We start from the raw sequence: 55,618 nt of genomic DNA, 5'->3' as shown, positions 1-55,618 counted from the left end.
CTGGATCTTGGTCTCGATCTCCGCCTTGAGCTCTTCGCACGACTTGGGCACCGCCCAGCTCGCCGGCGCCACCAGCAGCAACGCCACGCTTGTCGCCACGGCCCATTTCATCGTCATCGCAATCCCTCGTCATACCCCCACGCGGGGCACTCTATCCTAACGGTGGACCACCGCCGGGCGACAGAGTGCCGGGAGGGCAGCCAAGAAAAAGGCCGGGGCCCATGCGGGCTCCCGGCCAGTTCATCCACTGCGCAGGGTTTACTTCGAGTAGACGATTTCCTTCGTGCCGCCATCGCAGGTGCCCACGACCTTCTTGTCGGTAGCAGAGCCCTTGTCGACGATCTCCAGCGTGTAGGAGGTGACGCCCTTGGCTTTGAGCTTCGCGTCGATCTCCGATTTCAGCTCCTCGCACGGTTTGCCGGCAGCCAGGACATTACCCGCCAGTGCGAAGACCCCCACGGCCAACAGAAACTTCTTCATCGTTAACGCTCCCTCGCCATTCACAGAAAAAGGCCCAGCCGGGCCGAAAACCGGGCAAACCCGGTGCACCGCTCAAGACGCGCTGCGAGCATCGCAGACACGCATGACAAAAGTCGGAGGGTCAGTCGCGGTTTCCCGACCGCCCTCAGCTGTTGGCGATCCGGAAGCCCACCTTGATGGTCACCTGATAGTGACCCACCGCGCCGTTCTCGATGTGCCCGCGGGTGTCGACCACCTCGAACCACTCCAGGAAGTCGATACTCTTGGCCGCCTCGGCCAAGGCGTTGTTGATGGCGTCCTCGATGCTGGTGCGCGAGGATCCAACCAGTTCGATCTTCTTGTAGGTGTGATGATTCGACATGTCCGCTCTCCTGTATCCGCCGCGCGGCACAGGCAGAGTGCCAGCGCCTTCCTAGGACACTAGTAGAGGGGTGGACTCAGGGCAAACGGCGCAAGCCGCAGACTCGCTCAGACTTTCAGTTCGCCGCGCAGCCAGTCCGCCAGCAGCACCGCGCGCCGGTCGGGTAGCCGCGCGGGCACCCAGAGCGCCAGCCGCGCGCGGGTTTCGACGAAGCCCCAGGGCGCAGCCAGGCGACCGGCGGCGAGATCGTCGGCCACCACCTGCTGCGGCGCGATGGCCACGCCCAGGCCGGCCACCGCCGCTTCCAGCAGGTAGTAGAGGTGTTCGAACCCCTGCCCGAGGCGCAAGGCGCCGGCGTCCAGGCCACTGTTGGTCGCCCACGCCGGCCAGGCCTGCGGGCGCGAGGTGGTGTACAGCAGAGACTCGTCCATCAGCGCGGTGGCCGGCGCCGCGCAGAGTTCGGCGAAGCGCGAGTAACGCGGGCTGAGCACCGGACCGACGCGCTCCACCGCCAGTTCGTGCACCTGCATGTCCGCCGGCCACGGCGGCTCGGCGAAGTGCAGGGTGGCATCGAGACCGGCGCGGCGCGGGTCGATCTCGCCCTCGCTGGCCGACAGTTGCAGGCGCAGGCCGGGCAGGTCGCGGTTCAGCCGGTCCAGACGCGGGATGAACCAGCGGGCGAGCAGGCTGCCCGGACAGCCGAGCACGAAGGGCGCATTGCCGTCGGCCTGGCGGCGCAGCTCGGAGCAGACACTGCGCAGGCGTTCGAAGGAATCGCTGGCGACTTCGCTCAGGCGCTGGCCGGCATCGGTGAGTTTTACGCCGCGTCCGTCCTTGACGAACAGGGTGACGCCCAGGTCCTCCTCCAACTGACGGATCTGCCGGCTCACCGCGCCGTGGGTGACGCTGAGCTCGTCCGCCGCCGGGCTCACGCCGCGCAGACGCGCCGCGGCCTCGAAGGCGCGCAGGGCATTGAGCGGGGGAAGGTCTCGGCTCATGGCGATCAATCCGTGAGTTTTTCTGACAGGTTGAAGCAATCTTATCGCTTTTCCCGCCCCTCGCGCAGCCGTATCCTGAGCACCATTCGCAGGAGCGGACGCTGTCCGCGAAAGCGCCCGCCGGGCGCTCCCGCATCACGACCCCACAGGAGCCTTCCCATGTCCACACTGCGCAACGGTCCCGACGCCAAGGGCCTGTTCGGCAGCTTCGGCGGCCAGTACGTCGCCGAGACCCTGATGCCGCTGATCCACGACCTGGCCCGCGAATACGAGAAGGCCAAGGACGATCCGGAGTTCCAGAAGGAACTGGCCTACTTCCAGCGCGACTACGTCGGCCGCCCGAGCCCGCTGTACTTCGCCGAGCGCCTGACCGAGCACTGCGGCGGCGCGAAGATCTACCTGAAGCGCGAAGAGCTGAACCACACCGGCGCGCACAAGATCAACAACTGCATCGGCCAGATCCTCCTGGCCAAGCGCATGGGCAAGCAGCGCATCATCGCCGAGACCGGCGCCGGCATGCACGGCGTGGCCACCGCCACCGTGGCCGCGCGCTTCGGCCTGCAGTGCGTGATCTACATGGGCACCACCGACATCGATCGCCAGCAGGCCAACGTGTTCCGCATGAAGCTGCTGGGCGCCGAGGTGATCCCGGTCACCGCCGGCACCGGCACCCTGAAGGACGCGATGAACGAAGCCCTGCGAGACTGGGTGACCAACGTCGAGAGCACCTTCTACCTGATCGGCACCGTGGCCGGCCCGCACCCGTACCCGGCGATGGTTCGCGACTTCCAGGCGGTGATCGGCAAGGAAACCCGCGAGCAGCTGGCCGAGAAGGAAGGGCGCCTGCCCGACTCGCTCGTCGCCTGCATCGGCGGCGGTTCCAACGCCATGGGCCTGTTCCACCCCTTCCTCGATGACGCCAGCGTCAAGATCGTCGGCGTCGAAGCCGCCGGCCACGGCATCGAGACCGGCAAGCACGCGGCCAGCCTGAACGGCGGCGTACCGGGCGTGCTGCACGGCAACCGCACCTTCCTGCTGCAGGACGAGGACGGCCAGATCATCGACGCGCACTCCATCTCCGCCGGCCTGGACTACCCCGGCATCGGCCCGGAGCACGCGTGGCTGCACGACATCGGCCGCGTCGAGTACACCTCGATCACCGACCATGAGGCGCTGGAAGCCTTCCACACCTGCTGCCGCCTGGAAGGCATCATCCCCGCGCTGGAGTCCTCCCACGCGCTGGCCGAAGTCTTCAAGCGCGCGCCGAACCTGCCCAAGGACCACATCATGGTGGTGAACCTGTCCGGTCGTGGCGACAAGGACATGCAGACCGTCATGCACCACATGCAACAGGAGCAGAAAGCATGAGCCGCCTGCAGACCCGCTTCGCCGAACTGAAACAGCAGAACCGCGCCGCCCTGGTGACCTTCATCACCGCCGGCGACCCGGGTTACTCCACCTCGCTGGACATCCTCAAGGGCCTGCCGGCCGCCGGCGCCGACGTGATCGAGCTGGGCATGCCGTTCACCGATCCGATGGCCGACGGCCCGGCGATCCAGCTGGCGAACATCCGCGCCCTGGGCAACGGCCAGAACCTGGCCAAGACGCTGAAGATGGTCCGCGAGTTCCGCCAGGACGACAGCACCACGCCGCTGGTGCTGATGGGCTACTTCAACCCGATCCACTACTACGGTGTGGACAAGTTCATCGCCGACGCCAAGGAGGCCGGCGTCGACGGCCTGATCGTGGTAGACCTGCCGCCCGAGCACAACGAAGACCTGTGCGACCCGGCTCAGGCCGCCGGCCTGGACTTCATCCGCCTGACCACCCCGACCACCGATGACAAGCGCCTGCCGACCGTGCTCAACGGCAGCTCGGGCTTCGTCTACTACGTCTCGGTGGCCGGCGTGACCGGCGCCGGCGCTGCGACCCTGGAGCACGTCGAGCAAGCCGTGGCGCGTCTGCGCCGCCACACCGACCTGCCGGTCTCCATCGGCTTCGGCATCCGCACCCCGGAACACGCGGCGAGCATCGCCCGCCTGGCCGATGGCGTGGTGGTGGGCTCGGCGCTGGTGGACAAGATCGCCAACGCGGAAAGCTCCGCCGACGCGGTACAAGGCGTGCTCGGCCTGTGCCGCGAACTGGCTGAAGGCGTGCGTAACGCCCGCTGAGGACTGCTATTCGGCTCCACGCCATCCTGCGATCGTGCTGAGGACTGCTTTTCTGTGAGAGCGAGCTTGCTCGCGAACCCGCCCAGCGCCAGCGCTGCCGGTGAACCTGTTCGCGAGCAAGCTCGCTCCTACAAAATCAAAGTCCACACCCAGAAAAAAGCCCGGCGAAAGCCGGGCTTTTTCATTTCAGGCGAGGCTCATTCCACCGCTTGCTCTACCGCCCCTTCATCGGCGCCAGCGCCCAGGCCCAGCCCCTGCGCCGAGCCCATGGCAAAGGCGACGAACTCCTCCGTGGTCATGTCCTTGCCGTTGAACTTCACCTTGTCGTCGGCGTAGGCCAGCGAGCTGCTCAGGCTGTTGCCATCGAGCACCGCCCACTCCGATTGCAGCGCCATGCCGCTGAACAGGTCGGTCATGGCGTCGGTCTGCTGCTTGAGCGCCACCGGGTCGACGCTACCGGCCTCTGCGCCACCCAGGGCAGCCTGCAACGAGACGACGTCGCCGATCACCGCCTTGTCCACCTTCAGGTTGGCGGTGAGCGATGCCAGCACGCTGCGGGCCATCTCGTCCGGGGTCTGGGCAGCCTTCGCGGGCTTGCGCAGGTCCACGGCGAGGGACACCTTCGCCACGCCGTGGGCGGTCTGCAGCGAGAGCTCGTCCAGCGCCAGCTTCGGCGAGCTGTCGAGCAGGCGCAGGAACTGGCCCTTGAGTGCTTCCTCCTGCTCCGGAGTCAGCTCGCCGGTATCGCCGACGCTGCTCATGCCGTACTGGTTGTAGGTTTCCTTGAGGGACTTGAGAGTACCTTCATCGAGGTTGCGCAAGCTGGTGTCGAGCTTCAGGCCACCGATCTCCTGGCCCTGCACCAGCAGTTGGCCGACGCGGTAGGACAGCGTCTGGTCCAGGCCCTTCTCGCCCTGCTTGAGCACTTCCTCGCCGACGGTCTGGCGCAGTTCCACTTCCGGGCTGCCCGGGGCCTTCACGCGCAGGCTCTTGAGGCTGACCGAGCTGGGGCCGAGGGCGAAGCCATTGGCGTTTTCCTTCTTGTCGCCGGCGATGCCCAGGTCGCGCAGCTCAACCTGCACCGGTTGGCTGCTCTGCGGGTCGAAGAACACCAGGTCGGCCTCGGCCAACTGGCCATCGGCGCGCACGTCCTTGCGGTCGCCGGACACGCTGAAGTTCATCCTGGCCGGCGATAGGCGCAGGCTCTCGCCGTCCTGGGCGAACTGCAGGGCGGCGCTCTCAAAGACGCCTTCCTGGCGCTGGTCGTAATGGATGGCCAGCTCACCGCTGATCGGTGCCTTGCCTGCGGCGGCGGCGAACAGCGGTGCGGTGAATTCGTTCTGCTCCAGGGCGAAATGACTCTGCGCCATGACCGGCGCCAGCTTGCCGGCCGCCAGGCGCGAAGCCGGGAAGGGGCCGTGTTCCAGGCGGTCGGTGAACACCAGGGTGGTGGGCGCCTCGCCTTCGTCGCCGGCAATGGTGACCTGGTAGCGCGCGTTGCTGGACAGCAGGCCCCGTTCCACGCCGAGCAGGGAGACGCTCATGCCCAGGTCGGGGGCATCAGTCTTGAGGAGGGTGTTGGCCTGTTCGATGCCGCGGGTGATTTCCTGCTCGACGCGCGAGCCGGTGTACCAGGCGCCAGCGACGGCAACGCCGACGACGGCCAGGGGAATGGCGATGGCCAGGGCGGTCTTTTTCATGCTGCTTCCTTTCGTGTGCGGCCGTACGGGGGACATCCTGTCGACCGTTTGAGTTGGCGGCGCGATGCTAGCAGGCACAATGCCCACACTCCAACCACCAGATTCAGACAGCCAGCATTGACCACTGGTGTATGACTGGCAGGATGGCTCGATCGATCATTCCCGGAAACCAGCCGCCATGGCCCTGCTGCACAGCGTCCACCACATCGCCCTGATCTGCTCGGATTACCCGCGCTCCCGGCACTTCTACACCCAGGTGTTGGGGCTGCGGGTGATCGCCGAGACCTACCGCGAAGCGCGCGACTCCTGGAAGCTCGACCTGGCGTTGGGCGAAACGCAGCTGGAGCTGTTCTCCTTCCCCGGCGCGCCGCCCAGGCCGTCCTATCCCGAGGCGCAGGGGCTGCGGCACCTGGCGTTTGCGGTGGATGACCTGGACGCAGCCGTGGCGCATCTGAAGAGCCATGGCGTGACATGCGAGCCGATTCGCGAGGATGAGCTGACCGGCAAGCGGTTCACCTTCTTCGCAGATCCGGATGAGTTGCCGTTGGAGCTTTACGAGCGCTGATATGCGGCTTCGGTGCCTGGGTACGCCCTCTCCCTAACCCTCTCCCTGAAGGGAGAGGGGACGGTCCCGAGTGCTTTGAAAACTCGGCGCCCGCCGGCTGACTCAGTTGTCTCGACGCATGCCGAACGGCCCCCTCTCCCTGAGGGAGAGGGCTGGGGTGAGGGGGAAATCCCGCGCGCCAAGGCCTGGATGAAACACCCGTAGGAGCGGACTCTGTCCGCGATACTCCACCCAGCCTCGGTGATAATCGGCAAACGCCATCGCGGACGAAGTCCGCTCCTACGCGAGCAATCTGAACCCACGGATCACGCCGGCACGGCGGCCTCTCCCAACGCCCCGCGCAAGCTCGCCAGGTCGCGCAACGGCGGCGCGCCGAACAGGCGGCTGTATTCGCGGCTGAACTGCGACGGGCTCTCATAGCCCACGCGATGCCCGGCCACCGCCACTTCCAGGCCCTCCGACAGCATCAACCGCCGCGCCTCCTGCAGGCGCAGCTGCTTCTGGTATTGCAATGGACTCAATGCGGTCACTTCCTTGAAGCGGTGGTGCAGGGTGGACACGCTGAGGTTCACCTCGCGCGCGAGCTCCTCGATGCGCAGGGACTTGTCGAAGTTGCGGTTGAGCCACTCGATGGCGCGGGTGACGCGGTGGGTCTGGCTGTCGGTCATCGCCAGGTCGTGCAGCAGGTGCCCCTGCGGGCCGCGCAGCAGGCGATAGAGGATTTCGCGGACGAACAGTGGCGCCAGCATCGGGATGTCGCGCGGGCTGTCGAGCAGACGCATCAATCGCAGCAGGGCATCGAGCACGGTGCAGTCCACGCGCTGCAGGTAGATGCCGCGGCTGGCCGGCCGCGGCGTGCTGCCGGCCAGGCCGGCTTCGGCGATCAGCCGGGTGAGTTCGCCCGGATCGATGTCCAGGCGGATCGACAGGTAGGGCTTTTCTTCCGAGGCCTCGATCACCTGGCCGGAGACCGGCAGGGTCACCGACACCACCAGCAGGTTGAGCTCGTCGTAACGGTACACCTCGTTGCTCAGGCGCACTTCCTTGCAGCCCTGGGCGATCACGCACAGGGCGGGGCGGTAGAGGGTGGGCATGCGCCCCTCGCTGGGGCAGTCGCTGCGCGCCAGCAGCAGCGAATCGATGGCGGTTTCGAAGACGCCTTCACCCTGGCAGTGGCGCTGGATGATGTCGGCCAGTTCCTGGCGGCCGGCGGCAACGGGATCGTAGGGCTGGGACATGCGGGACCTCCAGTGGCGGCGCACGCAGCTTACGCCCGCGGCGCGCGCACGAGTGTGACAGTAAGGCAGCCGCTGGAGGATCAGGCAAGCAATCGGCAGAAATGGACAAGCCGTATGGGCATCGGCGCGCGCACCGTGACGGTGCAGGGCGCAAACACGGGGTTTCCAATGGGTTGGCGAGCACCGCGCAGGATCAGGCAAGAAGCCGGCAGCATCCGGATAACGCCGGGCGCTTCCCGGCCCGTAATCTTCCTGTCAGTCGTCCGAGGAGCCACCTTCGGACTTCTTCGATGTAACGCGGAGGACAGGACATGCCCTGGCACACACCCATCGAACATGAATTGCAGATTCATCCCCGCAGCGGACACGAAGCACAGCTCGGCGCCCTGATCGACAACCTGGTGGACGGCGCCCGCCGCACGCCGGGCTGCCTGGAGTGCCGGCTGGTCATGCAGGGGGCGAACCGGCCCTGGTTGCTGCAAGGCCGCTGGCGCGACGAGGAGGCACTGCTGACGTACTTCGCTTCACCCTCGCTGCAACTGCTCAGCGAAGCACTCTTCACCCACTGCCGAAGCCTCAGCGGCGGCATAGTGGAAACCCTCGATCAGGCCACCGGAAAGGTGGCCTGAGTTTTTCAGGTCCCGAGCTTTCAGCTCCTCAATATTCCAGGCTCCAGCCCAGGGTGAAGGTCCGTCCGCGGCCCTGGTAGTCGTACAGGTAGGCCGGCCCGTAGGTCGGCGAATAGAACAGCGCGGCACGCTGGCCCCAGACGGTGCTGTACTGCTTGTCCAGCAGGTTCTGGATACCGGCGCTGAAGGTGCCGAAGCCGGTCTTCTGCTCGCCCATCAGGTCGAAGGTGGTGTAGCCGTCGATCTCGTGGTCCGCGTCGTCCTTCAGGTTGAACGCATGCTGGGCCTGCAGGCGCGCACTGCGCTCGCCATCGCCCCAGCCGACGAAGGCGGTGGACTTGGACAGCGACGCATAGCGCGCATCGCGCTTGATCCAGTCGCCATCGGCATCTTCCTCTTCCGAGCGCACCAGGTGCAGCGTGGTGCCGCCCTGCCAGCCGTTGTCGAAGTAGCGGGTGACCGCGCCCTCGAAGCCGAAATCGCGGCTCTTCTGGTCTTCCACGTCGATGGTCAGGGTCGCCTGGTCGGTGGTGATGATCTTGTCCGACCAGATGTAGTACACCGCCGCCTGCGCCTGCCACTGCATGTCGCTGTAACGCCAGCCGGTCTCGACCTGGCGGCTCTTGATGCCGGCCAACGGGTTGTCGTCCACCGACAGGCCGGGCTTGCCGTAGTACTTGGCCGGGTCGGGCAGGTCGAAGCCTTCGCTGTAGTTGGTCCAGACCTGGTGGCCATTGCTGAAGTCGTAGATCGCGCCGAGGTTGAACAGGTTGACCTGGTAGTCGTTGCTGCCGCCGGGCACGCCTTTGAAATCGTCCACCTCGACGTCCATTTTCTGGTGGCGCGCGCCGCCGGAGAGGGTCAGGTTGTCGGTGACCTTCCAGTCCAGCTGGCCGTACACCGACAGGCCGTCGACGATGTAGCTCGGGTAGCGCGGCGCGCTGCTGGCGGTTTCCAGGTCCAGGCCGCCGCTCTCGGAGGACAGCCGCTGGTCGAAGACCTTCTGCTCGGCGTTGAAGCGCTCGTGGTCGAAATCCACGCCGTAGGTGAACTTGAGCGAATCCCACTGCTTGCTGAACAGGCCCTTCAGGCCGCTGACCTCGAAGTTCTGCTGCGAGGCGGCGAAGTACACGCCCCTGGAGCCGGTGGGCTTGCCGGCGTTGTAGTAGGGGAAGGGATAGAAGTTGTCGTCTTCCTTGCGGTAGTACGCCTGCAGGTAGAAGTCCTGCTCCAGCAGGTTGCTGTGGTGATAGTTGGCGTTGAGCAGCACGCGGCGCGAGCGCGGCTCCAGATCGGTATCCAGGCCATTGCGGATTTCCGCGTCCTCCAGGTTCGATGGGCCCTGGTACTTCAGGTTGGGAAAGTAGATGCCGGTGCTGCCGTCGTTGCCCGAATCGTAGTACTGCGCCAGCAGGTCGAGGCTCTGCTCGTCGGTGAATTGCGCAGTGAGGTTGCCCATCACGTCGACGGTGCGGTTGTACTGCAGGTCGGTCTGGGTGTTGTCGATGAAGATCTGGTTGCCGGCGCCGTCGTAGAAGGCTTCGTTCTTCTCCGCCGACACACCCAGGCGGCCCGCCACGCGGTCGCTGCCGCCGCTGATGGATTGCGCGGCGCGGGTGGACAGGTCGTCGCTGTTGTTGAAGCCGCTGGTGGCGCCCAATTGCGTCTCGAAACGCGCATCGCCGGCCGCGCCCTTCTTGGTGATGATGTTGATGATGCCGCCGGTGGCGCCGCCGCCGTAGATGGCGCTGGCGCCGGAGAGCACTTCGATGCGCTCGACGTTGAACGGCGAGATGCTGTCGAACTGGCGCGACAGGCCGCGCGAGCTGTTCTGGCTGACGCCGTCGATCATCACCAGCACGTTGCGTCCGCGCATGTTCTGGCCGTAGTTGGTGCGGCCTTCCGGTGCCAGGTCGAGGCCGGGTACCAGCTTGCCCACGGCTTCCTTCAGGCTCACGCCGGTATCCAGCTGCTCGCGCAGCTGGGTCTGCTCGACGACCCAGACGGTGCCGGGAATCGAGCTGATCTCGGTGGGCGTACGCGCCGCCACGCTGATCTGCATCGGCGCCAGGCTCAGGGCAGCGGAGTCGTCCTTCTCGCGCTTGAGCAACACGGTGCGCTCGTCGGTGAAGCGCCAGCTCATACCGCTGCCGGAAAGCAGCTGGTTGAGCGCCTCTTCGATGCTGTAGGTACCGTCCAGTCCTTCGCTCTGCAGGCCCTGGATGTCCTCGGAGTTGAACAGCAGGTGCAGCCCGGCCTGGTCGGCGAACTGGGTCAGCGCGCTGTCCAGGCTGCGCGGCGCGATGTGCAACTCGACGGCGGCAGCATTCGCGGCGTGGACGACGGGCGCGGCGGCGCCGAGCAGGGAAGCGAGCAGGATCGCGCGGTGCAGCGGGGAAGGACGGTAATGCATGCAGGTGAAATCCGTTCTTGTGTGGGCAGGGTCGCGTATTGAGAATTTTTCGCGTTCATGCCTACGACGAAACGGCCAGCCGAACCTTGCAGTGCTGAATGGAAAATATTTTCATTTTCTTGCTGAGGGCGCGCTGCAGGGGGCTCCTGTTAGAGCAACGGCGCTCTTCTGTAACTTCGAACTGGAGGTTTCCCTCTCCCCAGCCCTCTCCCTGAAGGGAGAGGGCTGGGGAGAGGGACGAGCGCCGCGCAGCAGTTGCCCAGGAATAGGGAGCCGCCTTTCATGCTCTGGGCGCGGGACGGATCAGCACCAGCCAGGGCATATGGGTGACCTTCACCGGCTGCAAGCGCTCCAGGGTCTTGAGCAAGGCATCCGGGTCCTTGAGGTCGAACACGCCGCTGACCTTGTGCTGGCGCAGCGCGCTGTCGGTCAGCACGATGCGGCCGGGCACGTAGCGCTCCAGTTCATCGAGCACTTCGCCCAGCGGGCGCTGGTTGAAGATCAGCTTGCCGCGCTGCCAGGCACTGGCGCTGGACAGGTCCAAGGGCTGCACCGGCTCCGGCACGGCGGCCTCGCGGTAACTCAGTCGCTCGCCGGCGGACAGCCGCACCGGCGCGCTCCCGGCACTGTTCACCTGCACCACGCCTTCGGTTACATCCACGCGCACCTGTGGCCCACGGCTGTCGACATCGAAGCGCGTGCCCACGGCGCGCACTTCGCCGCCCTTGGCTTCGACTATGAAGGGCCGCGACGCGTCCTTCGCCACTTCGAACAAGGCTTCGCCGCTGTGCAAACGCAGGCGCCGCTGCTGCGGGCTGAAGTCCACGGACAACGCGCTGCCGCTGTTCAGCCACACGCGGCTGCCATCGGCCAGCTCCAGCATTCGCCGCTCGCCGGTGCGGGTGGCGTAATCGGCATACAGCCCGGCCAGCGGTTCGGGCAGGGCGAGGGTCACGGCAATCGCGGCGACACAGGCCGCAACAGCCAGTGCCGGCCAGCGCCGCAGTCGTCGGGCGCGACGGCGGTACTCCTTGGCATTGCGGGTTTCCGGCAGGGCGCCCCAGAGCGCCTCGGCTTCGCGGGCAGCGCGCTCGTGTTCCGGGCTCTGTCCGCGCCAGCGCAGGAACTCCATGCGCTCGGCGGCGCCAGCGCTGCCCGAATGCAATTGCGCCAGGCGCTCGATGGCTTCGTCGGAAAACGCCGAGTCCACGCGGCTCATGGCGTGCCCTCCTGGCGCTGCGCCCAGTCGCGGCAATGGCGCATGGCCTGGACGATGTACTTGCCCACCATGCTCTCGGACACGCCCAGGTGCCGGGCGATCTGCGCGTGGGTCAGGCCGTCGAGACGGTTCATCAACAGCGCCTGGCGAACGTTGGGCGGCAACTGGTCGAGCGCCGCGTCCAGATGCTCCAGTGCCTCGTGGGCGAGCAAGCGGTGCTCCAGCGTGGAGGCGGGATCGCTCAGGTCATTGGCGGCGGCTTCGTCGACATGCAGTTCAGCCAGCCGGCCCTCACGGCGCAGGTTGTCGATGGCGATGTTGCTGGCGACGCGGAACAGGTAGGCGCGCGGGTCCTGCACCTCGGCCTCGGCGGGCTGGTCGGCCAGGCGCAGCCAGGTGTCCTGGGCCACGTCCGCCGCGCGCTGGTTGTCCCCCAACCGCCGCGCAAGGAAGCGCATCAGGTCCGCATAGTGCGCCTGGAAGCTCTGCAGCAGGGAGGAGGAGGCGATGCGCCGCATGATGGCCGAAATACCCTGGAAAACCGGCCGACGTCCGTCAGGCCGATGCGAAGGGTGGGCAGCATACACCGAATCGAGAATTATTATCGAATGCAAAAAGATGTCAGCTCGTGAACTGCGACAGGTCCAGCGGCCGCACCGCGCCCATCCAGATGCCGTGGTCGCGGTGATCGCGAAGGTCATCGCCGGTGTTGGGGTGGACGAAGACCACCAGGCCGTCGCGGTTCAGCGCCAACCACGGCACCAGGGTAGCGAAGGTGGCGTTGTCGAAGGCGAGCTGACAGCTCCAGTCCGGGTGCGGGCCGACCGGGCGTTCATGGACGCGGCCCATCTTCGCGCCGAAACGGCGTGCCGCCTCTTCGCACAACGCGCGGGCGCGCTCGATACTGCTCGCGTCGAAATAGACGTGGGCGTGGAAATCCTTGATCGGGGTGTCGTTCATCGGTCCAGCTCCAGTTCCGCCTGCAACCAGTCAACGAAGCGCTGCACCAGGCGCATGCGGCGCTTGCGCTCGGGCAGTACGGCGTAATAGCCGAAGCGCGATTCCACCGTTTCGGCGATGGGCCGGCACAGTAACCCCTGTTCCAGCAGTTCGTCGACCAGGTGCCGCCAGCCGATGGCCACACCCTGCCCGGCGATGGCCGCCTGTACCAGCAGTGTGTAGTTGTCGAAGCGTAGCCCGGCGGGAGCAGGAGCCCCTTCGATGCCCAATGCGCGGTAAACGCCGGCCCAGTCGAACCAGCGGCTGTGCGCCTCGGGCTTGAGGTGCAGCAGCGGCAGGCCGGTCAGCGCCCCGGGCGACAACGGCAGGTCGCGCCCCTCGACCAGCCTGGGGCTGCACACCGGAAAGACTTCCTCGCTGAACAGCCGCAGCGCCTCGCCATGTTTGAAGCGGCCATCACCGAAGGCGATGGCGACGTCGATGTCGCTGCGCAGGGAAACGGGACTGCGGTCGCTGCTGATCAGGCCGACATCCAGCTCCGGGTGCGCCTGGCGGAAGCGCGGCAGGCGCGGCATCAGCCAGTAGGCGGCGAAGGCGAAGTCGGTGGCGACCTGCAGCACTTCATGGGGGTTCTTCGCGGTGACCGCGGCGATGCCGGCGTCGATGCTCTCCAACCCCGCCTGAACGTGCTGCTGCAGCACCTGTCCACTTTCCGTGAGGGCGATGCCGCGGTGGATGCGGTCGAACAGCCGCACCGCCAGCAGCTTTTCCAGCCGTTTGATCTGCTGGCTGACCGCCGGCTGGGTGGTGCCCAGCTCGCCGGCAGCGGCGGTAAAGCTGAGCAGGCGCGCCGCGGCTTCGAACACGCGCAGCAGTTCCAGCGGCACGCTCACGCCACGCCCTCACATAAGCCTGTGTTATCCGAAGCATGTTCCAGCATGCGCTTTACCCTAGTTTTCGCCGGGAAGAGACTGAACCCCAGCACTATCCCATAACAGCGCCAACAGGATAAGCCCACGCCATGAAGCGCCCGAACATCCTCTTCATCATGGCCGACCAGATGGCCGCGCCGCTCCTGCCCTTCTACGACGCCCAGTCGCCGATCAAGCTGCCCAACCTCTCGCGCCTCGCCAGCGAAGGCGTGGTGTTCGACTCGGCCTACTGCAACAGTCCGCTCTGCGCGCCCTCGCGCTTCACCCTGGTGAGCGGCCAACTGCCGACGAAGATCGGCGCCTGGGACAACGCCGCCGATTTCGCCGCCGACATCCCGACCTACGCGCACTACCTGCGCCGCCTGGGCTACCGCACCGCACTGTCGGGCAAGATGCACTTCTGCGGCCCGGACCAGTTGCACGGCTACGAGGAACGCCTGACCAGCGACATCTACCCCGCCGACTACGGCTGGGCGGTGAACTGGGACGAGCCGGACGTGCGCCCGAGCTGGTACCACAACATGTCCTCGGTGCTGCAGGCCGGCCCGTGCGTGCGCACCAACCAGCTCGATTTCGACGAGGAAGTGGTGTTCAAGGCGCGCCAGTACCTCTACGACCATGTGCGTGAACACCCCGAGCAGCCGTTCTGCCTCACCGTGTCCATGACCCACCCGCACGACCCCTACACCATCCCCCGCGAATACTGGGACCTGTACCGCGACGAGGACATCCCGCTGCCCTCCGTGCAGATCGACCAAAGCGAACAGGACCCACACTCCCAGCGGCTGCTGAAGGTGATCGACCTGTGGGGGCAGGAAATGCCCGAGGAGAAGGTGCGCGCCGCCCGCCGCGCCTACTTCGGCGCCTGCAGCTACGTCGATGCGCAGATCGGCGCACTGCTGCGCACCCTGGAGGATTGTGGTCTCAGTGAAGACACGCTGATCCTGTTCTCCGGCGACCACGGCGACATGCTGGGCGAGCGCGGCCTCTGGTACAAGATGCACTGGTTCGAGATGGCCGCCCGCGTGCCGTTGCTGGTGCATGCACCCAAGCGCTTCGCGCCGCACCGGGTCAGCCAGTCGGTGTCCACGGTAGACCTGCTGCCGACCCTGGTGGAACTGGCCGACGGCCAGGTGGAACCGGGCCTCGAACTGGACGGCCGCTCGCTGCTGCCGCACCTGCAAGGCACCGGCGGCCACGACGAGGTGATCGGCGAGTACACCGCCGAAGGCACCGTCAGCCCGCTGATGATGATCCGCCGCGGCGACTTCAAGTTCATCTACTCCGAGCAGGACCGGTGCCTGCTCTTCGACCTGGCCAACGATCCGCGCGAGCTGGAGAACCTCATGGACTCCCCGGCGCACGCCGAGCTGGCTCGCACACTGCTGAACGAAGCCCGGGCGCGCTGGGATATCCCGGCCATCACCGAACGGGTTCTGGCCAGCCAGCGCCGCCGCCGTCTGGTGGCCGACGCGCTGACCCGCGGTAGCCTCAAGAGCTGGGACCACCAGCCCATGGTCGACGCCAGCCAGCAGTACATGCGCAACCACATCGACCTCGACGATCTGGAGCGCCGCGCCCGCTATCCGCAACCGTAACGACAACCACAACAAGCCGAAGGGGATGGGAGCATGAACAAGCTATTCACCGTACGACGCTTCACCGCACGAGATGCATCCGCGTTATTGCTGGCCGGCGCGCTCGCGCTGGGCGGTCCGCTGGCCCGGGCTGAAGATGAAGCCTGCGCTACGGTGAAGCTGGCCGATCCGGGCTGGACCGACATCGCGGTGACCAACGGCGTGGCCGCCTTCCTGCTCGAAGGTCTGGGCTACACCGTGAAGATCGATACCCTCTCGGTACCCATCACCTACGGCGGCCTGCGCGACGGTCAGGTGGACGCTTTCCTCGGTAACTGGATGCCGGCGCAGCAGGGCTTCCATGACCAGTTCATCGCCAGCAAGCAGGTCACCCAGCTGGCGAAGAACCTGCAGGGCACCGAGTTCACCCTGGCCGTGCCGACCTACGTGTGGAACGCCGGGGTGAAGACCTTCGCCGACCTGGACAGGCACGCCGACCAGTTCAACAGGAAGGTCTACGGCATCGGCTCCGGCGCGCCGGCCAACCTGTCGATCCAGAAGATGATCACGGGTGACGAGTTCGGCCTGGGCGACTGGAAACTGGTGGAATCCAGCGAGCAGGCGATGCTCGCCGAGGTCGGTCGCGCGGTGAAGCGCGAGCGCTGGGTGGTGTTCCTCGGCTGGACGCCGCACCCGATGAACGTGAAGTACGACATGAAGTACCTCACCGGCGGCGAGAAATACTTCGGCAGCACCGGCAGCGTGTTCACCGTCACCCGCAACGGCTACAGCGAGCAGTGCCCGAACAGCGGCAAGTTGCTGGCGAACCTGTCCTTCGACCTGACGATGGAGAACGCCATCATGGCCGAGGTGCTGGAGAAGAATGTGAAGAACCCCGACGCGGTGAAGGCCTGGATCAAGGCCAACCCGCAGCGCCTCGACCAGTGGCTGGCCGGCGTGAAGACCCGCGACGGCGGCGACGCCCTGGCCGCCGTGAAGGCCAAGCTGTAGGCCGGCGATGGAGCGCCTGATCCGCCTGTTGCCGTTCCTCGCCTGGCTGCCGCAAGTCACGGGGCGCGACCTGCGTCGTGACCTGGGCGTCGGCCTCTCCAGCGCGGTGCTCGCCCTGCCGCAGTCCATGGCCTACGCGCTGATCGCAGGCTTGCCAGCCGAATACGGGCTCTATGCGGCGATGCTACCGGTGCTGATCGCCTGCCTGTGGGGTTCGTCGAAACACATGGTCGGCGGGCCGACGGCGGCGATCTCGGTGGTGCTGTTCACCGCTATCGCACCCTTGGCCACGCCAGGCAGCGCGCAGTTCATCCAGTACACGCTGCTGCTGACCTTCCTCGCCGGGCTGTTCCAGTGGCTGCTGGGCATGCTGCGCTTCGGCGTGCTGGTGAACTTCGTCTCGCACTCGGTGCTGCTGGGCTTCACCTGCGGCGCGGCGCTGGTGATCGTCATCGGCCAGCTGCCCTATCTGCTCGGCATCACCGCGAGCGGGCAGGGCACGGCGCTGACCAGTGCCGCCGCACTGTGGTGGAAGCTGCAGGATTTCCATGGACCTTCGTTGCTGGTCGGCGTGTTCAGCCTCGCGCTGAGCCTGCTGGTGAAGCGCCTGTGGCGACGCGGGCCGGCGCTGTTGGTCGGTCTGTTCGGCGCCAGCGCGCTGGTCTGGGCGATGCCGGCGACCTTTGCCGAGGTGGCCAAGGTCGCCGCATTTCGCAGCGCGCTGCCGCCGCTGAGTTCGCTGTCGTTCGATCTCTCCGCCATCGCCCAGTTGCTGCCCGCCGCCGTGGCCTGCGGCATGCTCGGGCTGGTGACGAGCCTGTCCATCGCCCGCGCGCTGGCCGCGCGTTCGCACCAGGTGCTGGATGCCAACCAGGAGGTGCGTGCACAGGGGCTGTCCAACCTGATCGGGCCCTGGCTGTCGGGCACGCTGTCCGCCGGCTCTTTCACCCGCTCCGGGCTGAACCAGGACGCCGGCGCACGCACGCCGCTGGCCGGGGTCTTCTCGGCGCTGTGGGTAGCGCTGCTGGCGGTGGCCGGCGCCGGATTGATCAACCACATCCCACTGCCGGCCATGGCCGCCGGCATCCTGCTGATCTGCTGGAACCTCGTCGATCGCCCGGCCCTGCGCGCACTGTGGAAAGGCAGCCGCGCAGAATCCCTGGTGATGCTGCTGACCCTCGCCGCGACGCTGCTGCTGCCGCTGCAGAACGCCGTCTACGCTGGCGTGCTGGCCTCGCTGTTCTTCTACCTCAAGCGCACCTCGCAGCCACGCGTGCAGCAGTGGGAGAGGGAAGACGAAGAAGTGCTGCGCATCGAAGGTTCGATCTTCTTCGGCGCCTGCGATTACCTGCAGAAACGGATGCAGCACAGCCGCAGCGAACGTCTGGTGCTGGATGCCCACCACGTCAACTTCATCGATTTCGCCGGCGCGCAGATGCTCCAGCAGGAAGCCCGCCGCCTCGCCAGCGAAGGGCGCAGCCTGGTACTGCGCAACGCGCGGCCACGGGTGCGCGCGGAGCTGGAAAAGCAGATGGGGAAGGGCGGGATGTTGCAGGTCGAGGAATAGAGCCGGGCTTCATCTGTAGGAGCCCGCTCGCGAATCGGTGCTCAGCCCTTCAGCTGACGGCGCAACTCATCGAGGACCGGCGCCGAATCCGGCCGCACGCCGCGCCACAACAGGAAGGCTTCCGCCGCCTGCTCCACCAGCATGCCCAACCCATCGATGCAGCGCGCCGCGCCGTGCTTGGCGGCCCATCGGTTGAACGCGGTCACGTCCTTGCCGTACATCATGTCGTAGCAGACGGTATGCCCCGGCTGGATCAACGCCGGATCGATGGGCGGCAACTCGCCAGCCAGGGAGGCCGAGGTGCCGTTGACGATCAGGTCGAACGGCTCATCGCGCAGGTCGAAACCGCCGCCACTGACCGTCCCCAGATCCTTGAACTCTTCCGCCAGCTGTTGAGCCTTCGACGCCGTGCGGTTGGCGATGACGATGCACGCCGGCTGCTCGGCGAGGAAGGGTTCGAGAATGCCGCGTACCGCGCCGCCAGCACCCAACACCAGGATGCGCGCGCCGCGCAGCACGACGCCGTGGTTCACCGTCAGGTCGCGGGTCAGCCCGGCGCCGTCGGTGTTGTCGCCCAGCAGTCCGCCGCCGTCGAGCTTCTTCAGGGTGTTCACCGCGCCGGCCCGGCGCGCGCGCTCGGTCAGCTCGGAGGCCAGGCGGTAGGCGTCTTCCTTGAACGGTACGGTGACGTTGCCGCCCAGGCCCTCTTCGAAGAACTCGCGGGCATTCCCGGCGAAGTCGTCCAGCGGCGCCAGCCGCGCGTCATAGGTCAGCGTCTGGCCGGTCTGCTCGGCGAACAGGCGGTGGATCTGCGGCGATTTGCTGTGGCCGATGGGGTTGCCGAAGACGCAGTAGCGGTCCATGGAAAGTCCTGGGACGAGAGGATCGGAAGGGCGGAGAGCTTGCCGGTTTTTCCGCCGTCGTGCCAGGCGGGTTCGCGAGCAAGCTCGCTCCTACGAAGAGCGACCCGGCTCGCAGGCTTTTGTAGCGAGCTTGCTCGCGAACCGCCCAAAAGAGGAGGGTCAGGCCTGCCCCAGCCAGTCCCGATCGGTGAGGAAATACTCAGTCAACCGCGCCTCTTCGCTGCCCGGCTCCGGCTTCCAGTCATAGCCCCAGCGCACCTGCGGCGGCAGCGACATGAGGATCGACTCGGTACGCCCACCCGACTGCAGGCCGAACAGGGTGCCACGGTCGTAGACCAGGTTGAACTCCACGTAGCGACCGCGGCGGAAGGCCTGGAACTCGCGCTGCTGTTCGGTGTACGGGGTGTTCTTGCGCTTGCGCACGATGGGCAGGTAGGCGTCGATGTAGGCATCGCCGATGGCGCGTAGGAAGGCGAAGCTGGTGTCGAAGTCCCACTGGTTCAGGTCGTCGAAGAACAGGCCGCCGATACCGCGCGGTTCGTTGCGGTGCTTGATGTGGAAGTAGCGGTCGCACCATTCCTTGTAGCGCGGGTAGACGTCCTCGCCGAAGGGCGCACAGGCGTCGCGGGCGACCTGGTGCCAGAGCACGCAGTCTTCCTCATGGGCGTAGTAGGGCGTCAGGTCGAAGCCGCCGCCGAACCACCACACAGCCTCTTCACCTTCCTTCTCGGCGATGAAGAAGCGCACGTTGGCGTGGGAGGTCGGCACGTGGGGGTTGGTCGGGTGGATCACCAGCGACACGCCGAGCGCCTGGAAACCGCGCCCCGCCAGTTCCGGACGGTGCGCGCTGGCGCTCGGCGGCAGGCCGGCGCCGAAGACGTGGGAGAAGTTCACACCGCCCTTCTCGATCAACGCGCCATCGCCGATCACCCGTGTCCGTCCACCACCGCCGGCCGGACGCTCCCAGGCGTCCTCGACGAAGCGGGCGCTGCCGTCCTCGGCTTCGAGTGCGGCGCAGATGCGGTCTTGCAGGTCGAGCAGGTAGGCCTTCACGGCCTCGATGCGGTCGGTCACGAGAATCACCTTGGAGCGGGAAAGCCACGCGTGGCGCGGGCCGGAGCAGAATGTGGGGCGCAAGCATACCACCCCCGTCGGCAAAGCTGGTCTTGACGGCCGTCAAGCCGGCGGCTTGGATGAAGGTCTTTTCCCCAGCGGGGCGCCAGCCTCGCGCATTGCAGGAGAGCGACATGGCCAAGCGTGTTCAATTCGCCAAGACCGGCGGCCCGGAAGTCCTAGAACTGGTCGATTACACCCCAGCCGAACCCGGCCCCAACGAGGTGCGCGTGCGTAACCGCGCCATCGGCCTGAATTTCATCGATACCTACTACCGCAGCGGTCTGTACCCCGCGCCGACGATGCCTTCGGGTGTGGGCACCGAAGGCGCCGGCGAGGTGGAAGCCATCGGCAGCGCGGTGACCAATGTGAAGGTGGGCGACCGTGTCGGCTACGCCACCGGGCCGCTGGGCGCCTACAGCGAGCTGCACGTGCTGCCGGCGGCGAACGTGGTGAAGCTGCCGGACGCGATCACCTTCGAACAAGCCGCCGCCGTGATGCTCAAGGGCCTCACCGTGCAGTACCTGCTGCGCCAGACCTACAACGTGCAGCCCGGCCAGACCATCCTCTGGCACGCGGCGGCCGGCGGCGTCGGGCTGATCGCCTGCCAGTGGGCCAAGGCCATCGGCGCGCACCTGATCGGCACGGTCAGTTCGACCGCCAAGGCGGAACTGGCGAAATCCCACGGCGCCTGGGCGACCATCGACTACAGCCACGAGAACGTGGTGGAACGCGTGCTGGCGCTGACCGAGGGCAGGAAGTGCCCGGTGGTCTACGACTCGGTGGGCAAGGACACCTGGCTGACCTCGCTGGACTGTACCGCCCAGCGCGGCCTGGTGGTGAGCTTCGGCAACGCCTCCGGCCCGGTGGACGGAGTGAACCTGGGCATTCTGTCGCAGAAGGGCTCGCTCTACGTCACCCGCCCGACGCTGTTCGGCTACGCCAATACGCCGGAACGCTTGCAGGCGATGGCCGACGACCTGTTCGGCATGATCACCAGCGGCAAGGTGAAGGTGGAGATCAACCAACGCTTCGCCCTGGCCGATGCCGCCAAGGCGCAAACCGAGCTGGCGGCGCGGCGCACGACCGGATCGACGATCCTGTTGCCCTGATCAGGGCAGAAGAGCGTTCGCGAGCAAGCTCGCTCCTACGAAAAGCGCGTCTGTAGGAGCGAGCTTGCTCGCGAACCGCATTACACCCTCTTATCCGGCTTACGACGGACGAACGGTCTCGCCGGTCCGCAGATCGCGAATCAGGCTCGGATTGCGTCGCCCGCCCAGGGCGCCGCCGAGCACCCCATCCAGCTCATCATGGAAGTACTGCTCGATGCGCAGGCGCGTACGCGCGGCCGGACGGCCGGCAGGGTTGGCGGAGGTGGAGATCAGCGGGCCGGTATGGAGACACAGCTCGCGCACCAGCGGATGGTCGCTGACGCGCAGAGCAACGGTGTCGTGTTGGCCGGTCACCCACTCGGGCAGGCGGTCCTGGTGCGGCACCAGCCAGGTGTTCGGGCCGGGCCAACTGGCGGCCAGCTTCTCCCGCCAGGCGTCCGGCAGGTCGTCCAGCAGGAAGTCGAACTGGTCGATGTCGGCGGCCACCACGATCAGGCCCTTCTCCACCGGACGCGCCTTGATCGCCAGCAGGCGGTACACCGCGTCGGCGTTCCACGGGTCGCAACCCAGCCCCCAGACGGCTTCGGTCGGGTAAGCGATCACACCGCCATCGCGCACGACCTGGGCCATGCGCTGGGTACGCCAGTTGCTGTACATCGGGAACTCCTCGGATCTGCGATGCGCGGCAGTTTACGTGCTCAGGGGGCACGATGCACCCAGACGCCGGCCTCGCAGGCCACCCGTCCGTCCAGCTCCAGTTCGGTCAGCGCCACCAGCACGTCAGGCAGTTCCATGCCGCTGCCCAGCGCCAGCTGTTCGCTGCTCTGCGGGGCGGCGCGCAGGAGGTCGAGAAGGGGATGCGCGGGTTCGCGCTCCCGCGATGCCGCAGGCGCGGCTGGCCGGGTCCAGCCGCGCAGGCCCTCGAGGATGTGGTCGACGCTTTCCACCAGCGAAGCGCCCTGGCGGATCAGTTCGTGACAGCCGCGCGCACCGGGATGGTGGATCGATCCGGGAATGGCATAGACCTCGCGCCCCTGTTCCGCCGCGAGACGGGCGGTGATCAACGAGCCACTGGAAGGACTGGCCTCCACCACCAGCACGCCCAGCGACAGGCCACTGATGATGCGATTGCGCCGGGGAAAGTTCGCCGCCTGTGGCGGGCTGTGCAGCGGCAGTTCCGAGACCAGCGCGCCACCCTGCTCGATGATGCGCTGCGCCAGGCCGACGTGCCGGCGCGGGTAGAGATGCTCAAGGCCGGTGCCGAGCACGGCGACGGTCCCTCCGGCGGCCTCCAGCGCGCCTTCGTGGGCGGCGCCGTCGATGCCCAGCGCCAGGCCACTGGTGATGACGAAGCCGCCGCCGGCCAGGCTGCGGGCAAAGGCCCGCGCGGTATCGAGCCCCGGCTTGCTGGCTCGCCGGCTACCCACCATGGCCAGCTGCGGGCGCTCCAGCAACGCCACCTCGCCGGCCACGAACAGCAGCGGCGGTGCGTCCACCAGCTCGGCCAGCAGCGCGGGGTAGGCGGGGTCGTCCCAGGCCAGCAGGTGGTGAGCGGGGTCGTCCAGCCAGCGCAGCGCGGTGGCCGCCTGCTCGCGGATACCGGCATCCCGACGCCGTTCGGCGGACTCCTGTGGCAGGCCCAGCGAACGCCAGGCGGAGGAAGGTGCGCTCAGGGCAGCGGAAGCCGAGCCGAACGCCGACATCAAGCGCCGGAAGCGCCTGGGGCCCAGCTCGGGCAGGGCATGCAAGCGCAGGCGCGCCTCGGCTTCGGCAGGGGAGACATCGACGGGCATGGCGGCAGTCCTTTGCGGCGAGCGGGAAGAGTTCGCTCAGACTTTGCCGTCCAAGACGCGCCACCGCAGTCGGACCGTTCCGAAACACACCCATAAAAAACCCCGCCGAAGCGGGGTTTTCTTCAGCCAGGGGCTGAACTCAGGGGTTCTGCACCTTGTCGTTCACTTCCAGCGAACGGCTGGCGGTCAGCACCAGGCCATAGCTCAGTCGGTTGTAGGTGCGGAAGATCATCAGCAGACCCGAGCGCTCGTCCGGGATCTTCACCATGTCATCGGTGACGCGGTCGCGCACGGTTTCGCCCAGCTTGTAGATCGCCAGCACGTTGCCTTCGGCCAGACCGTCGCGAGAGCCCTTGTCGATGGTCACCACGTCGTACTTGCCGATCTGGGTCACGCCGCGCGGCACGTCGATGATGGTGCCCTTGACCGGGGTGGTCGGCTCGCTGGGCATGAAGGTCGAGGTGATCGCACGCTCCTCGGTGGGGAACAGGCGGTCGCCCGGACGGACTTCCTGGGTGGTACGGGTCAGCTGGAGGGTCGCAACGTCGCCTTCCTTCGCGGTGACGTTGGCACCGCCGACGTCCATGGCGTCGATGCCCAGCACTTCGCCGGTCTCGGGGTTGGAGTAGACCTTGGCCTGGCGGAAGATGCCGTAGCTGTTCTCTTCGGACAGCGCGTTGCCGCGGGCGTAGGCGCGATCGCCGGCGCCGCTGATCACGCTCTCCTGGTCGCCGGCGACCACATAGGGTGCGCTGGTGAACGCGGTTTCGTCATCGACGATGCGGTTGGAGAGCAGGAAGGCGTTGATCTTGTCCAGCGGAATGGTCGGGATCGCTTCGGCGATCGGGGTGCTGCGCACCCGCGGCGACAGCTTGATGGTGCCGCGCGACTCACCGCGGTTGAGCATCAGGCGCGGCTGGCCATCGATGTACACCAGACTCAGCACGTCGCCCGGATAGATCAGGTGCGGGTTCTGGATCTGCGGATTCACGTGCCAGATTTCCGGCCACTTCCAAGGCTTGCTGAGGAACTTGCCGGAGATGTCCCAGAGGGTGTCGCCTTTCACTACGGTATAGCGGTCCGGGTGGCCTTCCTTGAGCTGCACGGCAGCTTGAGCCACCCCGCCTGCGGCTAGCAGCAGCAGGGCGAGTAGTGTTTTCCTCATGCGGTGAATCCCTTTATTATGTGTACACATGAAACGCCTGGAAGCCGCCCCTACCGCGCTTTCCAGCCGTTTTTCGATGCTGCTCAGCATATTAGCAGTCGATTTTGACTTTATTCCACAAGTGCATCACAAACGCATATGGCCATTCTGAACATTCTCGAATTCCCCGATCCGCGCCTGCGCACGATCGCCAAGCCGGTCACGGAGGTCGATGACAGCGTTCGCCAGCTGATCGACGACATGTTCGAGACCATGTACGAGGCCCCCGGCATCGGCCTGGCCGCCACCCAGGTGAACGTGCACAAGCAGATCATCGTGATGGACCTCTCCGAGGACAAATCCGAGCCGCGCGTGTTCATCAATCCCGAGCTGGAAGAGCTGACCGAAGAGAAAGGTCCGTACCAGGAAGGTTGCCTGTCGGTTCCCGGCTTCTACGAAAATGTAGACCGTCCCCTGCGCGTGCGCATCAAGGCGCTGGATCGCGACGGCAAGCCCTTCGAGGAAATCGCCGAGGACCTGCTCGCCGTGTGCATCCAGCACGAGTGCGATCACCTGAACGGCAAGCTGTTCGTCGATTACCTGTCCAACCTCAAGCGCGACCGCATCCGCAAGAAGCTGGAAAAGCAGCATCGGCAACAGGCGTAACCCCCATCCCCAAAGGCTTGCCCCGGCAAGCCTTTTCTTTTTGAAGAGCCCGATATGAGCCAAGCACTGCGCATCGTCTTCGCCGGCACCCCGGAATTCGCCGCCGAGCACCTCAAGGCCCTGCTCGATACGCCGCACGAGATCGTCGCCGTCTACACCCAGCCGGACCGTCCGGCCGGCCGCGGCCAGAAGCTGATGCCCAGCCCGGTCAAGCAGCTCGCCCTGGAGAACGGCCTGACCGTGCTGCAGCCGCCGACCCTGCGCGACCCGGCCGCCCAGGCCGAACTCGCGGCGCTCAAGCCGGACCTGATGGTGGTGGTGGCCTACGGGCTGATCCTGCCGCAGGTGGTGCTGGACATCCCGCGCCTGGGCTGCATCAACAGCCACGCCTCCCTGCTGCCGCGCTGGCGCGGCGCCGCGCCGATCCAGCGCGCGGTAGAAGCGGGCGATTCCGAAAGCGGTGTCACCGTGATGCAGATGGAAGCCGGCCTGGACACCGGGCCGATGCTGCTCAAGGTCAGCACGCCGATTTCCGCCGAGGATACTGGCGGCAGCCTGCATGACCGTCTGGCCGAGCTCGGCCCGAAAGCCGTGGTCGAGGCCATTGCCGGTCTCGCCGCCGGCACGCTCGAGGGCGAAGTGCAGGACGACACCCTGGCCACCTATGCACACAAGCTGAACAAGGAAGAGGCGCGCATCGACTGGTCGCGCCCGGCCGACGAACTGGAGCGCCGCATCCGCGCCTTCACCCCCTGGCCGGTGTGCCACACCACCCTGGGCGATGCCGCGCTGAAAGTGCTCGGCGCCAAGCCCGCGCAGGGCAAGGGCGAGCCGGGCAAGATCCTCGACGCCAGCCGCGACGGCCTGCTGGTCGCCTGTGGTGAAGGCGCATTGCTGCTGACCCGCCTGCAACTGCCCGGCGGCAAGCCGCTGGCCTTAGCCGACCTGTTCAACAGCCGCCGCGAGCAATTCGCCGCCGGCCAGGTGCTGGGCGCATGAGCACCAATCCCCGTCTGGCGGCGGCCCGCGCCCTGGCCGCCGTACTCGCCGGCCGCGCCTCGCTGGGCAGCTCGCTGCCGACCCAGCTGGAAAACGTCGAACCGCGCGATCGCGGCCTGGTGCAGGAGCTGGCCTTCGGCGCCGCCCGCTGGCAGCCGCGCCTGTCCACCCTCGCCGCGCGCCTGTTGCAGAAGCCGTTCAAGGCCGGCGACCGCGATGTCGAGGCGCTGCTGCTGGTCGGCCTGTACCAGTTGCTCTACACCCGCATTCCGCCGCACGCGGCCATCGGCGAGACCGTCGGCTGCGCGGACAAGCTGAAGAAGCCCTGGGCCAAGGGCCTGCTCAACGCAGTGCTGCGCCGCGCCCAGCGCGAGAGCGAAACCCTGCTGGCCGAGGTCGACAAGGACCCGGCGGCGCGCCTGGCGCATCCGCGCTGGCTGCAGAAAGCCCTGAAGAAATCCTGGCCCGAGCAGTTCGAAGCCATCTGCGCCGCCAACAACGCCCACCCGCCGATGACCCTGCGGGTGAATCGCCGCCACGGCAGCCGCGATGCCTATCTGGAAGAGCTCAACCGCGTCGGCTTCGAAGCCGTGGCCTGCGAGTTCAGTCGCGACGGCATCAATCTCGTTCAGCCGTGCGATGTGCGCGAGCTGCCGGGCTTCGCCGAAGGCCGCGTCAGCGTGCAGGACGAAGCCGCACAACTGGCCGCCGACCTGCTGGAGCTGGCGCCCAACCAGCGCGTGCTGGATGCCTGTTGCGCCCCCGGCGGCAAGACCTGCCACCTGATGGAAGCCGAGCCCGCGCTGGCCGGCGTGGTCGCCGTGGACCTGGAAGAGAGCCGCCTGGTGCGCGTACGCGAGAACCTCGCGCGACTGCAGCTGGATGCCCAGTTGATCGCCGCCGACGCCCGCGACACCGCCACGTGGTGGGACGGCAAATCCTTCCAGCGCATCCTGCTGGACGCTCCCTGTTCCGCCACCGGGGTGATCCGCCGCCATCCGGACATCAAGCTGACCCGCACCGCCGACGACATAGAAGCACTGGCGCAACTGCAGGGCGAACTGCTCGATGCGCTGTGGGCGACCCTCGAAGTCGGTGGCGTGCTGGTCTACGCGACCTGCTCGGTGATGCCCCGGGAAAACAGCGAGCAGATCGCCGCGTTCCTTGGTCGCACCCCCGGTGCCCGCGAGCTGGACCTGCCTGGCCCCTGGGGCATCAAGCAGCCCCATGGCCGCCAGTTGTTCCCCCAGGAGAAGGGGCATGACGGCTTCTACTATGCCAAGCTGATCAAGATTTCGGCGAAGTAACAGGCGCCGACTCCCAACGGATCGAAACGGAAAGCACCCCGCTCCATGAAGATCATCATCCTCGGCGCCGGCCAGGTCGGCGGCACTCTGGCCGAGCATCTGGCCAGCGAAGCCAACGACATCACCGTGGTCGACACCGACGGCGAACGCCTACGCGACCTCAACGACCGCCTCGACATCCGCACCGTCCAGGGCAAGGCCTCGTTCCCCACCGTGCTGCGCCAGGCTGGCGCCGACGACGCCGACATGCTGGTGGCGGTGACCAACAGCGACGAGGTGAACATGGTGGCCTGCCAGGTCGCCTACACCCTGTTCAACACGCCGACGCGCATCGCCCGTGTGCGCGAGGCGGCCTACCTGACCCGCGCCGGGCTGTTCGACAACGAAGCGATCCCGGTGGACGTGCTGATCAGTCCCGAGCAGGTGGTGACCAACTACATCAAGCGCCTGGTGGAATACCCCGGCGCCCTGCAGGTGATCGACTTCGCCGAGGGCAAGGCGCAGCTGGTGGGCATCCGCGCCTACTACGGCGGCCCGCTGGTGGGGCAGGAGCTGCGCCAGCTGCGCGAGCACATGCCCAACGCCGATACCCGCGTGGCGGCGATCTACCGGCGCAACCGGCCGATCATTCCCCAGGGCGACACGGTGATCGAGGCCGACGACGAGGTGTTCTTCATCGCCGCCAAGGCCCACATCCGCGCGGTGATGGGCGAGATGCGCCGCCTGGAAGACAGCTACAAGCGGATCATCATCGCCGGCGGCGGCAACATCGGCGAGCGCCTGGCCGAGGCCATCGAAAGCCGCTACCAGGTGAAGATCATCGAGATGAACCCGGCGCGCTGCCGGCACCTGTCCGACCACCTGGACAGCACCATCGTGCTCCAGGGCAGCGCCTCCGACCGCGACCTGCTGCTGGAAGAGAACATCGGCGACACCGACCTGTTCCTCGCCCTGACCAACGACGACGAGGCGAACATCATGTCCTCGCTGTTGGCCAAGCGCCTGGGCGCGCGCAAGGTGATGACGCTGATCAACAACCCCGCCTACGTGGACCTGGTGCAGAGCGGCGACATCGACATCGCCATCAGCCCGCAGCTGGCCACCATCGGTACCCTGCTGACCCACGTGCGCCGCGGCGACATCGAGAGCGTGCACTCGCTGCGCCGGGGCGCCGCCGAGGCCATCGAGGTGGTCGCCCACGGCGACGCCAAGTCGAGCAAGGTGATCGGCCGCAAGATCAGTGACGTGCACCTGCCGCCGGGCACCACCATCGGCGCGGTGATCCGCGACGACGACGTGCTGATCGCCCACGGCGAAACAGTGATCGAAACCGGTGACCACGTGATCCTCTTCGTGGTGGACAAGAAGCGCATCCGTGACGTCGAGCGGCTGTTCCAGGCCGGTCTGACGTTCTTCTGAGAAGGAGCCCCGACATGCTCGAAGGCCTGGAAAAGATGCTCGCCAAGGGCGTGGACAACCCGCTGCTGCGCTTCGGCCTGGGCAAGGGCTACCTGGATGCCGGCGACGCGGCGAAAGCCGCCGAGCACCTGCGCCGCTGCGTGGAACAGGACCCGAAGTACTCCGCCGCCTGGAAGCTGCTGGGCAAGGCGCTGCAGGCCGAGGGTGACCTCGAAGGCGCCCGCGCCGCCTGGACCGACGGCCTGGCCGCCGCCCAGGCCCACGGCGACAAGCAGGCGGAGAAGGAGATGACGGTGTTCCTGCGCAAGCTGGACAAGACAAAGGGCGCGTAAGCGCCCTTTTTCATCCGCCTGCCTCGAAGGACGAGATTACTTGTAGGACCGAGGGGGGCGCCTAGCCCTTGCTCGCGAACCGCATGACACCGGAGCTGGTGCGAGGTGTTCGCGAGCAAGCTCGCTCCTACAGAAAAGCAGGCCGCGCGTTAAAGAACTTCGGCGGCCACCGCATCCACTGCCGCCTTGGCGATGCCGACGATCTCGTCCGCCTCGGCTCGGGTCAGCACCAGCGGCGGGGCGAAACCGAGGATGTCGCCGTGGGGCATGGCGCGCGCGATCATGCCGCGCTCCAGGCACGCCGCCGAAACCTTCGGACCGACCTTCAGCGCCGGGTCGAACGGCGTGCGCGCCTCGCGGTCGGCCATGAACTCCAGCGCCGCCAGCATGCCGTCGCCGCGCACCTCGCCCACCAGCGGATGGCCCTCGAAGGTCTGGCGCAGCTGCTGGTTGAGGTAGCCGCCGACCTCCGCGGCGTTGGCGGTGATGTTCTCCCGCTCGAGGATGTTCAGGTTGGCCAATGCCGCCGCCGCGCAGATCGGGTGGCCGGAGTAGGTCCAGCCGTGGCCCATGGCGCCTTCGCGGGTCGATGCGCTGTCGATCACGTCCCACACCTTCTCGCCGACGATCACCGCCGAGAGCGGCGCGTAGGCGCTGGTCAGGCCCTTGGCCGTGGTGATCAGATCCGGACGCATGCCATAGCGCTGGCTGCCCATCTTGTCGCCTACGCGGCCGAAGGCGCAGACCACTTCATCGGCGATCAGCAGCACGTCGTATTTGGCCAGCACTGCCTGGATCGCCTCCCAATAGCCCTTGGGCGGAACGATGATGCCGCCAGTGCCCATCACCGGCTCACCGATGAACGCGGCCACGGTGTCCGGGCCTTCGGCGAGGATCAGGTTTTCCAGCTCCTGGGCGCAGTGGCGGACGAAGGTCGCCTCGTCCATGCCGGCCGGCGCCTTGTAGAAGTGCGGGCAGAGCGTGTGCTTGACGCCTTCCACCGGCAGGTCGAAGTGCTGGTGGAAGCTCGCCAGCCCCGTGAGGCTGCCGGTGACGATGCCCGAGCCGTGGTAACCGCGCTGGCGGGAGATGATCTTTTTCTTCTGCGGCCGGCCCAGCACGTTGTTGTAGTAGCGCACCAGCTTGACCTGGGTTTCATTGGCGTCGGAGCCGGAGAGGCCGTAGTAGACCTTCTTCATGCCCGCCGGCGCCCAGTCGCGGATGATCCGCGCGGACAGCTCGATGATCGCCTCGGAAGAGTGCCCCACATAGGTGTGGTAGTAGGCCAGCTGCGTGGCCTGGGCATGGATCGCGTCGGCGACTTCGGTGCGGCCGTAGCCGATGTTCACGCAATACAGGCCGGCGAAGGCATCGAGCAGTTCGCGGCCCTGATGGTCACGGATGCGCACGCCGCTGGCGCCGGTGATGATCCGCCCCGGCAGCGCGCCGCTGGCGTGATCGTGAGCGTGGGTCGAGGGGTGCATGAAGTGTGCGCGGTCGTCTTCGAAGAGCTTGGCGTATTCGGTCATGGCGGTGTTCTCCCGGTCAGATGGCGCCGTGGTGCAAGGCGAAGTACTTGGTTTCGACGAAGGGTTCGAAGCCCTCGCTGCCGCCCTCGCGGCCCAGGCCCGAAGCCTTCATGCCGCCGAAGGGAATGGGATGTCCGGTGAACTTGGCGCCGTTGACCGCCACCATGGCGAACTCCAGGCGCCGCATCAGCGGCCAGATGTGATCCAGGCGTTGCCCACAAAGGTAGGCAGCCAGGCCGTACTCGGTGTCGTTGGCCTGCCGGACGGCTTCGTCCAGGTCGTCATACGCGCTCACGCCGGCAATCGGTGCGAAGTTCTCCTCGCGCCAGATGCGCATCTGCGGGGTGACGTCGGCCAGCACCGTCGGTTGGTGGAACCAGCCGCCCAGCGCATGGGGTTCACCGCCGGCGAGCAGGCGCGCGCCCCGGGCGATGGCGTCCTGCACGCGCTCGCAGGTGACCTCGAAGGCGCCCTGGTGCATCAGCGGGCCGATCTGGCTGCGCGAGTCGCTGGCCGGGCCGACGCGCAGTTCACGCACGGCGCGGGCGAAGCGCTGCAGGAAGGGTTCGTAGAGTTCGCGGGCGACCAGGATGCGGTTGGCCGCGCAGCAGTCCTGCCCGGAGGTCTGGAACTTGGCGTCGATGGCGAACTTCACCGCCTGCTCCAGATCGGCGTCGGGCAGCACGATGAAGGGCGCGTTGCCGCCTAGTTCCAGGGCGACCTTCTTCACATCCTGGGCGGCCGCTTGCAGCACGAGCTTCCCTACGCGGGTCGAGCCGGTGAAGCTCACGGCACGCACGCGGCTGTCGCCGACCAGGGTTTCCATGGCCATCTGCGGCTCGCCGAGCACGACGTTGAACACACCGGCGGGGAAGCCGGCCTCTTCGGCCAGTTGCGCCAGGGCGAAGGCGGAGTAGGGCGTCTCGTGGGCCGGCTTGACCACCACGGTGCAGCCGGCGGCGAGCGCGGCGGCGGCCTTACGGGTGATCATCGCGCTGGGGAAGTTCCACGGCGTCAGCAGCGCGGCGACGCCAACAGGTTCGACCACCGTGCCCAGGTGCGCGCCGGGAATGTGGCTGGGGATGTTGCGGCCGTTCAGGCGGCGCGCTTCCTCAGCGAACCAGGGGATGAAGCTGGCGGCGTAGTCTATCTCACCGAGGGATTCGGCCAGTGGCTTGCCCTGTTCCAGGCTGAGGATCTGCGCGAGGTCGTCGCGGTGCTGGCGGATCAGCTCGGCCCAGCGGCGCAGCAGCGCGCCACGGTCATCCAGGCTGCGTGCACGCCAGGCGGGAAAGGCGGCGGCGGCCGCATCGACGGCACCGACGATCTGCTCGCGGTCGAGCAGCGGCACATGGCCGATGGCTTCGCGGGTGGCGGGGTTGTCGACGGCGATGCTGGCGCCGCTGGCGCTGTGCAGCCAATGGCCGTTCACGTAGCAGAGCGACTTGAACAGCAGGGGATGGGCGTAGGACATGGCGGCGGCTCCTCATGCGGATGGCATGGGAACCATCCTAGGGGCCGCGGGCGCACGGTTTTTTCCTAAGCGGGGGACGGCGGCGGCAAATCTTTTTGCAGTTCTGCCGCCGCTGTTGGGCTTTTTCGGGTGGGCTCAGATGGCCGCGGGTTGGCGCCGCAGATTGCGGGTAATGGCGCTGAGCAGCATGCCGTAGAGCGGCACGAAGAGCATCAGCATGACCGCCAGCTTCACGCCGTAGTCGACCCAGGCGATCTCCACCCAGTGCTCAGCCATGAAGGGGTTGTCGCTGTGCCAGAAGGCGATGGAGAAGAAGGTGAAGGTGTCCAGCAGGTTGCCGAACAGGGTCGAGACCACCGGGGCGATCCACCACTGGCGCATCCGACGCAGGCGGTCGAAGACCTGGATGTCGAGGACCTGGCCGAACACGTAGGCCAGGAAGCTGGCCAGGGAAATCCGCGCGACGAAGGTGTTGAATTCGCCCAGGGAAGCGAGGCCTCTGAAGGCGCCTTCCTGGAAGATCACCGAGATGACGTAGGAAGCCAGCAGCGCCGGGATCATCACCCGCGCGATGACCAGCCGCGCCGGGCGCTTGCCGAGCAGGCGGACGGTGAGGTCGGTGGCCAGGAAGATGAACGGGAAGCTGAACGCGCCCCAGGTGGTGTGCCAGCCAAAGAGGGTCATTGGCAGCTGCACCAGGTAGTTGCTGGCGATGATGATCAGGATGTGGAACGCGACCAGGCCGGCGAGTGCGCCGCGCCTTGCCGCCGGAAGGGATGCCGACATGCTTCGGGCCTTTTTCGTCGATGGGGTGAGGGAACCCATGCCCGGCACCATGCCGAGCGGCGCGCAGTGTATACGATCCGGACCCGGAAGTCAGGTTTTATTGCGCAAAATTTGTTCAATACCGAGATATGCCGCCGGGCAAACCTGTAGGACCGAGGGGGGCGCCTAGCCCTTGCTCGCGAACCGCCTCACGCCAGCGTCGTCGGGAATTTGTTCGCGAGCAAGCTCGCTCCTACGAAAAGCGTCAGGCGCCTTCCAGTGCTTCGGCGGGAATCGCCGCCTCCTGCGTCTTGATCACCTTGGTGACGATGTAGGTGAAATACCGCTCGATCCCCACGTCCTCCAGCAGCAGCTGGTCGATGAAGCGTTGGTAATGGTCGATGTCGCGCGCCTGGATCATCGCGATGTAGTCCACTCCGCCGCCGGTGGCGTAGCAGAAACCGACCTCCGGCGCCTGTTGCAGGCGCTGCTCGAAGCGCTTCATGTCCTGCGCGGTGTGCCGCGCCAGGGTGATTTCCACCAGCACCTGCTGCTGTTTGAACAGCGCCGACCAATCGATCTGCGCGCGGTAGCCCTTGATCAGCCCGGCTTCCTCCAGCTTGCGCACGCGCTCCCAGGCCGGGCTGACCGAGAGGTTGATCGCCTCGGCCAGGCTCGACTTGGTGATGCGTCCGTCGCTGGCGAGGATACGCAGGATTTTCAGGTCGTAGCGGTCGAGCTTGATCATGGCTGCCTCCCCAACGGCTCAGTCGAGCACTTCGGCGACCACCGCAAGGGTATCGCCGATCTGCACCAGCCCGGGGAAATGCCGTGCGGCAAGGACGCCGCTGCGCTTGGCGCAGTACTCCACCGGGGCTGCTCCGGTACGCAGCACGTCGTGCACCCGCGCCAGCACCTCGCCGCGCTCGACCCGGTCGCCCAGGTCACGACACATCTCCAGCAGCCCACCATGTTCGCTGGCGACGAAGCAGTCGCCGTCGGGCATGTCGAGCATCACCGATTTCGCCGGCTCGACCTTGCCGCGCAGGATGCCGGCCTGCACCAGCACGTTGCGCACGCCGCGACGGGCAATGGCCACAGTGCGGGCCGTGCTGCTACCTCCGCCGCCCAGTTCGGTGGTGACGAACAGCTTGCCCTGTTCCTCGGCGGCGCTGTCGTACATACCCACGGCGTCCAGCTCCAGCATGCGCATGGCATAGGGCGCGGCGAAGGCACGCATGAGTGCCTCGCTGGCTTCCTGCTGGGCCTTGTCCGGCAGCACGTGGCAGGCGGCGAAGGGCAGGAAGTCCAGCGTCCGCCCGCCGGAGTGGATATCCAGCACCACATCCGCCAGCGGCAGCAGGGTGCGCTGGAAGTAGTCGGCGATCTTCTGCGTCACCGTGCCGTCCGGGCGGCCGGGGAAGCTGCGGTTGAGGTTGCCGGCGTCGATGGGCGAGGTGCGCTTGCCGGCGAGGAATGCCGGGGTGTTCATGAACGGCACGATGATCACCCGGCCGCGCACGTGCTCGGCGCGCAGCTCCTGGGCCAGGCGGCTGAGCGCCACCGGGCCTTCGTACTCGTCGCCGTGGTTGCCGCCGGTAAGCAGCGCGGTGGGGCCGTCGCCGTTCTTCACCACGCAGATGGGGATCATCACCGCGCCCCAGGCCGAATCGTCCCGCGAGTAGGGCAGCTTGAGGTGGCCGTGCTGCACGCCATCGCGCTGGAAGTCGACGCTGGCGGAGATGGGATTCTCACGAAGCTGAGTCATTGCTCACTCCTTGACGAACAACTGGCGCGGGTAGTCGCAGAAGGTCTCCACGCCGCGCTCGGTGATGAGGATGCTCTCGGTGATCTCCAGGCCCCAGTCGTCCATCCATAGGCCGGGCATGAAGTGGAAGGTCATGCCCGGTTCGAGCACGCTGTTGTCGCTCGGGCGCAGGCTCATGGTGCGTTCGCCCCAGTCCGGTGGGTAGCTGATACCGATGGGGTAGCCGCAGCGGCTGTCCTTGTGGATGCCGAACTTCTCCAGCACGCCGAAGAAGGCGCGGGCGATGTCGCCGGTGGTGTTGCCCGGCTTGGCCGCGTCCAGGCCGGCGGCGATGCCTTCGACCACGGCTTTTTCCGCGTCGAGGAAATGCTGCGGCGGCTTGCCGAGGAACACGGTGCGCGACAGCGGGCAGTGGTAGCGCCTGTAGCAGCCGGCGATCTCGAAGAAGGTGCCGGCGCCGCGCTCGAAGGGCGTGTCGTCCCAGGTCAGGTGCGGCGCGCTGGCGTCCGCGCCGGTGGGCAGCAGCGGGACGATGGCGGGGTAGTCGCCGCCGTGGCCGTCGGCGCCGAGGATGCCGGTGCTGTAGATCTCGGCGACCAGCTCGTTCTTGCGCATGCCCGGCTCGATGCGTTCGACGATGTGGGCGTGCATCTTCTCGACGATGCGCGCGGCGACGCGCATGTACTCGATCTCGCGCGGGGACTTCACCGCGCGCTGCCAGTTCACCAGGGCGGTGGCGTCGACGAACCTGGCGTTCGGCAGGTTGGCCTGCAGCGAGCGGAAGGCGGCGGCGCTGAAGTAGTAGTTGTCCATCTCCACGCCGAGGGTCTTGTTCGCCCAGCCGCGCGCGGCGATGACCTCGCGGGACAGGTAGTCCATCGGGTGGCGCTCGGTGGACTGCACGTAGTGGTCGGGGTAGCCGACGATGTTGTCCGCCTGCATGAACACGGTGCGCCGCGCGCCGTTGGCGTCCTGGCCACGGCCGAACCAGACCGGCTCGCCGTCCTGCGCCAGCAGCACGCACTGGTGCACGTAGAAGGACCAGCCGTCGTAGCCGGTGAGCCAGGCCATGTTCGACGGGTCAGTGACCAGCAGCAGCTCGATGCCGCGCTCAAGCATGCTGGCGCGGACCTTGGCGATCCGCTGGGCATATTCCTCCCGGCTGAAGGGGAGGTTGACGACGATTTCGGACATGCGGAAATCCTCTTTCGGGTGTCAGGTTTTGTGTAGGAGCGAGGGGGACGCCTAGTTCTTGCTCGCGAACCCGCCCAGCGTTGGCGCGGCCGGTGAATCCGTTCGCGAGCAAGCTCGCTCCCACAAGTCAGTGCTCAGCTGTGGAACTTGAATCCCTTGCCCATCCGCTGCGCCCGCTGGAAGGCCAGGCCGGCGATGGCGGTGTCCTGGGCGCCGGTGCCGGTGAGGTCGCAGAGGGTGATGTCCTCGGCGCGACGGCGGCCTGCGCGCTGCCCGGCGATGACCTGGCCCAGTTCGGCGAAATCGGCATCGAGACTAACGTTGCCGGCCTCCACCGCATGGTGCAGTTCGCCCAGCACCAGGGTCTGGCTGAGTCGGTCGGCGACGTAGCAGTCCACCGCCGCCAGCGCGTCTGCGGCGACCTCGTTCTTGTGCTCGGCGTCGGAGCCCATGGCGGTGATGTGCAGGCCGGGGCGCAGGTGTTTTTTCTGGATCAGCGGCTCGCGGCTGGGCGTGGTGGTGATGGCGATGTCGGCGCCTTCCAGCGCTTCGTCGACGCTGGCGCAGGCGGTGACCGGAATGCCCAGGCTGGTGCTCAGTTCTTCCGCGCATTGCCGAGCCTTGGCGATGTCCCGCGCCCAGACGCTGGCGCCTTCGACGGGACGCACCAGGCACAGCGCCTTGAGCTGCAGCCGCGCCTGTTCGCCGGCGCCGATCAGCGCGACCTGGCGCGAGTCCTCGCGGGACAGCCACTTGGCCGCCACCGCGCCGGCGCAGGCGGTGCGCACGGCGGTGAGGTAGCCGTTGTCCAGCAGCAGCGCATCGAGCAGCCCGGTTTTCGAGGAGAGCAGCATCATCATGCCGTTGAGGCTGGGCAGGCCGAGCCTGGGGTTGTCGAAGAAACCGGGGCTGACCTTGATGGCGAAGCGCGGCAGGCCGGGCAGGTAGGCGGTCTTCACGTCCACTTCCCCGTTGTGCTCGGGCACGTCCAGGCGAAGGATCGGCGGCATCGCCACCGGCGCGGTGGCGAGCAGGCGGAACGCGTGTTCGACGGCGTCGAGGCTTTCGTGGTCGAGCGCCACGCAGGCGCGCAGGTCGGCTTCGCTGAGCAGGGTGACGTCAGCCATGGATGGATTCCTCGAGGATGCGTTGGTGTTGTTCGATGGCGATGTTGCGGCCGCTGACGATCACCACCACCGGCCCGACCGGGGCGATCAGGCCGTCCAGCAGCGCGGCGATGCCGACCGCGGCGGCGCCTTCCACCACCTGCCGCTCCTCGCGGTAGGCGTGACGGATACCCGCGGCGATGGAGTCTTCGTCGAGCAGGTGCAACTGGTCGCAGTAGTCGCGGGCCAGGGCGAAGGTGTAGCGGTTGTCCAGGCCGATGCCGCCGCCAAGGGAGTCGGCCAGGGTCGGCAGTTCTTCCACTTCCACCGGGTGGCCGGCGGCAAGGCTGGCGGCCATGGCGGCGCCGCGCCGCATGCTGATGCCATGCAGGCGGATATTCGGGTCGAGGTGTTTGAGTGCCAGCGCTACGCCACCGAACAGGCCACCGCCGGAGAGCGGGACCAGGACCTGGCGGACGTCCGGCAGTTGTTCGAGGATTTCCAGGCCAAGGGTGCCCTGGCCGGCGATGATCTGCGGGTGATCGAAGGGCGGCAGCAGCGTCGCGCCCTGCTCGCGGGCGATACGTTCGGCTTCGGCCTGGGCGTCGTCCTGGCTGTGGCCGACGATACGCACCTCGGCGCCGAGTTCGCGGATCGCCTGGACCTTGTTCGCCGGCACCAGCTGCGACAGGCAGACGGTGGCGGGCACGCCGAGCATGCGGGCGGCATGGGCCAGCGCCCGGCCGTGATTACCGGTGGACGCGGCGACCACGCCCTTGGCTTTCTGCTCATCGCTGAGCTGGGCGATCGCGTTGCTGGCGCCGCGCAGCTTGAAGCTGCCGGTGATCTGCTGCGATTCGAGCTTGAGGTACACCGGCACGCCGAGCAGGCGCGACAGGCTGGGTGAATGCTCCAGCGGCGTCTGCCGCACCAGGCCCTGGATGCGCTGGCGTGCGCGGTACAGCTCGACGAGGTGAATCGGCTCCATCTCGACCTCCGGGTATGCAGTTGGGCCGAGTGTAGGGGCGGGAAATTGTCGCGATGAATGTACTAGGACGATGTAGTCGCCAGCGGTGATTTCCGCATGTCGGAGCGCAAGAGCCGAGAGCTTTCGTAGGGCGCATAACGCGCCAGCGTTATCCGCCGCAGGAAGCGGGCGGGGAAAGGGCTGAGGCCCGCGCGGAATGTTTCAGGTAGGAGCGAGCTTGCTCGCGAACCCGCCCAGCGTCAGAGCCGACGGGGAGTCCGCTTCGCGAGCAAGCTCGCTCCTACAAAAGAGCCACCTGTTCAGCGTTAGAAATCGTGAATCTTCGGGTACTGCCCGAACAGTTCGCGCATGTCTTCCAATGCAGAAACCATGCGCTCGTCGCTGCACTCCGCACCCATGCACAGGCGTATCGCACGCGGTCTTGGCGTACCGCGCACCATGAAGGGATCGGGTGGTGTGACGGCGATATGCCGATGGCGCAGCTCGCGCACCAGGCTATCCAGCTCCCAGTGCTCGGGAATGCCGATCCAGGCACTGAGGGAGTGCGGATCGCGGCCCAGCAGAGCGTCGCCCAACCACTCCTGCACCCATCCCTGGCGCTTCTCCAGCACACGGCGTTGCAGCGCGATCAGCGCCTGGGCGTTGCCGTTGTGAATCCACCGCGAGGCCACCTCGGCCAGCAATGGCGTGGCCATCCAGCTATTCACCCGCAGGATGCTTTCGGTGCGCAGCGCCAGCCGCCGGGGCATGGCGAGATAGCCGATGCGCAAGCCGGTCAGCACGCTCTTGGTGAAGCTGGTGCAGTAGAAGGACAGGTCCGGCAGGTAGTGGCTGAGCGGGGGCGGGCGGCGATCGCCAAGTAGCGGGCCGTAGACGTCGTCCTCGATCACGTGCACGCCGTAGCGCTGGGCGATGGCGGCGATCTCGCGGCGGCGCGAGTCGGGCATCAGGCTCGATGTGGGGTTGTTCAGGTTCGGCGTGCACACCAGCGCGGTGATGCGTTCGTTGGCGCAAAGATCCTCGAAGTGTTCCGGGTCGATGCCTTCGCGGTCGATCTCCACGCCCTTCAGGGTAAAGCCCAGCACCTGGGAGTTGCCGATCACACCGTGGTCGGTGAGCTGTTCGCAGAGCACCACGTCGTCCGGCCCGGCGAGGGAAGCCAGCGCGAGGAAGATGCCGTGGGCGGCGCCGTTGGTGATCAACACGTCGTCGCGCTCGCGCTGCAGGCCCTGCTGCGCCAGCCATTGCACGCCGGCGTCGCGGTGGGCGTCGAAGCCAGCCACCGGGCGGCAGGCGCGCATCCACGGCTGGTCGGTTTCCTGCGCCAGCGTGCGGCAGGTTTCCTGCCACAGGCGGTCGTGCTCGCGGGTATGCACGATGCTGGCGATGGAGAAGTCCACCAGGGCGCGCTCGGGGTGGTCGACCATGTAGTGCGCCATGCCTTCGGTCATCCGCCGCGAGACGAAGCTGCCGCGCCCCACCTCGCAGCGCACCAGGCCCTGGCGCTCCAGTTCCTTGTAGGCGTTGGTCACCGTCTGCACGCTGATCCCCAGGCCGTCGGCGACCTGGCGCTGTGGTGGCAGGCGCTGGCCGTCGCTGAGCAGGCCCTGCTCGATATCGCCGGCAATGGCCTGAACCAGGGTCTTGTACTTGGATTCGCCGACCCTCAGGTCGGCCAGGGCGCGACGCCAGGCTTCCATCTTGAGCGCTCCATCTGGTCAGGCGCTCAGAGTGACCGACCAGCACACCGGCGGCAATTGTCCTAGTGCAATGTTGACGCACACCCCCGCTTTGTATGCTCGGGTGCAGGACATCGGACCGCATTGTCAGGCCCGTGCAGAAAAAACCAGCAGATGCGTTCGTCGCAACGGTGGCTTTTTCCCGCCGCGAGCTTGTCGATCGGTAAGAGCCGCAAGACGGCCGGGCTTAGTCTGGCGTCGTTGCCCCATCACCTCGCCTGGCGAGTGAACTTCGGAAGGCCCCGCAGGGGCCCTGCCAACAAGAACAATAGTCGTACGACATTGCTACCTGCCATCCAGCGCCGCGCGCCGAACGCGCCGGCAAGACGATCAGGAGATCCGAAGATGAGTACCGCCCCTGTTTTGCTGCACCGCCTGAGCCTCGCCTGTACCCTCGTCGCCTGTGCGCTGGCCAGCGCCGGCAGCTACGCCCAGACCACTCTCGAACGCATCCAGAGCACCGGCACGGTGCGCATCGGCTACGCCAACGAAGCGCCGTTCGCCTACACCGAGACCTCCGGCAAGGTCACCGGCGAATCCCCGGAAATCGCCAAGCAGATCTTCACCAAGATGGGCGTGAAGAAGATCGAGCCGGTGCTCACCGAATGGGGCGCGCTGATCCCCGGCCTGCGCGCCGGTCGCTTCGATGTGATCGCCGCCGGCATGTACATCACCCCGCCGCGCTGCCAGCAGGTGATCTTCACCGACCCGCACTACCAGATCCCCGACTCGCTGCTGGTGAAGAAGGGCAACCCGAAGAACCTGCACAGCTACGCCGACGTGAAGAACAACCCGGACGTGAAGCTGGCGATCATGTCCGGCACCGCTGAACTGGGCTACGCCCGGGCCGAGGGCGTGGCGGAAGAGCAGATCGTCCAGGTGCCCGACACCACCGCCCAGTTGCAGGCCGTGCGCGCCGGCCGCGCCGATGCCAGCGTCGGTACCGCGCTGACCATGAAGGGCCTCGCGGCGAAAGGCGGCGATTCGGTAGAAGCCATCGCCGACTTCAAGGATGACCCGTCGCACATCGGTTACGGCGCCCTGGCCTTCCGCCCGGACGACAAGGACCTGCGCGACGCGGTGAACGCACAGCTCAAGCAGTGGCTGGGCAGCGCCGAGCACCTGGCGACGGTCAAGCCGTTCGGCTTCGACAAGTCCAACGTCACCGACAAGACCGCCGCCGAGCTCTGCAAACAGTGACCGGGCAGGGCGCGGCTCTGCCTTAGCGCGCGCCCGCCTGGCCGTTCCGTCGAACCTGTCGTTACGGGATGCGTATCATGGGTGAATTGCTTCCTCTGCTGCTGGAGGGCGCCTGGGTCACCGTCCAGGTGACCCTCTTCGGCTCCCTGCTGGCGGTCATCGCCGCCGTCATCGCCGCGCTCGGCCGGCTCTCGCCGTGGCCTGCGGTGCGCTGGCTGGCGATCGGCTACATCGAGCTGTTCCGCGGCACCTCGCTGCTGGTGCAGTTGTTCTGGCTGTACTTCGTGCTGCCGCTGCCACCGTTCAATCTCGAAATGAGCGCCTACAGCGTGGCGATCCTCGGCCTGGGCCTGCACATCGGCGCCTATGGGGCCGAGGTGATGCGCGGCGCCATCGGCTCGGTGCCCAAGGGGCAATACGAGGCGGCGCTGGCGCTGAACATGACGCCCTTCACGCGCTTTCGCCGGATCATCCTGCCGCAGGCGCTGCTCTGTGCGATCCCGCCGGGCACCAACCTGCTGATCGAGCTGCTGAAGAACACCTCGCTGGTGTCGCTGATCACCCTTTCCGACCTGACCTTCCGCGCTCGCCAGCTCGACCAGGCGACCTTCGAAACGCTGAAGATCTTCGTCCTCACCCTGGTGCTGTATTTCGTCATGGCCCAGATCATCGTCTTCCTCATGCGGCGCGTGGAGCGCTGGTTGGGGCATGGCCGAATCCGCGGAGGCCTGTGATGAAACTCTTCGACTGGGACTTCGCCTGGCAGATTCTGCCGCAACTGCTGCACGCCTCGCTGCGCACCATCGCCATCACCCTGGTGGGCTTCGCCCTGGCGGTGGTGTTCGGCCTGCTCTTCGCCATTGCCCGACGCAGCCGGCACTTCTGGCTGTCGTGGCCGGCGGCCTGGCTGATCGAGTTCATCCGCAGCACGCCACTGCTGATCCAGGTGTACTTCCTGTTCTACGTGCTGCCGACCTACGGGCTGAACATGACCGCGCTGGTGGCCGGCACGCTGGGCATCGCCCTGCACTACGCCTGCTACACCGCCGAGGTCTACCGCGCCGGCCTGGAAGCGGTGCCGCGAGGACAGTGGGAAGCGGTGACGGCGCTGAACTTCTCGCCCTTCAAAGCCTACCGCGAGGTGATCCTGCCCCAGGCCATCCGCCCGGTGCTGCCGGCGCTGGGCAACTACCTGATCGCCATGTTCAAGGACACCCCGGTGCTCTCCGCGATCACGGTGGTGGAAATCATGCAGCAGGCGAAGAACATCGGCTCCGACAGCTTCCGCTACCTGGAGCCGATCACCCTGGTCGGGGTGTTCTTCCTGCTCATCAGCATCAGCCTGGCCGGCGTGGTCCGCCAGGTGGAAAAACGCACGGCGCTGCCATGACTGATTCTTCCGGAGGAAAACCGATGACTGTTCACTCCCTGCAAGCAGCTGGGGTCATGTCCCCCCGCGTGACCACCCAGGATGCGCCGGCCGCGCGCGCCGAGACTGCCCAGCCCATGGTGAGCTTCCGCAACGTGTGCAAGAGCTATGGCAGCTTCAGCGTGCTCAAGGACCTCAACCTGGAAGTCGGCGCCAACGAGAAGGTCGCCATCATCGGCCCCAGCGGTTCAGGCAAATCGACCCTGCTGCGCGCGCTGATGACCCTGGAGACCATCGACAGCGGCGTGATCTCGGTGGACGGCGAGCCGCTGACCCACCTGATGCGCAACGACAGCCTGGTGCGCGCACCGGAAAGCCATGTGCGCCGGGTGCGCAGCAAGATCGGCATGGTCTTCCAGAGCTTCAACCTGTTCCCGCACATGACGGCGCTGCGCAATGTGATGGAGGCACCGGTGCAGGTGCTCGGCATGCGCCGCGACGAAGCCCGCCAGCGCGCGGTGGAGTTGCTGGAGATGGTCGGCCTGGGCGACAAGCTCGACCACTATCCTTCGCAGCTCTCCGGCGGCCAGCAACAGCGGGTGGCCATTGCCCGCGCGCTGGCGATGCGGCCGAAGGTGATGCTGTTCGACGAGGTGACGTCAGCGCTGGACCCGGAGCTGTGTGGCGAGGTGCTCAACGTGGTGCGCCGGCTGGGCACCGAGCACAACCTGACCATGTTGATGGTCACCCACCAGATGGGCTTCGCCCGCGAATTCGCCGACCGCGTGTGCTTCTTCCACCAGGGCAACATCCTCGAACAGGGCAGCCCGCAGCAGCTGTTCGGCCATCCGCAGCATGAGCGGACGCGGGCGTTCCTCAGCGCGGTGAACGAGGCCAGTTGATTACCTGCCGAGGTCCCCTGTAGGAGCGAGCTTGCTCGCGAACCCCAGCCCCACAGGGGGATTTGTTCACGAGCAAGCTCCTATGAAAGGCAGATATCAGGCGTTGTCGACGAAGCGAAAACCAGCGCCCTCGGCGTCGGTGCGCATCACTTCCATCTCCAGGATCGGCGCATCGAAGGGCATGTCCTGCACCTGGCCATTCACTCGTATGCCGGCGGCCAATCCGGCGAGCATTTCATGGCGCACGTAGACACCGCCGTCGGACAGGTCACGGGTATGGCCGAACACCTCGCCCAGGCTGGGATGGCTGATCTTGATCCGGCACTTCATCGGGGTACGCGGGTGTTGCCGTTGGTTGGCCATGGATGGCATCCGTCCTGAATGTCAGCGCACTAATGGGCCTGAAAGCGGGGGCCCAGGTCAAGCCGGCGGTTGCCGCAGCCGGGAAGGGCGGCGCAGCGCCGCCAGTCCAGGGCCAGCGCCGGTAACGCGGACTGCCTTCAATACCACTTCGCCTCGCCCTGTGGACGCTTCTTGAAGCGCTTCATGGTCCACATGTACTGGCTCGGGTAGGCGCGCACGTAACGGGCCAGCTCGCGGCTCAAGGCGGCGACCGAGACTTCCATGTTCTTGTCGTACATGTCCGCCGGCGCGGCTTCGAGGATCACCTTGTAGCCGCTGCCATCGGGCAGGCGCACCGCGTGGAAGAACACCCCGCGCGCCTTGCCGCGCGAGAGCAGGGAGGGCACGAACTTGCTGGTCAGCGCGGTGGTGCCCAGGTAGGGCACGAACAGGCCCGAGCCCAGGTCCGGCTCCGGGTCGCAGGGAATGCCGACGCAGCCGCCGTTCTTCACTTCCTTGATCACGCTCTTGATGCCTTCGGGCGTCGAGGGCGCGACACGGTTGCCCAGCTGCACGCGCTGCTTCTTCAACAGCTCGTCCACCGCCTTGAGCTTGGGCGGGCGGTAGAAAATGATCGGCTTGGCGTAGGAGCAGTAGAAATGGTTGAGCACTTCCCAGTTGCCCAGGTGGCTGGTGATGCCGACCAGGCCATCGCCGGAGGCCAGCGCTTCTTCCAGCACTTCCATGCCTTCCACTTCGAGGATGTACTGCAGCGACTTCTGCGGCGACCACATCCAGGCGCAGGCGCTTTCGGTGAGCGTACGGCCGATATCCATCAGGCTCTGGCCGAGCAGCTTCTCCAGCTCCGCCTGGGACAGCTCGGGGAAGCAATGCGCCAGGTTGGTCCGCGCCACCTCGCGGGAACGGTTGGGAATCTTCCACATCAGCCAGCCAATGCCCGCGCCCAAGGCCCCCACCGCGCGCCACGGCAGCATGGCGAACAAGCGCAGGAAGCCCACCACCAGTGCGCCCTTGAATTTCTCCACGGGAAACTCCTTCATTCAGAGGCGCACATTCTAACCAGCGGCGAAGAGTGAAGGCGAAAGGCACTTGGCAAACAGCGCGTAGGGGGTACAACCGTTCGCGGTTGTACGCCGGTTCAGCTGATCCGTACCCGTGCTGGGGCAGCGCCTGGATCAGGCCCTGGCAGAGTGGGGAACCAGGGCCTCGGCGTATAACGCAGAGCGTTATACGCCCTACGCGCCGGTCAGCTCCGAGTAGCGGTCGCAATCGGTGGTGTGGTCCATCACCATGCCGGTGGCCTGCATGAAGGCATAGCAGATGGTCGGGCCGACGAAGGTGAAGCCGGCCTTGCGCAGCGCCTTGCTCATGGCCTCGGCCTCGGGCGTCACCACCGGCACCTGGCCACGTTCGCTGAAGTGGTTGACCTTGGGCTGGCCGCCGACGAAGGACCAGAGAAAGCCCACTGGATCGGGCAGCTTCAGCCAGGCCTGGGCGTTCTGCCGCGCCGCCTTGAGCTTGGCGAGATTGCGGATGATGCCGGGGTCCTGCATGCGCGCCTCGATCTCCTCGTCACTCATGCGCGCCAGGCGCTCCGGGTCGAAACCGAACAGCACCTCGCGATAGCGCTCGCGCTTCTTCAGCACGGTGATCCACGACAGTCCGGCCTGAGCGCCCTCGAGAATCAGCATCTCGAACAGCGCCCGCGCATCGCGCTGGGGCACGCCCCACTCGGCATCGTGGTAGGCGATATACAGCGGGTCGTCGTTGCACCAGAAGCAGCGGGGCATGGCAGTCGTCCTGACAGGGAAAATCCGACTATAGCCAATCCACTGTATGAAAACACAGTCATCCGACGGATTTTGCTGCCACTTCGTGATCTTTCGCTGGATGCCCGGAAATCGCTGTGAGCCCCAAGCTGCAAGCGTCTTGGGGTATACTGCCGGGTTTTAGTCGCATACCCAGCACAGGTGAAATTCGTGAGCCAGACTACGCCCGCCGTGCCCACCTTCCAGGACCTGATCCTCGCCCTGCAAAAATACTGGGCTGATCAGGGCTGTGTGGTGCTGCAGCCCTATGACATGGAAGTTGGCGCCGGCACCTTCCACACCGCCACCTTCCTCCGCGCCGTGGGCCCGGAAACCTGGAACGCGGCGTACGTGCAGCCCAGCCGCCGTCCCACCGACGGCCGCTACGGCGAGAACCCCAACCGCCTGCAGCACTACTACCAGTTCCAGGTGGTCCTCAAGCCCAACCCGGAGAACTTCCAGGAGCTGTACCTCGGCTCGCTGAAGGCCATCGGTATCGACCCGCTGGTCCATGACATCCGTTTCGTCGAGGACAACTGGGAATCGCCGACCCTCGGCGCCTGGGGCCTGGGCTGGGAAATCTGGCTGAACGGCATGGAAGTCACCCAGTTCACCTACTTCCAGCAGGTGGGCGGCATCGAGTGCTACCCGGTCACCGGTGAGATCACCTACGGCCTGGAGCGCTTGGCGATGTACATCCAGGGCGTCGATTCGGTGTACGACCTGGTCTGGGCCGACGGCCCGTTCGGCAAGGTCACCTACGGCGACGTGTTCCACCAGAACGAAGTGGAGCAGTCGACCTACAACTTCGAACACGCCAACGTCGAGAAGCTGTTCGAACTGTTCGACTTCTACGAAAGCGAAGCCAACCGCCTGATCGAGCTGCAGCTGCCGCTGCCGACCTACGAGATGGTCCTGAAGGCCTCGCACACCTTCAACCTGCTGGACGCCCGCCGCGCCATCTCGGTGACCGAGCGTCAGCGCTACATCCTGCGTGTGCGCACCCTGGCCCGTAACGTGGCACAGAGCTACCTGCAGGCCCGCGCCCGCCTCGGCTTCCCGATGGCCACCGCCGAACTGCGTGACGAAGTACTGGCCAAGCTGAAGGAGGCCGAATAATGAGCGCGAAGGATTTCCTCGTCGAACTGGGCACCGAAGAGCTGCCACCCAAGGCGCTGAAGAGCCTCGGTGAAGCCTTCCTGGCCGGCATCGAGAAGGGCCTGAAGGCCGCCGGCCTGACCTACGCCGCCGCGCGCTGCTACGCCGCGCCGCGTCGCCTGGCCGTGCAGATCGACCAGCTCGCCGTGCAGCAGCCCGACCGCACCGTGAACCTCGACGGCCCGCCGCTGCAGGCCGCCTTCGACGCCAACGGCAACCCGACCCAGGCTGCCCTCGGCTTCGCCAAGAAGTGCGGCGTGGACCTGGAGCAGATCGACAAGAGCGGCCCGAAGCTGAAGTTCAGCCAGAGCATCGCCGGCCAGCCGGCCGTGGACCTGCTGCCGGGCATCGTCGAAACCTCGCTGAACGAGCTGCCGATTCCCAAGCGCATGCGCTGGGCCGCTCGCCGCGAAGAGTTCGTGCGTCCGACCCAGTGGCTGGTGATGCTGTTCGGCGACGCCGTCGTCGACTGCGAGATCCTCACCAGGAAGGCCGGTCGCGAATCCCGTGGCCACCGCTTCCACAACCCGGACAACGTGCGCATCTCCAGCCCGGCCAACTACCTGGAAGACCTGCGCAGCGCCCACGTGCTGGCCGACTTCGCCGAGCGCCGCGAGATCATCGCCAAGCGCGTCGCCGAACTGGCGGCCGAGCAGAAGGGCACCGCCGTGGTTCCGGCCGACCTGCTGGACGAAGTGACCGCCCTGGTCGAGTGGCCCGTGCCGCTGGTGTGCTCCTTCGAGGAACGCTTCCTCGCCGTGCCGCAGGAAGCCCTGATCACCACCATGCAGGACAACCAGAAGTACTTCTGCCTGCTGGATGCCAACGGCAAGCTGCTGCCGCGCTTCATCACCGTGGCCAACGTCGAGAGCAAGGCACCGGAGCACATCATCTCCGGTAACGAGAAGGTCGTGCGTCCGCGCCTGACCGACGCCGAGTTCTTCTTCAAGCAGGACCAGAAGCAGCCGCTGGAAGCCTTCAACGCCCGCCTGAAGAACGTGGTGTTCCAGGCCCAGCTGGGCACCGTGTACGAGAAGGCCGAGCGTGTTTCCAAGCTGGCCGCCTACATCGCCGAACGCATCGGCGGTGACGCGACCAACGCCGCCCGCGCCGGCATCCTCTCCAAATGCGACCTGGCCACCGAGATGGTCGGCGAGTTCCCGGAGATGCAGGGCATCGCCGGTTACTACTACGCCACCGCCGGTGGTGAGGCCAAGGACGTCGCCCTGGCGCTGAACGAGCAGTACATGCCGCGCGGCGCTGGCGCCGAACTGCCGACCACCCTGACCGGTGCCGCCGTAGCCGTGGCCGACAAGCTCGACACCCTGGTCGGCATCTTCGGCATCGGCATGCTGCCCACCGGCAGCAAGGACCCGTATGCCCTGCGCCGTGCCGCCCTGGGCGTGCTACGCATCCTCATCGAGAAGCAACTGGACCTGGACCTTGCCGACGCCATTGGCGTGGCTGTGGCCCAGTACGGCGACAAGGTGAAGGCCGCCGGTCTGTCCGAGCAGGTGCAGGACTTCGTCTTCGACCGCCTGCGCGCTCGTTACGAAGACGAGGGCGTGGACGTTGCCGTGTACCAGGCCGTGCGCGCCCTCAAGCCGACCGCGCCGCTGGACTTCGACCAGCGCGTGCAGGCCGTGCAGGCCTTCCGTCAGCTGGCGGAAGCCGAGGCCCTGGCGGCCGCCAACAAGCGTGTGTCGAACATCCTGGCCAAGGCGGAAAGCGAGGTTCCTGCCGCCGTCAACGCCAGCCTGTTCGCCGAGACCGCCGAGAAGGCCCTTGGCAGCGCCGTAGCGGCTGCCGAAGGCGAAGTGGCTCCGCTGGCCGCGGCTCGCGACTATCGCGCAGCCCTGGCCCGTCTGGCGGCCTTGCGCGCGCCGGTCGATGCCTTCTTCGAGGAAGTGCTGGTCAACGCGGACGACAGCGCCGTGAAGGCCAACCGCTACGCGCTGCTGGCCAAGCTGCGCGGGCTGTTCCTCGGCGTCGCCGACATCTCGCTGCTGGGCTGATGCCCACCTGAAAGCCGGGAGTTCGCAACGGTTCGCCGTGACGAACTCCCGGCTTTTTCATTTCCGACTTTTTCCCAGCGTCTGACTTATCGAAGCGCCCATGAAGCTACTGATCCTCGACCGCGACGGTGTCATCAACCAGGACTCCGACGAGTACATCAAATCCCTCGACGAGTGGATTCCGATCCCCAGCGCCATCACCGCCATCGCCCAGCTGAGCAAGGCTGGCTGGACCGTCGCGGTCGCCACCAACCAGTCGGGCATCGCCCGGGGCTACTATGACCTGGCGACCCTGGAGAGCATGCACCAGCGCCTGCGCGAACTGGTGATGGAGCAGGGCGGTGAGCTCGGGGTGATCGTCTACTGCCCCCACGGCCCCGACGACGGCTGCGACTGCCGCAAGCCGAAACCCGGTATGCTGCAGCAGATCGCCCGCCACTACGGCTTGGAACTCCACGGTATCTGGTTCGTGGGTGACAGCCGGGGTGACCTGGACGCCGCGCTGGCCGTCGATTGTCAGCCAGTGTTGGTAAAGACCGGCAAAGGCGAGCGCACCCTGGGCAAAGCCTTGCCCGAGGGCACCCTGGTATTCGACGATCTGGCGGCAGTCGCTGCCCATCTACTTTCCTGAGGATTCATCACAGTGCAGGCCATCAGAACCGTTCTCTTCTACCTGCTGCTGTCGTTCAGCGCCTTCGTCTGGGGCACCCTCAGCCTGTTCATCGCACCCTTCCTGCCATTCCGCGCGCGCTATCGCTTCATCGCCCAGGCCTGGTGCAAGTTCGCGGTCTGGCTGGCCACCTGGATGGTCGGCGTGCGCTATGAGCTCAAGGGTGTGGAGAACATCCCCGAGCAGCCCTGCGTGATCCTGGCCAAGCACCAGAGCACCTGGGAGACCTTCTTCCTCACCGGCTACTTCGAGCCGCTCAGCCAGGTGCTCAAGCGCGAGCTGCTGTTCGTACCCTTCTTTGGCTGGGCCATGGCGCTGCTCAAGCCCATCGCCATCAACCGTGACCAACCCAAGGTGGCCCTCAAGCAGATGGCCAAGCAGGGTGACGAGCGCCTGAAGCAGGGCGCCTGGGTACTGATCTTCCCGGAAGGCACCCGCGTTCCCACCGGCCAGATCGGCAAGTTCTCCCGTGGCGGTGCGGCCCTGGCAGTCAACGCCAACCTGCCGGTACTGCCCATCGCGCACAACGCCGGGCACTGCTGGCCGAAGAACGGTTGGGCGAAATACCCCGGCACCATCCAGGTAGTGATCGGCCCGGCGATGTACGCCGAGGGGGAGGGCGCTCGCGCCATCACCGAGCTCAACCAGCGCGCCGAGAACTGGGTCGTGCAGACCCTGCGTGAGATGGGCGAGCTGCCGCCCGAGGCCACCCCTCAGGCGGTTGCCGAAGCCTCCTGAGACTTTCAGCCGGACAAAAGAAAAGGGCCCCGAAGGGCCCTTTCTTTTTGCCTGCAGATCAGACGTCCAGGTTGGACACCGCCAGGGCATTGCTTTCGATGAAGTCGCGGCGCGGCTCCACGGCATCGCCCATCAGGGTGTTGAACAGCTGGTCGGCAGCGATGGCGTCCTCGATGGTCACCTTCAGCATGCGACGCACGTTCGGGTCCATGGTGGTTTCCCACAGCTGCTCCGGGTTCATCTCACCCAGCCCCTTGTATCGCTGGATGCTGTGGCGCTTGGTGCCTTCGGCCATCAGCCAGTCCAGGGCTTCCTTGAAGCTCGATACGGTCTTCTTGCGCTCGCCCTTCTGCACGTAGGCGCCGTCTTCCATCAGGCTGTTCAGCTTGGCGCCCAGCTCGGTTACCGCGCGGTAATCGTTGCTGGCGAAGAAGTCACGGTTGAAGGTGACGTAGCTCGACAGGCCATGGGCGACCATCTCGACTTCCGGCAGCCACAGGTGACGCTCGCGGTCTTCACGCAGGCTGACCTTGTAGACCAGGCCGGACTTCTCGACGGCCTTCAGGCGCGCCTGGTACTGCTCCAGCCAGGACTGCATGGCGGCCTGGTCACCCAGCTTTTCCACCTCGATGCGCGGCAGGTAGACGAAGTGCTCGGTCAGGTCCTGCGGGTACAGACGGGACAGGCGGGCGAGGGTACGCATCACTCCGCGGTACTCGTTGACCAGCTTCTCCAGCGCTTCGCCGGACAGGCCCGGAGCGCTTTCGTTGACGTGCACGCTGGCTTCTTCCAGGGCCGACTGGGTCATGTATTCCTCCATGGCCACGTCGTCCTTGATGTACTGCTCCTGCTTGCCTTTCTTCACCTTGTACAGCGGCGGCTGGGCGATATAGATGTAGCCGCGCTCGACCAGCTCGGGCAGCTGACGGAAGAAGAAGGTCAGCAGCAGGGTACGGATGTGCGAACCGTCGACGTCAGCATCGGTCATGATGATGATGTTGTGGTACCGCAGCTTGTCGATGTTGTACTCCTCGCGACCGATACCGCAGCCCAGCGCGGTGATCAGGGTACCGACCTCCTGGGAGGACAGCATCTTGTCAAAGCGAGCCTTCTCGACGTTGAGGATCTTGCCCTTGAGCGGCAGGATCGCCTGGGTCTTGCGGTTACGGCCCTGCTTGGCAGAACCGCCCGCGGAGTCACCCTCCACGATGTACAGTTCGGAGAGGGCGGGGTCCTTCTCCTGGCAGTCGGCGAGCTTGCCCGGCAGGCCGGCGATGTCCAGCGCGCCCTTGCGGCGGGTCATCTCACGGGCCTTGCGCGCGGCCTCTCGGGCGCGCGCGGCGTCGATCATCTTGCCGACCACGGCCTTGGCTTCGTTCGGGTTCTCCAGCAGGAAGTCGGCGAAGTACTTGCCCATTTCCTGTTCCACGGCGGTCTTCACCTCCGAAGAAACCAGCTTGTCCTTGGTCTGGGAGCTGAATTTCGGGTCCGGCACCTTCACCGAAATGATCGCGGTCAGACCTTCACGGGCGTCGTCACCGGTAGTGGCGATCTTGAACTTCTTCGCCAGGCCTTCCTGCTCGATGTAGTTGTTCAGGTGACGGGTGAGGGCGGAGCGGAAGCCCGCCAGGTGGGTACCACCGTCACGCTGGGGAATGTTGTTGGTGAAGCAGAGGATGTTCTCGTTGAAGCTGTCGTTCCACTGCAGGGCGATCTCCACGCCCACACCGTCTTCTTCACGCTGGCAGTTGAAGTGGAAGACCTGGTTCACCGCAGTCTTGTTGGTGTTCAGGTATTCGACGAAGGCACGCAGGCCACCCTCGTACTTGAACAGTTCTTCCTTGCCGGTGCGCTCGTCGCGCAGGACGATGCCCACGCCGGAGTTCAGGAAGGACAACTCACGAATCCGCTTGGCCAGGATGTCCCAGCTGAAGTGGATGTTGTGGAAGGTATCGGGGGAGGGCTTGAAGTGCACCTCGGTGCCCGAGCCCTCGGTGTCACCCACCGGGCGCAGCGGGAACTGCGGAACGCCGTGGTGGTAGACCTGCTCCCAGACCTTGCCTTCGCGGCGGATGGTCAGGCGCAGTTCGTTGGAGAGGGCGTTCACTACCGACACACCTACACCATGCAGGCCGCCGGAGACCTTGTAGCTGTTGTCGTCGAACTTACCGCCGGCGTGCAGCACGGTCATGATGACCTCGGCTGCGGAAACCCCTTCTTCCTTGTGGATATCCACCGGAATACCGCGGCCATTGTCGCGGACGGTAATGGATTCATCGGTGTGAATGGTGATGCTGATCTCGCTGCAGTAGCCCGCCAGCGCTTCGTCGATCGAGTTATCCACCACCTCGAAGACCATGTGGTGCAGGCCGGTGCCGTCGTCGGTATCACCGATGTACATGCCCGGACGCTTGCGTACGGCGTCCAGCCCCTTCAGCACCTTGATGCTGGAAGAGTCGTAGGTGTTCTCGCTCATTCTTCACTCCCGATGGTAGTGTCCTGAGAGACTCGTCCATGTTCCACGTGGAACATCGACACCGGCGTTTCCGTTCGCCAGCCGTCTTTCAATAAGTGCGGGTCGACGCAGGTGATGAATACCTGGCAACCCAGATCTTCGAGAAGCCGGCACAACGATAGCCGATGCTTCTCATCCAATTCAGAAGGCAGGTCGTCCACCAGGTAAACGCATTGGCCGCGCTTGGCCTGGTTGATCAGGTGCCCTTGGGCAATCCGCAGCGCGCAGACCACCAGTTTCTGTTGGCCGCGAGACAGGATCTCCGCGGCATTGTGTCCCCCAAGGCGAATTCTCAGGTCCGCCCTTTGCGGTCCAGCCTGGGTGTGTCCCATCTGCTGATCGCGCAGCAGGCTGGCAGACAATACTTCGCTAAGGTCTCGCTCCTTGTCCCAACCCCGGTAATAGCTCAACGTCAGCTCATCCAGCTGGATAAGCTCCGCCAGCGTCTTCTCGAACTGGGGCTTGAGCGCCTGGATATAGGACCGCCGATAAGCGTCGATTTCGTCGCTCGCCGCGCATAATTCGCGGTCCCAGGCGGCCTGCGAAGCACCGTCCAGTTTACCATGACGGAGCCACGAGTTCCGCTGCCGCAGGGCCTTCTGCAGTCGTTGCCAGGCGACCATGAAGCGTTGTTCCACGTGGAACACTCCCCAGTCGAGGAACTGCCGACGAACCTTGGGTGAGCCTTCGAGCAGGCGGAAGCTGTCCGGGTTGATCAACTGCAGCGGCAGCGTTTCAGCCAGCTGCGCAGCACTGCGTGCATTCTGCCCGTCGATACGTATCTGGAATTCCCCCTGGCGATCCCGGGAAACGCCCAGGCTGCTGTCGAAGCCATTGCCCAGACGCACCTGTCCGAAAACCGTGCAAGCCGGTTCTTCGTACTGGATCACAGGTTGCAGACGAAGGCTACGGAAGGAGCGGGCGAGGCCAAGCAGGTGGATGGCTTCCAGCACGCTGGTTTTGCCGCTGCCGTTTTCGCCGTAGAGGATGTTGATGCGGGGGGAGGGGGAGAAGGTCACCGGGTGCAGGTTGCGCACCGCGGTGACCGAAATGCGGGTCAGGGACATCGATACGCGTCAGAGGCGCATCGGCATGACGACATAGGCCGAGTCGTCGTTATCCGCTTCCTGCACCAACGCACTGCTGTTGGCGTCAGAGAGGATCATGCGCACCTGCTCGGTACCCATCACGCCCAGGACGTCCAGCAGATAGCTGACGTTGAAGCCGATTTCCAGGCTGCCGCCGTTGTAGTCGACCTGCACTTCTTCTTCCGCTTCTTCCTGCTCCGGGTTGTTCGCCTGGATTTTCAGAAGGCCGTTGGAGAGCTGCAGGCGAATGCCGCGGTACTTCTCGTTGGAGAGAATCGCGGTACGGCTGAAAGCCTCACGTAACACCTGGCGATCACCGATGACCAGCTTGTCACCGCCCTTGGGCAGTACACGCTCGTAATCCGGGAACTTGCCGTCGACCAGCTTGGAGGTGAAGGTGAACTCGCCGGTGGTTGCTCGAATGTGGTGCTGGCCGAGGACAATGGACACTTCACCGTCCTGCTCGGTGAGCAGGCGGGCCAGTTCGAGGATGCCCTTGCGCGGCACGATCACCTGGTGGCGATCCTGGGCTTCCGGCACGCCGTTGCTCAGCGAGCACATGGCCAGGCGGTGACCGTCGGTGGCGACAGCGCGCAGGGTGCCGCCACCCACTTCCAGCAGCATGCCGTTCAAGTAGTAACGTACGTCCTGCTGCGCCATCGCGAAGCTGGTACGGTCGATCAGGCGGCGCAGCTTGCTCTGCACCAGGCTGAAAGTCAGCGAGCCGGGGCCTTCCTCCACGGTGGGGAAGTCGTTGGCCGGCAGAGTGGAGAGGGTGAAGCGGCTACGGCCGGCCTTCACCAGGAGCTTCTGCTCATCGACGCGGATGTCGATCACGGCATCGCTGGGCAGGCTCTTGCAGATATCCATCAGCTTGCGCGCCGGCACGGTGATCTCGCCCGGTTCGGCGGCATCTTCCAGGGTGACGCGGCCGACCAGTTCGACTTCAAGGTCGGTACCGGTCAGCGACAGCTGCTGACCTTCCACAACCAGCAGGACGTTGGAAAGAACCGGCAGCGTCTGGCGGCGCTCGACAACGCCAGCGACCAGTTGCAGGGGTTTCAACAGAGCTTCGCGTTGAATAGTGAAATGCATGGTCTAGTCCCTTGCCTCGTGAGGCTGCGTCAGGTGGTCAGAGTACGCAGCAGGTTCTTGTAGTCCTCGCGGATATCCGCGTCGGATTCCTTGAGTTGAGCGATCTTACGACAGGCGTGCAGCACCGTGGTGTGGTCCCGACCACCGAAGGCCACGCCGATTTCCGGCAGGCTGTGGTTGGTCAGCTCCTTGGACAGTGCCATGGCAACCTGACGCGGACGTGCCACCGAGCGCGAACGGCGCTTGGACAGCAGGTCGGCGATCTTGATCTTGTAGTACTCGGCGACGGTGCGCTGGATGTTGTCGATGCTGACCAGCTTGTCCTGCAGGGCCAGCAGATCCTTCAGCGACTCGCGGATCAGCTCGATTGTGATCGGCCTCCCCATGAAGTGGGAGTGGGCGATCACGCGCTTGAGCGCACCTTCCAGCTCACGCACGTTGGAGCGAATGCGCTGGGCGATGAAGAACGCGGCGTCGTGCGGCAGCTCGACCTTGGCCTGTTCGGCCTTCTTCATCAGGATCGCCACGCGGGTTTCCAGTTCCGGCGGCTCCACTGCCACCGTCAGGCCCCAGCCGAAGCGCGATTTCAAGCGCTCTTCCAGGCCTTCGATCTCCTTCGGATAACGGTCGCTGGTCAGGATGACCTGCTGGCCGCCTTCGAGAAGGGCGTTGAAGGTGTGGAAGAATTCTTCCTGGGAACGCTCCTTGCGGGCGAAGAACTGGATATCGTCGATCAGCAGCGCGTCCACCGAACGGTAGAAGCGCTTGAATTCGTTGATGGCGTTCAGCTGCAGCGCTTTCACCATGTCCGCGACGAAACGCTCCGAATGCAGGTACACGACCTTGGCATTGGGGTTCTTCTTCAGCAGATGGTTACCCACAGCGTGCATCAGGTGGGTCTTGCCCAGGCCGACGCCGCCATAAAGGAAGAGCGGGTTGTAGCCGTGCTTGAGGTTGTCCGCCACCTGCCAGGCCGCTGCGCGGGCCAGCTGGTTGGATTTACCTTCGACGAAATTCTCGAAGGTAAAGGTGCGGTTGAGATAGCTGGTGTGCTTGAGCGCACCTTCTACCTGCACGTTGCGTTCGGTTCGAACGGCAGCAGCCGGCATGGCAGCGGCCAACGGATCGATCCCCGGACTGGACTCATCCAGATCGGGCAACGGCTGGACGACAGGCTGCGCCGTCACAGGTTGCGGCTCCGCGACCACCACGGGTGCGGGAGCGACAGCGGCCACCGGCGCCGCCACAACGGCGGGCGCAGGAGACGGCGGCACACTCACATGGCTCTGCGGAACCAGCGCCGGACGGGGTGTCCGGCTGCGGCGACTGCCGATCAGCAGCGACAGCGCCGGGATCTGGCCATTGCCACGCTCACTGAGCAACTCGAGCATGCGCCCCATGTACTTCTCGTTGACCCAATCGAGCACGAAGCGATTGGGTGCATAGACGCGCAACTCCTCACCCTCGGCTTCAACCTGCAGCGGTCGGATCCAGGTGTTGAATTGCTGGGACGGCAGCTCGTCGCGCAGAAGCTCCACGCACTGCTGCCAAAGTTCCACGGACAC

The 55,618-nt window shown here is 66.1% G+C and carries 53 protein-coding genes (1 of these 53 cut by a window edge); 21 read left to right on the top strand and 32 right to left on the bottom strand.

Going from position 1 to position 55,618, the window contains the following annotated elements:
• The 4 genes from O6P39_RS00265 to O6P39_RS00250 all read right to left on the bottom strand — a co-directional run.
• Positions 1-111, bottom strand: partial view of a DUF1161 domain-containing protein gene (locus O6P39_RS00265; protein ID WP_275612046.1) — the beginning only. Its footprint begins 126 nt before the window's first position; only the first 111 of its 237 coding nucleotides appear in the window; its start codon is at positions 109-111; the stop codon falls past the left edge of the window.
• A 147-nt stretch (positions 112-258) separates the two neighbouring features.
• Positions 259-480 carry a DUF1161 domain-containing protein gene (locus O6P39_RS00260; protein ID WP_275609499.1) on the bottom strand — a complete coding sequence of 74 codons (222 nt, stop codon included), beginning with the start codon at positions 478-480 and terminating at the stop codon, positions 259-261.
• Positions 481-625: 145 nt separating this feature from the next.
• Complete coding sequence (locus O6P39_RS00255) at positions 626-841, bottom strand: dodecin (protein ID WP_017518905.1); 216 nt, start codon at positions 839-841, stop codon at positions 626-628.
• A gap of 107 nt (positions 842-948) precedes the next feature.
• Positions 949-1,839 (bottom strand): LysR family transcriptional regulator, encoded by an 891-nt coding sequence (locus tag O6P39_RS00250; RefSeq protein ID WP_275609498.1) that lies wholly within the window; start codon positions 1,837-1,839, stop codon positions 949-951.
• Between the two features lie 159 nt (positions 1,840-1,998).
• Between O6P39_RS00250 and trpB the strand changes: the two genes are divergently transcribed.
• Entirely contained in the window at positions 1,999-3,207 is a 1,209-nt protein-coding gene (trpB, locus tag O6P39_RS00245) for a tryptophan synthase subunit beta (RefSeq protein ID WP_275609497.1), read from the top strand.
• Complete coding sequence (gene trpA / locus O6P39_RS00240; RefSeq protein WP_275609496.1) at positions 3,204-4,010, top strand: tryptophan synthase subunit alpha; 807 nt, start codon at positions 3,204-3,206, stop codon at positions 4,008-4,010. The genes trpB and trpA overlap by 4 nt, the downstream gene beginning before the upstream one ends.
• Before the next feature lie 197 nt (positions 4,011-4,207).
• On the opposite strand, the gene O6P39_RS00235 is transcribed toward trpA, so the two are convergent.
• The gene (locus O6P39_RS00235; RefSeq protein WP_275609495.1) at positions 4,208-5,710 is read right to left on the bottom strand and encodes a YdgA family protein; all 1,503 of its coding nucleotides are present in this window, start codon (positions 5,708-5,710) and stop codon (positions 4,208-4,210) included.
• Positions 5,711-5,888: 178 nt separating this feature from the next.
• On the opposite strand from O6P39_RS00235, the gene O6P39_RS00230 reads away from it, so the two are divergent.
• On the top strand, positions 5,889-6,275 hold the full coding sequence (locus tag O6P39_RS00230) for a VOC family protein (RefSeq protein ID WP_275609494.1): 387 nt from the start codon (positions 5,889-5,891) through the stop codon (positions 6,273-6,275).
• A 305-nt stretch (positions 6,276-6,580) separates the two neighbouring features.
• Here the strand turns inward: O6P39_RS00230 and O6P39_RS00225 are convergent, their stop codons facing one another.
• Positions 6,581-7,513, bottom strand: a complete 933-nt coding sequence (locus tag O6P39_RS00225; RefSeq protein WP_275609493.1) for an AraC family transcriptional regulator — start codon at positions 7,511-7,513, stop codon at positions 6,581-6,583.
• A 311-nt stretch (positions 7,514-7,824) separates the two neighbouring features.
• Here O6P39_RS00225 and O6P39_RS00220 point away from each other — a divergent pair, with 311 nt between their 5' ends.
• The gene (locus O6P39_RS00220; protein ID WP_275609492.1) at positions 7,825-8,142 is read left to right on the top strand and encodes an antibiotic biosynthesis monooxygenase; all 318 of its coding nucleotides are present in this window, start codon (positions 7,825-7,827) and stop codon (positions 8,140-8,142) included.
• Between the two features lie 28 nt (positions 8,143-8,170).
• Here O6P39_RS00220 and O6P39_RS00215 read toward each other — a convergent pair whose 3' ends face one another.
• The 5 genes from O6P39_RS00215 to O6P39_RS00195 all read right to left on the bottom strand — a co-directional run bounded on the left by O6P39_RS00215 (position 8,171) and on the right by O6P39_RS00195 (position 13,627).
• Complete coding sequence (locus O6P39_RS00215; RefSeq protein WP_275609491.1) at positions 8,171-10,555, bottom strand: TonB-dependent receptor; 2,385 nt, start codon at positions 10,553-10,555, stop codon at positions 8,171-8,173.
• Positions 10,556-10,835: 280 nt separating this feature from the next.
• The gene (locus O6P39_RS00210) at positions 10,836-11,774 is read right to left on the bottom strand and encodes a FecR family protein (protein ID WP_275609490.1); all 939 of its coding nucleotides are present in this window, start codon (positions 11,772-11,774) and stop codon (positions 10,836-10,838) included.
• The gene (locus O6P39_RS00205) at positions 11,771-12,292 is read right to left on the bottom strand and encodes a sigma-70 family RNA polymerase sigma factor (RefSeq protein ID WP_275609489.1); all 522 of its coding nucleotides are present in this window, start codon (positions 12,290-12,292) and stop codon (positions 11,771-11,773) included. The genes O6P39_RS00210 and O6P39_RS00205 overlap by 4 nt, the downstream gene beginning before the upstream one ends.
• A 103-nt stretch (positions 12,293-12,395) precedes the next feature.
• The gene (locus tag O6P39_RS00200) at positions 12,396-12,734 is read right to left on the bottom strand and encodes a DOPA 4,5-dioxygenase family protein (protein ID WP_275609488.1); all 339 of its coding nucleotides are present in this window, start codon (positions 12,732-12,734) and stop codon (positions 12,396-12,398) included.
• Positions 12,731-13,627 carry a LysR family transcriptional regulator gene (locus O6P39_RS00195; protein WP_275609487.1) on the bottom strand — a complete coding sequence of 299 codons (897 nt, stop codon included), beginning with the start codon at positions 13,625-13,627 and terminating at the stop codon, positions 12,731-12,733. Before O6P39_RS00195 ends, O6P39_RS00200 begins: the two co-directional genes overlap by 4 nt.
• A 128-nt stretch (positions 13,628-13,755) precedes the next feature.
• Between O6P39_RS00195 and betC the strand changes: the two genes are divergently transcribed.
• Genes betC through O6P39_RS00180 form a run of 3 tightly spaced genes read left to right on the top strand, consistent with a single transcriptional unit; the run spans position 13,756 to position 17,821 of the window.
• Positions 13,756-15,264, top strand: coding sequence for a choline-sulfatase (gene betC / locus O6P39_RS00190; protein ID WP_275609486.1), 1,509 nt, complete (start codon positions 13,756-13,758; stop codon positions 15,262-15,264).
• 33 nt (positions 15,265-15,297) lie between these two features.
• Entirely contained in the window at positions 15,298-16,254 is a 957-nt protein-coding gene (locus tag O6P39_RS00185; RefSeq protein ID WP_275609485.1) for a choline ABC transporter substrate-binding protein, read from the top strand.
• Positions 16,255-16,261: 7 nt separating this feature from the next.
• Positions 16,262-17,821, top strand: coding sequence for a SulP family inorganic anion transporter (locus O6P39_RS00180; RefSeq protein ID WP_275609484.1), 1,560 nt, complete (start codon positions 16,262-16,264; stop codon positions 17,819-17,821).
• A 41-nt stretch (positions 17,822-17,862) separates the two neighbouring features.
• Here O6P39_RS00180 and aroE read toward each other — a convergent pair whose 3' ends face one another.
• A complete protein-coding gene (aroE, locus tag O6P39_RS00175; protein WP_275609483.1) occupies positions 17,863-18,684 on the bottom strand; it encodes a shikimate dehydrogenase in 822 nt (273 codons plus the stop codon).
• Between the two features lie 159 nt (positions 18,685-18,843).
• Complete coding sequence (hemF, locus tag O6P39_RS00170) at positions 18,844-19,758, bottom strand: oxygen-dependent coproporphyrinogen oxidase (RefSeq protein ID WP_275609482.1); 915 nt, start codon at positions 19,756-19,758, stop codon at positions 18,844-18,846.
• 173 nt (positions 19,759-19,931) lie between these two features.
• Here hemF and O6P39_RS00165 point away from each other — a divergent pair, with 173 nt between their 5' ends.
• Positions 19,932-20,909, top strand: a complete 978-nt coding sequence (locus O6P39_RS00165) for an NADPH:quinone reductase (protein ID WP_275609481.1) — start codon at positions 19,932-19,934, stop codon at positions 20,907-20,909.
• 99 nt (positions 20,910-21,008) lie between these two features.
• Here O6P39_RS00165 and O6P39_RS00160 read toward each other — a convergent pair whose 3' ends face one another.
• The 3 genes from O6P39_RS00160 to O6P39_RS00150 form a co-directional block, all read right to left on the bottom strand.
• Positions 21,009-21,566 (bottom strand): Sua5/YciO/YrdC/YwlC family protein, encoded by a 558-nt coding sequence (locus O6P39_RS00160; protein WP_275609480.1) that lies wholly within the window; start codon positions 21,564-21,566, stop codon positions 21,009-21,011.
• 41 nt (positions 21,567-21,607) lie between these two features.
• Positions 21,608-22,702, bottom strand: coding sequence for a DNA-processing protein DprA (dprA, locus tag O6P39_RS00155; RefSeq protein WP_275609479.1), 1,095 nt, complete (start codon positions 22,700-22,702; stop codon positions 21,608-21,610).
• A gap of 139 nt (positions 22,703-22,841) precedes the next feature.
• Positions 22,842-23,867: a LysM peptidoglycan-binding domain-containing protein gene (locus O6P39_RS00150; protein ID WP_275609478.1), complete on the bottom strand. Its 1,026-nt coding sequence runs from the start codon at positions 23,865-23,867 to the stop codon at positions 22,842-22,844.
• A 138-nt stretch (positions 23,868-24,005) separates the two neighbouring features.
• On the opposite strand from O6P39_RS00150, the gene def reads away from it, so the two are divergent.
• From def to O6P39_RS00125, 5 genes are read left to right on the top strand one after another with little or no spacing between them, the layout of a single operon-like run.
• Entirely contained in the window at positions 24,006-24,512 is a 507-nt protein-coding gene (def, locus tag O6P39_RS00145; protein ID WP_207884848.1) for a peptide deformylase, read from the top strand.
• 54 nt (positions 24,513-24,566) lie between these two features.
• Positions 24,567-25,511 carry a methionyl-tRNA formyltransferase gene (fmt, locus tag O6P39_RS00140; RefSeq protein ID WP_275609477.1) on the top strand — a complete coding sequence of 315 codons (945 nt, stop codon included), beginning with the start codon at positions 24,567-24,569 and terminating at the stop codon, positions 25,509-25,511.
• Positions 25,508-26,818 carry a 16S rRNA (cytosine(967)-C(5))-methyltransferase RsmB gene (rsmB, locus tag O6P39_RS00135; protein WP_275609476.1) on the top strand — a complete coding sequence of 437 codons (1,311 nt, stop codon included), beginning with the start codon at positions 25,508-25,510 and terminating at the stop codon, positions 26,816-26,818. The genes fmt and rsmB overlap by 4 nt, the downstream gene beginning before the upstream one ends.
• Before the next feature lie 45 nt (positions 26,819-26,863).
• On the top strand, positions 26,864-28,237 hold the full coding sequence (gene trkA, locus O6P39_RS00130) for a Trk system potassium transporter TrkA (RefSeq protein ID WP_275609475.1): 1,374 nt from the start codon (positions 26,864-26,866) through the stop codon (positions 28,235-28,237).
• Between the two features lie 14 nt (positions 28,238-28,251).
• Positions 28,252-28,569 carry a tetratricopeptide repeat protein gene (locus O6P39_RS00125; protein WP_275609474.1) on the top strand — a complete coding sequence of 106 codons (318 nt, stop codon included), beginning with the start codon at positions 28,252-28,254 and terminating at the stop codon, positions 28,567-28,569.
• A gap of 149 nt (positions 28,570-28,718) precedes the next feature.
• On the opposite strand, the gene O6P39_RS00120 is transcribed toward O6P39_RS00125, so the two are convergent.
• The 9 genes from O6P39_RS00120 to O6P39_RS00080 all read right to left on the bottom strand — a co-directional run bounded on the left by O6P39_RS00120 (position 28,719) and on the right by O6P39_RS00080 (position 39,093).
• Positions 28,719-30,098 (bottom strand): aspartate aminotransferase family protein, encoded by a 1,380-nt coding sequence (locus O6P39_RS00120; RefSeq protein WP_275609473.1) that lies wholly within the window; start codon positions 30,096-30,098, stop codon positions 28,719-28,721.
• A 16-nt stretch (positions 30,099-30,114) separates the two neighbouring features.
• Entirely contained in the window at positions 30,115-31,572 is a 1,458-nt protein-coding gene (locus tag O6P39_RS00115; RefSeq protein ID WP_275609472.1) for an NAD-dependent succinate-semialdehyde dehydrogenase, read from the bottom strand.
• A 135-nt stretch (positions 31,573-31,707) separates the two neighbouring features.
• Positions 31,708-32,358 (bottom strand): 7-cyano-7-deazaguanine/7-aminomethyl-7-deazaguanine transporter, encoded by a 651-nt coding sequence (locus tag O6P39_RS00110; protein ID WP_275609471.1) that lies wholly within the window; start codon positions 32,356-32,358, stop codon positions 31,708-31,710.
• A gap of 244 nt (positions 32,359-32,602) precedes the next feature.
• Positions 32,603-33,085: an Lrp/AsnC family transcriptional regulator gene (locus O6P39_RS00105; RefSeq protein WP_275609470.1), complete on the bottom strand. Its 483-nt coding sequence runs from the start codon at positions 33,083-33,085 to the stop codon at positions 32,603-32,605.
• An 18-nt stretch (positions 33,086-33,103) separates the two neighbouring features.
• A complete protein-coding gene (gene doeB / locus O6P39_RS00100; protein ID WP_275609469.1) occupies positions 33,104-34,105 on the bottom strand; it encodes a N(2)-acetyl-L-2,4-diaminobutanoate deacetylase DoeB in 1,002 nt (333 codons plus the stop codon).
• 3 nt (positions 34,106-34,108) lie between these two features.
• On the bottom strand, positions 34,109-35,299 hold the full coding sequence (gene doeA, locus O6P39_RS00095) for an ectoine hydrolase DoeA (RefSeq protein WP_275609468.1): 1,191 nt from the start codon (positions 35,297-35,299) through the stop codon (positions 34,109-34,111).
• A 134-nt stretch (positions 35,300-35,433) separates the two neighbouring features.
• Positions 35,434-36,426 (bottom strand): cyclodeaminase, encoded by a 993-nt coding sequence (locus O6P39_RS00090; RefSeq protein WP_275609467.1) that lies wholly within the window; start codon positions 36,424-36,426, stop codon positions 35,434-35,436.
• Positions 36,419-37,393 carry a hydroxyectoine utilization dehydratase EutB gene (eutB, locus tag O6P39_RS00085; protein ID WP_275609466.1) on the bottom strand — a complete coding sequence of 325 codons (975 nt, stop codon included), beginning with the start codon at positions 37,391-37,393 and terminating at the stop codon, positions 36,419-36,421. Before eutB ends, O6P39_RS00090 begins: the two co-directional genes overlap by 8 nt.
• Positions 37,394-37,698: 305 nt before the next feature.
• Positions 37,699-39,093: a PLP-dependent aminotransferase family protein gene (locus tag O6P39_RS00080; RefSeq protein WP_275609465.1), complete on the bottom strand. Its 1,395-nt coding sequence runs from the start codon at positions 39,091-39,093 to the stop codon at positions 37,699-37,701.
• A gap of 384 nt (positions 39,094-39,477) precedes the next feature.
• On the opposite strand from O6P39_RS00080, the gene ehuB reads away from it, so the two are divergent.
• The 4 genes from ehuB (at position 39,478) to ehuA (ending at position 42,603) form a co-directional block, all read left to right on the top strand.
• Positions 39,478-40,332: an ectoine/hydroxyectoine ABC transporter substrate-binding protein EhuB gene (ehuB, locus tag O6P39_RS00075; RefSeq protein WP_275609464.1), complete on the top strand. Its 855-nt coding sequence runs from the start codon at positions 39,478-39,480 to the stop codon at positions 40,330-40,332.
• 77 nt (positions 40,333-40,409) lie between these two features.
• A complete protein-coding gene (ehuC, locus tag O6P39_RS00070) occupies positions 40,410-41,066 on the top strand; it encodes an ectoine/hydroxyectoine ABC transporter permease subunit EhuC (RefSeq protein WP_275609463.1) in 657 nt (218 codons plus the stop codon).
• Positions 41,066-41,722, top strand: coding sequence for an ectoine/hydroxyectoine ABC transporter permease subunit EhuD (gene ehuD, locus O6P39_RS00065; RefSeq protein WP_275609462.1), 657 nt, complete (start codon positions 41,066-41,068; stop codon positions 41,720-41,722). Before ehuC ends, ehuD begins: the two co-directional genes overlap by 1 nt.
• 56 nt (positions 41,723-41,778) lie before the next feature.
• Complete coding sequence (gene ehuA / locus O6P39_RS00060; protein ID WP_275609461.1) at positions 41,779-42,603, top strand: ectoine/hydroxyectoine ABC transporter ATP-binding protein EhuA; 825 nt, start codon at positions 41,779-41,781, stop codon at positions 42,601-42,603.
• 96 nt (positions 42,604-42,699) lie between these two features.
• On the opposite strand, the gene O6P39_RS00055 is transcribed toward ehuA, so the two are convergent.
• From O6P39_RS00055 to O6P39_RS00045, 3 genes are all read right to left on the bottom strand, one after another.
• Entirely contained in the window at positions 42,700-42,966 is a 267-nt protein-coding gene (locus O6P39_RS00055; RefSeq protein WP_275609460.1) for a PilZ domain-containing protein, read from the bottom strand.
• Between the two features lie 137 nt (positions 42,967-43,103).
• Positions 43,104-43,991 (bottom strand): lysophospholipid acyltransferase, encoded by an 888-nt coding sequence (locus O6P39_RS00050; protein ID WP_275609459.1) that lies wholly within the window; start codon positions 43,989-43,991, stop codon positions 43,104-43,106.
• A gap of 210 nt (positions 43,992-44,201) precedes the next feature.
• Positions 44,202-44,756 carry a DNA-3-methyladenine glycosylase I gene (locus O6P39_RS00045; protein WP_275609458.1) on the bottom strand — a complete coding sequence of 185 codons (555 nt, stop codon included), beginning with the start codon at positions 44,754-44,756 and terminating at the stop codon, positions 44,202-44,204.
• A gap of 189 nt (positions 44,757-44,945) precedes the next feature.
• Between O6P39_RS00045 and glyQ the strand changes: the two genes are divergently transcribed.
• The 4 genes from glyQ (at position 44,946) to O6P39_RS00025 (ending at position 49,355) form a co-directional block, all read left to right on the top strand.
• Positions 44,946-45,893 carry a glycine--tRNA ligase subunit alpha gene (gene glyQ, locus O6P39_RS00040; RefSeq protein ID WP_275609457.1) on the top strand — a complete coding sequence of 316 codons (948 nt, stop codon included), beginning with the start codon at positions 44,946-44,948 and terminating at the stop codon, positions 45,891-45,893.
• A complete protein-coding gene (gene glyS / locus O6P39_RS00035) occupies positions 45,893-47,947 on the top strand; it encodes a glycine--tRNA ligase subunit beta (RefSeq protein ID WP_275609456.1) in 2,055 nt (684 codons plus the stop codon). The genes glyQ and glyS overlap by 1 nt, the downstream gene beginning before the upstream one ends.
• Positions 47,948-48,047: 100 nt before the next feature.
• Positions 48,048-48,578 (top strand): D-glycero-beta-D-manno-heptose 1,7-bisphosphate 7-phosphatase, encoded by a 531-nt coding sequence (gmhB, locus tag O6P39_RS00030; RefSeq protein WP_275609455.1) that lies wholly within the window; start codon positions 48,048-48,050, stop codon positions 48,576-48,578.
• Between the two features lie 6 nt (positions 48,579-48,584).
• A complete protein-coding gene (locus tag O6P39_RS00025; RefSeq protein WP_275612045.1) occupies positions 48,585-49,355 on the top strand; it encodes a lysophospholipid acyltransferase family protein in 771 nt (256 codons plus the stop codon).
• A gap of 58 nt (positions 49,356-49,413) precedes the next feature.
• On the opposite strand, the gene gyrB is transcribed toward O6P39_RS00025, so the two are convergent.
• From gyrB to dnaA, 4 genes are read right to left on the bottom strand one after another with little or no spacing between them, the layout of a single operon-like run.
• Positions 49,414-51,831 (bottom strand): DNA topoisomerase (ATP-hydrolyzing) subunit B, encoded by a 2,418-nt coding sequence (gene gyrB, locus O6P39_RS00020; protein ID WP_275609454.1) that lies wholly within the window; start codon positions 51,829-51,831, stop codon positions 49,414-49,416.
• A complete protein-coding gene (gene recF, locus O6P39_RS00015; RefSeq protein ID WP_275609453.1) occupies positions 51,828-52,937 on the bottom strand; it encodes a DNA replication/repair protein RecF in 1,110 nt (369 codons plus the stop codon). Before recF ends, gyrB begins: the two co-directional genes overlap by 4 nt.
• A gap of 9 nt (positions 52,938-52,946) precedes the next feature.
• Entirely contained in the window at positions 52,947-54,053 is a 1,107-nt protein-coding gene (gene dnaN, locus O6P39_RS00010; RefSeq protein WP_275609452.1) for a DNA polymerase III subunit beta, read from the bottom strand.
• 29 nt (positions 54,054-54,082) lie between these two features.
• Positions 54,083-55,618 carry a chromosomal replication initiator protein DnaA gene (gene dnaA, locus O6P39_RS00005; protein ID WP_275609451.1) on the bottom strand — a complete coding sequence of 512 codons (1,536 nt, stop codon included), beginning with the start codon at positions 55,616-55,618 and terminating at the stop codon, positions 54,083-54,085.

This window comes from Pseudomonas sp. PSE14 (assembly GCF_029203285.1).
Lineage (GTDB): Bacteria > Pseudomonadota > Gammaproteobacteria > Pseudomonadales > Pseudomonadaceae > Pseudomonas.
Note: the sequence above shows the minus strand (reverse complement) of the source record. Positions and strands in the feature narration are given on the sequence as shown.

Coding starts and splice junctions, on each gene's coding strand:
- O6P39_RS00180 (WP_275609484.1), top strand. CDS start 16,262: ATGGAGCGCCTGATCCGCCTGTTGCCGTTCCTCGCCTGGCTGCCGCAA.
- doeB (WP_275609469.1), bottom strand. CDS start 34,105: ATGACTCAGCTTCGTGAGAATCCCATCTCCGCCAGCGTCGACTTCCAG.
- O6P39_RS00225 (WP_275609493.1), bottom strand. CDS start 7,513: ATGTCCCAGCCCTACGATCCCGTTGCCGCCGGCCGCCAGGAACTGGCC.
- O6P39_RS00255 (WP_017518905.1), bottom strand. CDS start 841: ATGTCGAATCATCACACCTACAAGAAGATCGAACTGGTTGGATCCTCG.
- O6P39_RS00055 (WP_275609460.1), bottom strand. CDS start 42,966: ATGGCCAACCAACGGCAACACCCGCGTACCCCGATGAAGTGCCGGATC.
- O6P39_RS00045 (WP_275609458.1), bottom strand. CDS start 44,756: ATGCCCCGCTGCTTCTGGTGCAACGACGACCCGCTGTATATCGCCTAC.
- glyS (WP_275609456.1), top strand. CDS start 45,893: ATGAGCGCGAAGGATTTCCTCGTCGAACTGGGCACCGAAGAGCTGCCA.
- O6P39_RS00205 (WP_275609489.1), bottom strand. CDS start 12,292: ATGCGGCGCATCGCCTCCTCCTCCCTGCTGCAGAGCTTCCAGGCGCAC.
- O6P39_RS00250 (WP_275609498.1), bottom strand. CDS start 1,839: ATGAGCCGAGACCTTCCCCCGCTCAATGCCCTGCGCGCCTTCGAGGCC.
- O6P39_RS00115 (WP_275609472.1), bottom strand. CDS start 31,572: ATGTCCTACGCCCATCCCCTGCTGTTCAAGTCGCTCTGCTACGTGAAC.
- trpB (WP_275609497.1), top strand. CDS start 1,999: ATGTCCACACTGCGCAACGGTCCCGACGCCAAGGGCCTGTTCGGCAGC.
- gyrB (WP_275609454.1), bottom strand. CDS start 51,831: ATGAGCGAGAACACCTACGACTCTTCCAGCATCAAGGTGCTGAAGGGG.
- fmt (WP_275609477.1), top strand. CDS start 24,567: ATGAGCCAAGCACTGCGCATCGTCTTCGCCGGCACCCCGGAATTCGCC.
- O6P39_RS00185 (WP_275609485.1), top strand. CDS start 15,298: ATGAACAAGCTATTCACCGTACGACGCTTCACCGCACGAGATGCATCC.
- O6P39_RS00260 (WP_275609499.1), bottom strand. CDS start 480: ATGAAGAAGTTTCTGTTGGCCGTGGGGGTCTTCGCACTGGCGGGTAAT.
- O6P39_RS00230 (WP_275609494.1), top strand. CDS start 5,889: ATGGCCCTGCTGCACAGCGTCCACCACATCGCCCTGATCTGCTCGGAT.
- O6P39_RS00110 (WP_275609471.1), bottom strand. CDS start 32,358: ATGTCGGCATCCCTTCCGGCGGCAAGGCGCGGCGCACTCGCCGGCCTG.
- O6P39_RS00210 (WP_275609490.1), bottom strand. CDS start 11,774: ATGAGCCGCGTGGACTCGGCGTTTTCCGACGAAGCCATCGAGCGCCTG.
- rsmB (WP_275609476.1), top strand. CDS start 25,508: ATGAGCACCAATCCCCGTCTGGCGGCGGCCCGCGCCCTGGCCGCCGTA.
- ehuA (WP_275609461.1), top strand. CDS start 41,779: ATGTCCCCCCGCGTGACCACCCAGGATGCGCCGGCCGCGCGCGCCGAG.
- O6P39_RS00125 (WP_275609474.1), top strand. CDS start 28,252: ATGCTCGAAGGCCTGGAAAAGATGCTCGCCAAGGGCGTGGACAACCCG.
- O6P39_RS00200 (WP_275609488.1), bottom strand. CDS start 12,734: ATGAACGACACCCCGATCAAGGATTTCCACGCCCACGTCTATTTCGAC.
- eutB (WP_275609466.1), bottom strand. CDS start 37,393: ATGGAGCCGATTCACCTCGTCGAGCTGTACCGCGCACGCCAGCGCATC.
- ehuD (WP_275609462.1), top strand. CDS start 41,066: ATGAAACTCTTCGACTGGGACTTCGCCTGGCAGATTCTGCCGCAACTG.
- dnaN (WP_275609452.1), bottom strand. CDS start 54,053: ATGCATTTCACTATTCAACGCGAAGCTCTGTTGAAACCCCTGCAACTG.
- O6P39_RS00235 (WP_275609495.1), bottom strand. CDS start 5,710: ATGAAAAAGACCGCCCTGGCCATCGCCATTCCCCTGGCCGTCGTCGGC.
- ehuB (WP_275609464.1), top strand. CDS start 39,478: ATGAGTACCGCCCCTGTTTTGCTGCACCGCCTGAGCCTCGCCTGTACC.
- O6P39_RS00150 (WP_275609478.1), bottom strand. CDS start 23,867: ATGAGGAAAACACTACTCGCCCTGCTGCTGCTAGCCGCAGGCGGGGTG.
- O6P39_RS00105 (WP_275609470.1), bottom strand. CDS start 33,085: ATGATCAAGCTCGACCGCTACGACCTGAAAATCCTGCGTATCCTCGCC.
- O6P39_RS00160 (WP_275609480.1), bottom strand. CDS start 21,566: ATGTACAGCAACTGGCGTACCCAGCGCATGGCCCAGGTCGTGCGCGAT.
- dprA (WP_275609479.1), bottom strand. CDS start 22,702: ATGCCCGTCGATGTCTCCCCTGCCGAAGCCGAGGCGCGCCTGCGCTTG.
- doeA (WP_275609468.1), bottom strand. CDS start 35,299: ATGTCCGAAATCGTCGTCAACCTCCCCTTCAGCCGGGAGGAATATGCC.
- gmhB (WP_275609455.1), top strand. CDS start 48,048: ATGAAGCTACTGATCCTCGACCGCGACGGTGTCATCAACCAGGACTCC.
- recF (WP_275609453.1), bottom strand. CDS start 52,937: ATGTCCCTGACCCGCATTTCGGTCACCGCGGTGCGCAACCTGCACCCG.
- O6P39_RS00080 (WP_275609465.1), bottom strand. CDS start 39,093: ATGGAAGCCTGGCGTCGCGCCCTGGCCGACCTGAGGGTCGGCGAATCC.
- O6P39_RS00090 (WP_275609467.1), bottom strand. CDS start 36,426: ATGGCTGACGTCACCCTGCTCAGCGAAGCCGACCTGCGCGCCTGCGTG.
- betC (WP_275609486.1), top strand. CDS start 13,756: ATGAAGCGCCCGAACATCCTCTTCATCATGGCCGACCAGATGGCCGCG.
- def (WP_207884848.1), top strand. CDS start 24,006: ATGGCCATTCTGAACATTCTCGAATTCCCCGATCCGCGCCTGCGCACG.
- O6P39_RS00165 (WP_275609481.1), top strand. CDS start 19,932: ATGGCCAAGCGTGTTCAATTCGCCAAGACCGGCGGCCCGGAAGTCCTA.
- trpA (WP_275609496.1), top strand. CDS start 3,204: ATGAGCCGCCTGCAGACCCGCTTCGCCGAACTGAAACAGCAGAACCGC.
- O6P39_RS00220 (WP_275609492.1), top strand. CDS start 7,825: ATGCCCTGGCACACACCCATCGAACATGAATTGCAGATTCATCCCCGC.
- O6P39_RS00215 (WP_275609491.1), bottom strand. CDS start 10,555: ATGCATTACCGTCCTTCCCCGCTGCACCGCGCGATCCTGCTCGCTTCC.
- trkA (WP_275609475.1), top strand. CDS start 26,864: ATGAAGATCATCATCCTCGGCGCCGGCCAGGTCGGCGGCACTCTGGCC.
- aroE (WP_275609483.1), bottom strand. CDS start 18,684: ATGGACCGCTACTGCGTCTTCGGCAACCCCATCGGCCACAGCAAATCG.
- ehuC (WP_275609463.1), top strand. CDS start 40,410: ATGGGTGAATTGCTTCCTCTGCTGCTGGAGGGCGCCTGGGTCACCGTC.
- O6P39_RS00120 (WP_275609473.1), bottom strand. CDS start 30,098: ATGACCGAATACGCCAAGCTCTTCGAAGACGACCGCGCACACTTCATG.